Genomic DNA, 57,671 nt, shown 5'->3' with positions numbered 1-57,671 from the left:
CAATCGCATTCGCGACCGCCGAGATATTGTTGATAGCCAGACGACGGCTGCCTTGGCGTGCAACACCTTCCTGACGCAGAAGATCCAGCAACCAGTTCACATTAGGCAGTGGCAGGTGCCAGCCTGCAAAGCTGATGATCTGATGATTGGCCAGATCTTCGATAGAGTGTGGTGTCCCATGGCGCTCAAGATAGGCGGCGCTTGCATAAATCGGCATGGGGAAATTGGCGAGATGACGCTGCACCAGATCGGGCTGTGTGGGCGGGTGTAGCCGGATGGCGACGTCTGCCTCACGCATGCCCAGATCCAGATCCGCATCTTCAAGCAGAAGTGTGACTTCAATGTCGGGATGCAGTTCCAGAAAACGGTTTAGACGTGGGGAAAGCCATGACAGGCCGAAGCCCGTTGTCGTGGTAATCTTGATCTTTCCCGCGGCTCGCTCCTTGCTTTCGCTCAGGAAGGCCTGCGTCAGAGCCAGTTTGGAGAAAACTTCGCGGACCGTACGGTTCAGAACATCGCCCTGTTCCGTTAGAATCAGTCCGCGCGCATGCCGATGGAACAGCGGCACGCGCAGGACATCTTCAAGCGCGGAAATCTGCCGGGAAACTGCCGACTGGCTCAGTCCCAGCCGGTCACCGGCGTGGGTGAAGGAACCGGCTTCCGCCACGGCATGAAAAATCCGCAGCTTGTCCCAGTCCATCTGGTTTTCTCCCCGTTCGCCAAGGCGACGGTCTTCGTCCTTTTTACCCATACGTCCCGGCGTTATCCGTCAAGATATGTCGTTGAAAGGACGAAATTGTCTGAAGCACGCGCGAGGGTCAAGTTTTTGTCATGGCAGGTATGCCAGAAAGATATCGTTCGGCTTCCAGAGCGGCCATGCAGCCTGTTCCGGCCGCTGTGACGGCCTGTCGGAAAATACGATCCTGAATGTCGCCTGCTGCAAACACGCCCTTGACGGATGTTTCGGTCCCGCCGCTTTCCGTCAGGATATATCCGTCGCTGTCACAGGCGACTTCATGGAGGAAAGGCCCGGTATTCGGCGTATGGCCGATGGCGACGAAAACCCCGTCGACATCCAGTTCAGACAGCGCGCCTGTCTGGGTATCTTTCAGAGCGATCCCACAAACCACTTCCGGTTCGCCTGAACCGAGAACCTCTTCGACAGCCTTGTTCCAATGAACTTCGATCTTCGGGTTTGAGAACAGACGCTCCTGAAGGATACGCTCGGCTCTCAGGCTGTCCCGACGATGGATCAGATGAACCTTGTCCGCGTGGTGCGTCAGATACAACGCTTCCTCGACTGCCGTATTGCCGCCACCGATCACGGCCACCGTCTTGCCGCGATAGAAAAAGCCGTCACAGGTCGCGCAGGCAGAGACGCCGCCGCGCTGGAGACGCTTTTCCGATTCGAGGCCGAGCCACCGGGCCTGTGCGCCCGTAGCGATCACAACCGTGCGGGCACGGAACTCGTCCCCCGAATCTCCGACCAGTCGGAAATATCCATCCGGTCCGGGGCCTTTTCTTAGATCGGCCTGAACGATCAGGTCATAAATCAGACGCGTTCCGACATGCTCGGCCTGCGCGCGCATCTGCTCCATCAGCCAGGGGCCCTGAACAGGAGTCGCAAAGCCGGGATAGTTTTCAACATCCGTCGTGATGGTCAGCTGGCCGCCGGGTTGCATTCCGGTCACGAGAATCGGCTTAAGACTTGCGCGGGCCGCGTAGATTGCCGCCGTGTAGCCAGCAGGGCCAGCGCCCACAACCAGCAGATCCGTATGATGGATTTCGGGCATGATTGGTCCTCAAATGATATCAGGCCCCTTCATATAGGGACTTCGGACGCATGTGCCATCTTTGCGGATCATGTCGGCTGACATATACGTTAGATTGAAATGAACGCTTCTTCGCACTCCGCACCGATTGAACTGGACGCCATCGACCGGCAGATCATTGCCGAACTCCAGGCCGATGGACGCATGACCAACGTGGAACTTGCCCGTCGTACCGGCATTTCCGCGCCTCCCTGCCTGAGGCGGGTCCGTAGGCTTGAGGAGCTGGGAATCGTCAAGGGGTATCATGCCGAAGTGGATGCCGCCCTGCTGGGGTGGTCCCTGAATTTCTACGCCCTGATTGGCCTCGATAGCCAAAAGGGAAGTGTTCTTGAGGCCTTCGAGGCTCAGGTCGGTGCATGGCCCGAAACGCGCGAATGTCATATGATCCGGGGCGGCGGAGATTTTCTCGTCCGTCTGGTCGCCCGTGACGCCGCCCATCAAAATGCCCTGACACGCCTGCTGACCGACAGTCCGCATGTCGTTCGTGTCCAGACTCTCCAGACCATCCATACGAGCCGCGATCTTGCCGGCGTGCCGATCTGATCGACTGAACCCATGACCGCTTCCCGGTTGCTGTCTCTTCCAGCCGAACTGAGCGTCATCGTTCCCTGCTACAACGAAGTGTCCAATGTGGCGCCGATGGTTGCAGCCCTTGACGCGGCGCTTGAGGGCAGGGCGTGGGAAGTCATTTTCGTTGATGACAATTCACCGGATGGAACGGCCGATGAGGTTTCCCGGCTTGCGCTGCTGGACCCACGGGTCCGGTTGGTGCGCCGTGTTGGCCGTCGGGGGCTGTCTTCTGCCGTAATCGAAGGCATTCTGTCTTCCAGCGCCCCTCTGGTCGCGGTGATGGACGGCGATCTGCAACACGATGAATCCGTTCTGCGGACTATGCTTGTTGAATTACAGAAGGGTGCCGAACTTGTCGTGGCCAGCCGCCATGTCGAGGGCGGCGATAGTGGCGGACTGGCTGGGCGTTGGAGGCATCTGCTTTCGGATGCGGGCATCAGGGCCGCGCAGGCCGTCATGCCGCATCCGCTGAGCGATCCGATGAGCGGCTTTTTCGCCATACGCCGGGATCTTTTTGAATCCCTGTTGCCGCGCCTGTCAGGGACGGGCTTCAAGATTTTGCTCGATCTGGTGATGTCCGCCCCCAAAACCGTGCGGATTGTCGAGGTGCCATTCGTCTTCCGCCCGCGCCTTGCAGGTGAGAGCAAGCTTGATGTTGTGGTGCTGCTTCAGTTTGCGACCATGGTGCTCGACAAGCTGACGCATGGCTGGCTGCCGACCCGCTTCATGGCCTTCGCGCTGGTCGGGCTTATTGGTGTGGTCGTGAATGTCAGCGTTCTGGATCTGGCAGGCGCATGCGGCCTGAGTTTTTCCTGGGCGCAGCTCGCCGGAACCGCTGTCGCTATTCTGACGAATTTTCTGCTGAACAACCGCTTCACCTACCATGATCGTCGCCTCAAGGGTCACAAGCTCTGGCGAGGATTGGCCGTTTTCATCGCGGTCTGTTCGCTGGGGGCCGTCGCCAATATCGGTATTGCCCGGATGATGCTGGACAGTGCGGGTCATGGTCACTGGGACCGCTCGTCTGCGGCGGGAGCCGTGGTTGGTGTGGTCTGGAACTATGCGGTGTCCTCCACGCTGGTCTGGCGCTGAGACCGTGGGTGAAAATTCGCGAAATATCCGGCTCTTCTGGGGGCTTCTTGCGGGCCTGACGATTATCCGTCTGTATCTTGCAGCCAGTGTGCCATTGACGCCGGACGAGGCGTATTACTGGGTTTGGTCGCGCAATCTTCAGCTCGGCTATCTGGACCATCCGTTCATGGTGGCTCTGTGGATCCGTATTGGAACATGGATCGCTGGGGATACGACGCTGGGTGTCCGTCTGTTGGGGCCACTGTCCGTCCTGCCGGGAAGCTGGGCGCTGTACCATGCGGCGCGGCGGCTGTTACCGGGGTCTCCATGGCCGCAATCGGGGCTCAGGGCCGCGCTGTTGCTGAATGCTACCCTGATGCTCGGTCTGGGTGCTGCGACGATGACGCCCGATACGCCGCTGCTGTTCTTCATTACGCTGTTTCTCTACACGCTCAGCCGCGCGATTGATCCCGAACTGATCGCACGCGCGGCTCTTCCGTGGTGGATCGGATCGGGCCTTCTGCTGGGACTGGCGTTTGATTCAAAATATACAGCCGTCCTGATCGGTCTTGGACTGGGAGGGGCAGTTCTCACGACGAAACGTCTGCGTCAGCAACCCGGTCCCTGGCTGGCTCTTCCGGGGCTGTTCGTGGCGATGTCGCCTGTCATTGTGTGGAATGCGAGACATCACTGGGCCAGCTTTATCAGGCAGGGAGGCCGAACGGGCGACTGGCATCCGGCACGGGCGCTCCAGTTTATGGGCGAACTGATCGGCGGACAGATCGGACTTGCCACGCCGCTTGTTTTTATCCTGTTTGTGATCGGGCTTTGGGTGTGTGTTAGGCGTAACCGGCTTCTGGCATGGCTGGCTCTGGTGCCGACGGCCGTGTTTGTCGCCCATGCTTTCGGAGACCGCGTGCAGCCAAACTGGCCTGCCGTCATCTATCCGGTGCTTGCCATCGCCGCGCTTGAAGCCGGATGGCGCATCCGCTGGCCTGTGGTCAGCGGACTGGTCATCACTATGATCGTTTGCATTCAGGCAATATTTTCGCCGCTTCATCTCGTCCCGCATCGCGACCCGGTGTTGCGTCTGACCGGAGGATGGGATGAATTTGCCCGCAAGGTGGCCTTACAGGCAAAGGCGCAGGGCGCGACGGCTTTGGCCGCCGAAGATTATGGTCTGGCCTCCCGTCTGGCATTCACACAGAATATTCTTCCCGTTATCGGAACAGACCCGCGTTGGGATCTTTTCCGCCTTCCAGCCACAGCGGTGGCGAAAACGGTCGTGATTGAAGAGCAGAGGCATGGCAGGGAAGGGCAGAAAGCCGCGACATCCTGCCGCGAAGTTCGGGGGCAGGCTATACGCTGTTACGCCGTGCATGAGCCGGATTTTGTCACAGGCGTGCGGTTGCCGGAGCGTTCTTAAACCTCTCCTTAAGAACTCGCCTGTCATACTGAGACCACTCAGGAGGCGGGATGTCCAACCAGAACGGCAAAGAAGCACGAAAGATCATCATCAAACGTTTTGACGTTGTTGGAGGCGGTCATCACGGCGGGGCATGGAAAATCGCCTACGCCGATTTCGTAACGGCCATGATGGCGTTCTTTCTGGTCATGTGGCTCATCAACGCCACGACGGAAGAGCAGCGAAAGGGTATCGCCAACTTCTTCAATCCGATGGCGGTCTGGAAAGACATGCCACCACCCGTGGATAATGTTCTGCCTGCGGCTCCCGAGCCTGTTTCTCTTGAAACAAAAGCCGTTGCCCTGAAACTGGGTAAGGACCAGTACGGAAAACCGGTGCAGGGAGGGGCTTCGGGCGCACAAACGGCCAGAGATCAGAGCGCGTCCAGCACTCATACGGCTCAGATCGTCGTTCTTCATGACAATCAGATCCAGCCCGGCGAACCGCCTGTCACGTCTTTTCCCCAGAACGCAGACCAGAAGGCCGAACAGGCTGCCAGAATGGCCGCGGCCCAGAAAATTCAGGCTCTGATCAGCAATGCGCCGGAACTGGCCGATGTCCGCTCGCAGGTCTCGGTTTCGGCGGGCGATGATGGCCTTCATATCCAGATCGCAGATTCCGACCATCAACCGATGTTCGCTTTGGGCAAGTCTACTCCTGATGCCCATGCGGTTCAGTTGATCAAGGCGATCGTGCCTTATCTCGAAAAACTGCACGGTAAGCTGTCCATCGCCGGTTACACGGACGCGACGCCTTACCGTCCCGGACAGATGAGCAACTGGAGCCTGTCGAGTGCAAGGGCAGTCGCTGTGCGGGATCTGGTGGTTCAGAACGGCTTTCCCGATGGGCGCCTGAAATCCGTTAGCGGATATGCGGATCGGAATCTCTTTGATCCCACCCAGCCTCTCAATCCCCGGAACCGTCGCATCGTGCTGGTGCTATCGCCCGATATTTCGCAATAAATTCAGGTCAGTCAGGAAGTTTTCGGATGTTCATCATTATCGGTCTGGTTGTTGTTCTGGGCTGTGTTTTCGGATCGTTCGTAGCATCTGGCGGAGCGATTGGCCCTCTCGTTTCGTCAATGCCTTTCGAGCTTCTGACCATTCTGGGGTCTGCCGTCGGAACCTTTTTGATGGCCAATTCCATCGCCGCCGTGAAGCACCTGCCGGGTGGTTTGAAGAAGGCTATGAAGGGCTCGCAGTATGTCCGCTCAGACTATGTCGATCTTCTGAGTCTGCTGTTCCATATTGTGAAGCTGGCCTCTTCCAAGGGGTTCATGGCACTGGAATCTCATATCGAAGACCCACAGGGCAGTACGGTTTTCGGCGCTTTTCCGAAAATCCGGGACAATTCTCGTGTCTGTTTGTTCATCTGCGATTACCTGCGTATGGCGGGTATGAACGCCACCGACCCGTATCAGATGGATGAGGTGATGGGGAATGAGCTCAAGAAAAACATGCGGGAGGAAATGCATCTTTCCCATGCCCTTCAGTCCATTGCCGATGCGCTGCCAGCTCTGGGAATTGTTGCGGCCGTTCTGGGGGTGATTAAGACCATGGCGTCCATCAGCAAGCCTCCCATCATTCTGGGTGAAATGATTGCAGGCGCTCTGGTCGGAACATTTCTCGGTATCCTTCTGGCTTATGGAATTGTCGCGCCAATCGCCAGTCGGCTGGGGGGCGTAGTGGAGGAAGAATCCTCTTATCTCGATCTCGTGCGATCCGTGATTGTGGCGCATCTTCAGGGCAATGCTCCTCAGGTCAGTGTCGAGATCGGTCGCAAGAGCATTCCGTCTGATCTGATGCCGAGCTTTCAGGAGGTGGAAGAAGCCGTCAGCGCAGCAGCTGTGGCCTGATCGACCGGATGTCTTTACGATGCCGATATTGTCGGTATCGTAAAGGCGTTCCATGTCTTCTGTTTTTGCGAGAGCATTCTGTCTGTCTCTCTCCATCCTGCCTCTGGCAGCCTATGCGGGTTCATCTTCTCTTCCGTCCCCTGCCGAATTAAGTCAGACGGATGGTGTCAGGGCGCTGGAATGGGTGCGGGCACAAAACGCCCACACAGAAGCGACGCTCACTTCTGATCCCCGCTACAAGCCTCTCTATCAGAAAATCCTGACGGCCCAGCAATCTCCGGCACGTCTTGCGCTCCCGACGCAGCAGGGTGGAGAAATCTGGAACTTCTGGCAGGATGATCGTCATACACGCGGGATATGGCGCAGCGCGTCTACCTCCTCCTTCCAGTCCGGCCATCCGCAATGGAAAACGCGTTTCGACCTTGATGCTCTGGCACGGAATGAGCATGCCAACTGGGTCATGGAAGGCCTGTATTGTCTCAGCCCGCAGGAGCGGTTCTGTCTCATGTCGCTCTCACAGGCGGGGGAAGATGCTCATGTGGTCCGGGAATACGACACGCAGACAGATATTTTTGTAAAAGACGGCTTTGATCTTCCGTCCGGAAAGCAGACGGCCATCTGGGTTGATGCCAATACACTTCTGGTTTCGCGGGACTGGGGGGCGGGCAATGCCGGGCTGACGCATTCGGGCTACCCCTATTCGGTTCGGCTTTTGCATCGTGGGCAGAAGCTGGATCAGGCGGTCGAAGTCTATCGTGGTCAGATCACGGATATGGATGTGGCGCCGGAGCGCCTGCGTGATGAAAAAGGCCACGAACTCTTTCTGATCAGCCGCCATCGGGATTTCTTCCACACGGAAGTCAGTCTGTTCAATCCCTCGACGCAGACGTTGACCCGGCTGCCTCTGCCAGAAAAATATGACAGCCTGTCCTATCTGGATGGCCAACTGGTTCTGCATCTCTTGCAGGACTGGACGGTGTCCGGTCAGACATTTCACGCCGATAGCATTGTCGCGCTGGACCTGAAAAATCCTGCCGTGCCTCAGCTCATTCTGTCGCCGACATCCCGTCAGACGATCGGGGATGGTATGGGCGATGCTCTTGCTGTGACAAAAGATGGCCTGGTGGTTGTTCTATATGACAACGTTCAACCTGTCCTGAAGCTCTTTCGCCGGGCCGCGACTGGAGCATGGACGTCGCGGTCTATTGATCTTCCCAAGAACATGGCCGCAGAAATCGTTTCGTCAGATCCTGGTCTGTCACAGGCCTATCTTCAGCTTGAAGGCTTCATTCAGGCGCCACAGATCTGGAGCCTGAATACGACAGCTCAGACCGCTCAGCCTCTGTATCGCCAGCCCGATCTGTTCGATGCGTCCAATCTGGTGGTCGAGCAGATGTCGGCGACCAGTACGGATGGTACGGCCATTCCTTATTTCATTGTGCATGCCAAGGATTGGAAGAAAGACGGTGCCCGTCCGACGCTGATGACGGCGTATGGTGGTTTCGGATTGTCCTACCTGCCGGTCTATCACCCCGATCTCGGGATTACATGGTTTGACCGGGGCGGCGTTTACGTCATGGCCAATATCCGTGGTGGCGGAGAATTCGGGCCCGCATGGCACGATGTCGCGCGTCGAGAAGGAAGGCAGAAGGCTTATGACGACTTTGCAGCTGTCGCCCGCGACCTGACGGCGCGCCACATCACATCACCACGGCATCTGGGGCTGCGGGGCCGGTCCAATGGCGGTCTGCTGGCGGGAGTGGAGTTCACCCAGCATCCGGAACTGTGGAATGCCGCCATCATCGGCGTCCCGCTTTTGGATATGATGAATTATGAGCAGATGGCGGCCGGAGCGTCCTGGGCTGCCGAGTATGGCAGCGTTTCGGAGCCAGGGCCGCGCGCGTTCTGGGAGAAAATGTCGCCTTTGCAGAACCTGAAGGCGGGTGTGGCCTATCCGGAGCCGTTTATTTTCACGTCAACGCGCGATGATCGCGTCGGCCCGATCCATGCGCGTCGTTTCGCGGCGCGGCTGGAAAGCCTTAAGTTGCCCTTCCTGTATTATGAAGATGTGGAAGGCGGCCATACGGGTACGATCAATGCGGCGGAAGTCGCGCATGAGCGGGCTCTGGAAGCCATCTATCTCAGTCACCGCCTGATGGACGCGCAGTAAGCTGTGCGTCTCCCCTGTCCGCAGATGGCGGGCGGGGGAGCAGGAGAATTTCAGGCATAAAAAAAGCCGCAATCCCGAGGGATGCGGCTTTTTTTCCGTTCGGAGGACGGGAAGACTTAGAAGCCTTCACGCTCCAGACGCTTACGCTCCATCTTGCGGGCGCGACGAACAGCTTCAGCTGCTTCGCGGGCGCGCTTCTCGGAGGGCTTTTCGAAGTGGCGACGCAGCTTCATTTCACGAAACACGCCTTCGCGCTGCATCTTCTTCTTGAGCGCCTTAAGCGCCTGGTCAACATTGTTGTCACGAACGAGAACCTGCACGGTGCCGTCAACTCCTTATGGGCCCGCTCTTCAGCGCCACCCGTGATATGGCAATCCAACTAAGGATGGTGCCCTTAACACATCTTTTGCGGGGAACGCAATTCATTCGGCCATGCTTGAATGGATTCTTCGCAAAGCGCACTCTGCGGCGTGCATGTGCGTTCCACCTGATGCAACGCCCGTCTGAAGAAAGAGGATTTCATGGCCCTGCTCAAGATTGCCCGGATGGGCAACCCCGTCCTGCATCAGGTGGCACGGGCCGTTTCCGACCCGAAAGCCCCGGAAATCCAGTCTCTCATCGCAAACATGATGGAAACGATGGCCGATGCCCGTGGGGCAGGGCTGGCAGCACCTCAGGTCCATCAGCCGCTGCGGATGTTCGTCTATCACGTTCCTGCAAGCCGCGTGGCGACTCCCGAGGAAGCATTGCTGCCCCGCGTTCTCATCAATCCCGAAATTACGCCTCTGGGCGAAGAGATGATGACCTGCACCGAAGGGTGCCTGTCGATTCCGGGGCTGCGGGCTGATGTGCCGCGCTATGCCGCCGTGCGCTATGAGGGGCTGGATCAGGATGGTGTCTTGGTCGAAGGTGAGGCGAGGGGGTTTCATGCCAATGTTCTGCAGCACGAAAACGACCATCTGAACGGCATTCTCTATCCGCAGCGCATCATCGATTTCGACCGCTTTGGATATGTGGAGGAAGCTTTTCGGTGACGGCCCGATCCATGGACATCCCGTCATCCGCGACGGCGCATCTTTATCTGCGGGAAGACCGGATCCGGCAGTCTTATGAGGCCATGATGTTGGCCTGGCGGACGTTGAATGCCGACTGCGAGAGTCTTCTGCGCGAGAAAGGGCTGGGGCCAGCGCATCACCGCATTCTTTTCCTGGCTGCCGCACATCCGGGAATTACTCCCACGGCGCTTCTGAACAGTCTCGGCATTACCAAACAATCTCTTGGTCGCGCTCTGGGCGATCTTCGGGATCGCAAACTGCTCGTACAGGAAGAAGACCGCCATGACCGCCGCAGACGTCCCCTGCGCCTGACGGAAGCCGGGGAGGCTCTTGAACGCGAACTGTTTCTCATGATCCGCGAAGTGATGACCCGGGCCTATCGTGAGGCGGGCATGACGGCTGTGGAAGGGTTTCGCCGCGTCCTGACGCCACTTCAGGAACCAGTCGGGAGTTCTGTTCCATGAGTGACGAACATATTCTGGTCGTTGACGACGATCCGCGCCTTTTGCGGCTGCTTCAGCGTTACCTGTCCGAAAACGGTTATCGGGTGAGCACCGCCCTTGATGCCCTGGCGGCCCGCGACGTCCTGCAACGGATCCAGCCCGATGCGCTTGTCCTTGATGTTACCATGCCGGGCGAGGATGGTCTGTCTCTGACTAACAGCCTGCGCAAAGATGGTCTGTCACTTCCGATTCTGCTCCTGACGGCGCGGGGGGAGCCTGCGGACCGGATCGGGGGGCTTGAAGCCGGTGCGGACGACTATCTGGGCAAACCATTCGAGCCGCGTGAGCTTCTGCTTCGTCTTCGGGCCCATCTTCGACGTGTTGTACCTGCGTTGCCAGTGGTGGACGAAGTTCCCGACATCCTGCGGCTGGGAGAGTTGGAATTCGACGTCAAACGCGGCCTGCTCAGTGGTCCGCAGGGGGCCGTGCATCTGACGGGAGGAGAATCCGCACTTCTGGGCGTTCTCACCAGCCAGCCGGGAACGGTTCTATCGCGTGAAGCCATCGCCAAGGCGTTGGAAATGGACGAGATTGGCGAACGTGCCGTCGATGTTCAGGTCACGCGTCTGCGTCGCCGGATCGAGGTGGATCCCAAAGAGCCCCGTTTTCTTCATACCGTGCGGGGCAAGGGTTATGTTCTCAAACCGGGACGCTGATCCGACGGTTGAGCGGGACGAATCCTGGCAGAAGCTGGACCGTCCGTTAAGGCGTATTCTGCCGCGCTCCCTCATGGGGCGGTCGATGCTGATCGTGCTCATTCCGCTGCTGGTGACGCAGGCAATCGCGCTGGGCCTGTTTTACGGAACCTATCTGAACGTCGTCTCCCGCCGCCTCTCGGACGGCGTGACGGGCGAGATCTCGCTTGTCGTGGCCATGATCGAGCACGCCTCATCCCCAGAGGAACGGGCGCTTATTCTTCAGGATGCGTCTTCGCGGACCCAACTGGGTTTTGCATTCCATCCTGCCGAAAAACTCTCCCGGTACGGTACCAATCATGTGCTTGGCCCAATGGATGACGATTTTGCCCGCTCGATCCGGCAGAATCTTGGTCGCTCCTATGATGTGGACTGGTCTGAAGCGCCCCAGACGGTGCGTGCCTCGATCCAGCTTCCGCAAGGTGTGATGGTGATCATGGTGCCGGTCAAGCGTCTGAATATTGGGCCGATCTGGCTTTTCGTGGTCTGGGCTGTCAGCAGTTCCATTCTGCTGTTCCTGATCGCCGGGCTGTTCATGCGCAATCAGGTGCGCGCCATTCGTCGTCTGGGGCGGGCTGCCGAACTGTTCGGGATGGGAAGAGATGCAGGACCGATCCGCCCTCAGGGAGCGCGGGAGGTGCGACAGGCTGCTGTTGCGTTCAATCGCATGCAGGCGCGAGTGAACCGCTTTGTGGCGCAACGTACGGCTGTTCTGGCGGGTGTCTCGCATGATTTGCGAACACCCCTGACGCGACTGCGTCTGACGGTTGCCATGATCCCGACCTCTGGCCCGATCCGTGCCGAGAGCCTCAAGCCAGATCTTGCGGATATGGTCACGGATATCGAGGATATGGAGCGCCTGATTGGCAGTTATCTGTCATTTGCGCGAGGAGAGGGGGCCGAGGAACCCGTTCTGACCGATCTGAGAGGCATGCTGGATGATGTCGCAGCCGCCACTTTGCGTGCGGGAGGGCAGGTTCTGGGCGTCGAAGGCCGGGAAGGCGTTGAAGCGATAGTCCGGCCTGACGCATTGCGCCGCGTTCTGACGAATCTGGCAGAAAATGCCCGCCGTCACGGCGGAGCGATGCGGTTCTCCCTGCGCGAAGGAGAGCGGAATATCGAAATCTCTGTAGAAGATAACGGGCCGGGCCTGTCCGCCAGCCGCCGGGCCGCCATTTCGGAACTGAATGGCGTGAGCGCCAGTCAGGATGGGCAAAGCGGCGGTTTGGGTCTGACGATCGTACGGGACATCATTCACGCCCATGGCGGGTCCATTCGCCTGATGGACAGCCCGTTGGGAGGTTTGGGCGTTCTGCTCAACCTCCCGAAATAATCAGATTCCCAGAGACTTAGGGCAGCGAGTTGCCAGCGCCGCCATTGCCGGTGCCCTGACCGCCCATCGGGCCGGAGCTGCCGCCGAATTGGCTGCTCATGCCGCTCATCGGGTTGTAGCGTCCGACATTGCCCAGCAGTTCCTGAAGGATGGACGAGCTTGTGCCCGGTGTCGGTGTTTTCGCACTCACCATGCCAACATACATGGCGTTCTTTTTGTTGAGGGTGTCCACTTTGCGCAGGACGCCGCCATTGTCGAAATTCAGCACCACGACTTCCTGTTTCTTCACGCTCGGGAAGGTCAGCGGCGTTGGCGACGTGATCATGGAAACATAGATCCAGGTATTGTCGTCGAAGGTCGCATGCGCCGTCGGTGATCCCAGCAGATCGAGCACGTCCGTACGGGTGCTTGTTCCGGGCACGAGCTGTGCGTAATCGGTCTTTTCGATCAGGGAGCCGCGGGGCTCGGGAATCGGGGAAAAGAACGAGCATCCGCCGAGCAGCAGCGGAACACATGCCACTCCCGCCTGTGCGAAACGGCGAAGGACGCGTGTTCTGCTTTGGGGCGTCGGGGAAGATGCGTTATTCATGGATCCGGAAACTATCCTGTGCAAGAGAACCGCTCCACTGAGCGCGTGCCCGAATGGCGCCTGCATGTCAACGATTTCCCCCATAATCCGGGGGCTGGAGTGCCTGAATGTCCCATTCTCCTGAATTTTCCCGACGTATCCTCTTCAACCGGCTGGGATCGGGACTGGACGAGACGATCGAGGCAACGCCCGCAGAGCGGGCAGCCCTCGCGGCTCGTCTGGGTATCCCCGAGATCGAAACCCTGACCTGCCGTTTCCGTCTGACGCCATCGACCAATCGAAGCGTTCTGGCGGAAGGGCATCTTGCTGCAAAGCTTACTCAGGTCTGCGTCATTACGTCAGAACCGTTCAAGGATGTTCTGGCCGAAACCTTCTTTTTGAAGTTCATCCCCGCAGAAGAGATGCCGGAAGACGAGTTCGACATCGATTCCATTGATCTGGATGGTCCGGACGAGGTTCCGCATGACGGAAAGGCCCTTGATATCGGCGAGGCTGCAGCGGAACAGCTCGCCCTGATGCTGGACCCCTATCCGCGTAAACCCGGCGTCGGTCTGGAAAATGCGGTTGACGTGGCGCCCGCAGAAGGGGAAGAAGGGGCAGAGTTGTCTGGCGAAGGACCGGATGGTCCACGCCGTCCTAATCCGTTTTCAGCACTTTCCGCGCTGAAGAACGGGGACAGGAAAGAATAAAATCCCACGTCTGACTTGCGGGTTTCTTCAGGCTCTGCTAGAGCCGCCCGCCTGAACTCGACGTAAATACGAGACGACGAACAACAGGGCACCGGATGCCGCGGGGAGCGGAGCAGGGGTGCCGACACAGAAGCAGAAAGAGGCATAAAAGCCATGGCCGTCCCTAAAAGAAAGACTACGCCGTCCCGTCGTGGCATGCGTCGCAGCCACGACGCCCTGACCGTCGAGGCGCACGCAGAGTGCTCGAACTGTGGCGAACTGAAGCGTCCGCACCACGTTTGCAGCCATTGCGGTCACTATGACGGCCGTGAAGTGGTCGCTGCTGGTAACAGCGGCAAGGGCCTGAAGACCGCCGTCCGCGCCTGATCCCTACCTGCGGGTCCGTTGCCTCCCAGGAGCGTGGCCCCGCATCTGTGATGCTGTCCGGGAAACTGTCTCAATGACCAATGCGCCTGTCACGCCCGAACGTGACGTCGCGGCCTCCGGGCCTTATGCCCTCGCCGTCGATGCAATGGGTGGTGACAGGGCCCCGGATATCGTCCTTGCCGGACTTGATCTGGCTGCCGACCGGCACCCAAAGGCCCGCATTCTCCTGATCGGAGATGAGGCCGTTCTCAGGGCCGCTCTGCTCAAACATCCCAAAGCCGCAAGCCTGTGTGATATCCGTCACTCAGACGCCAGCATCCCCATGGAAATGAAGCCGACATCAGCGTTGCGTGTCCGGGGTTCGTCCATGCGTATGGCTATGGAAGCTGTGGCCGCAGGGGAAGCCCGCGGCGTTGTTTCTGCGGGTAATAGCGGTGCCATGCTGGCGCTTGCGAAAATCATCGTCAAAGCCCTTCCGGGAATTTCCCGACCTGCCATGGCCGCTGTCCAGCCGTCCGCGCGTGGTGATGTCGTGATGCTCGATCTCGGTGCGAACATCGCCTGCGATGCGCGCAATCTGGTTGAGTTTGCGATCATGGGCGAGGCTTTCGCTCAGGCCGCGCTCGGCCTGCCGTCTCCGACAATCGGCCTTCTGAATGTCGGTTCAGAGGAGTTGAAGGGAGACGATCGGCTGCGAGAGGCTTCTGAGCGCCTGAGAGCCAGCCCTTTGGCACCGCAGTTTCATGGTTTTGTCGAAGGACATGACATTACCGCCGGCACGACGGACGTGATCGTGACGGACGGATTTACCGGCAATATCGCGCTGAAAACCGGCGAAGGCGCACTGAAACTTGCCTTTGGCCTTCTGCGGCGCGTTTTTGAAACCAATCTCCTGACCCGCCTTGGATATCTGCTGGTCAAACCGGGACTGGAGCGGATGCGGGAATGGATTGACCCGCGTCGCTACAACGGAGCCCTGTTCGTCGGTTTGAACGGCATTGTCGTGAAATCGCATGGCGGCGCTGACGGCGAGAGCTTTGCCGCAGCCGTCGATGTTGCCATGGACGCCGTCACGCACCATCTGAACGACAAGATCCGTGATCGTCTGGAGCAGTTGGGCATGGGGACGTCCGAACCGACTGAGGCCGTGTCCACCAAGGCTGTTCCTGAACCTGTGAGCTGAAAAAAATATGTCCGATCCCATTCGTGTCCGTCTGACGGGTGTCGGGGGCTATCTGCCGCGCGACGTCGTAACCAATGACGATCTTGCCCTGAAATACGGCATCGAGACTTCGGACGAATGGATCAGGACCCGAACCGGCATTGCCCAGCGGCATATTGCTTCCGGTGACGAAACCACGGCCAGCATGGCGGCTGAAGCAGCCCGACAGGCGCTGGACTATGCTGGTGTTGAAGCGTCTGAAGTCGATGCGGTTCTGGTCGCCACGGCCACGCCGGATCAGGTTTTTCCCGCTGTAGCAGTGCAGGTTCAGGCTTTGCTCGGCATAACGACGGGTTTCGGTTTCGACCTCAGCGCTGCCTGCTCGGGTTTTGTCTATGCGCTGGCAACGGCACGCGCGTTGATGCAGGCAGGTCAGGCGAAGAAAATCCTCGTGATCGGGAGCGAGGTGTTCTCGCGTCTGCTGGACTGGACGGATCGTTCCACCTGCGTCCTTTTCGGGGATGGTGCGGGTGCGGTGCTGTTGGAAGCCAGTCATGACGGCGAGGAGGGTATTCTCTCCACCCATCTGCACTCCGATGGCCGGACGGGCGATATTCTTTATGTGGACGGTGCCGCAGGCTGTGCGTCCGCGACGCAGAAACTGCGCATGCAGGGACGTGAGGTGTTCCGCCATGCCGTGGTCAAGCTGTCGCAGGCCGTGGATGAGGCGCTGGCGGCCAATAATCTGACGGGGCAGGATATTCAGTGGATGGTGCCGCATCAGGCCAATCTGCGGATTATCGAAGGTATGGCGAAGAAACTGGCGTTGCCGTCTGACCGGGTCGTAGTGACCGTGGATCGTCATGCCAACACGTCTGCGGCCTCCATTCCGCTGGCCCTGAATGAGGCCGTGCGGGACGGACGGATCCGGAAGGGCGATCTGGTCCTTATGGAGGCATTGGGCGGCGGTCTGACGTGGGGATCGGCTCTCGTCCGGATGTAGTCAGTCCCCTGTTTAGAGCAGGTTAATGATTGATTCCTTTGACTGTTCTGAACGTCATGATACGCAAGTGACATGAGCACAGTCACGCGCGCGAATCTTGTCGAGCATCTCTATAGTCGTGTCGGTCTTTCCCGGCACGATTCCTCCATGATTCTCGAGAGCCTTCTGGATGCGATTTCCAACCGGCTCGAGGCGGGCGAATCCGTAAAGCTGAGCGGGTTCGGAACCTTTTCCGTCCGCCAGAAGGGAGAGCGCATTGGACGTAATCCCAAAACGGGGGTGGAAGTTCCCATCCTCCCCAGAGCCGTACTGGTGTTCAGGCCCTCACAACTGTTGAGAGATCGTATGAACGGCTCCGAGAATGTCGCTGTTGAGGCACCGTCTCGTGACAGATAAGTCCATGCCTGAGACCATCGCGCTGTCGCCGAGTGACGATATCTCGACAGGCGTTGAAAAGGTCAGAAAAGCCCCGGATGCCTATCGGACAATCAGCGAAGTTGCCGAAGAACTGCATATCCCCCAGCACCGTCTGCGCTCATGGGAAACCATCTATCCCGGTGTAAAGCCGTTCCGTGGGGAAAGTGGACGGCGCTATTACAGCCCCGAGCATATCGAGACGCTTCGGCTGATTTCAGATCTGCTTTATGTGCAGGGCTACAAGGGGCAGGGGGTTCTGCGCGTGTTGCGGGAACGCCGTGCGCAGAAAGCACGGGCGGGTCAGAAAGTTGTTGAAGAGGTTGTTCCGGAAGCAGTGCCTGAAATTTCAGCCGCCGTCACGGAATTGGTTTCTGTGCCAGTCGTTATTGCCGAGCCAGTTGAGGACGAGCAGCCTTCTGCGGAAGAATCGCTGGTTGCGGAGGCTGTCCACGATAAGGGCTTGGATATCGCACCAGCAACCAAAGCTGGCGATGAAATCATTTTTCCTGAACTTCCTGCCGAATCTCACACTGTCATCGTGACTGAGATTGTTGACATTCCGGCAGAAAAGAAGACGCCCGAAGCCGAAGCCGAAGCCGAAGCCGAAGCCGAAGCCGAAGCCGAAGCCGAAGCCGAAGCCGAAGCCGAAGCCGAAGCCGAAGCCGAAGCCGAAGCCGAAGCCGAAGCCGAAGCCGAAGCCGAAGCCGAAGCTCACGATTCTGCTCTTCTCATAACCTTGCGTGACGAGAACGAGCTTCTGTTCAGCGCGCTCGAAAAGACCGAGGCCGAGAATGGTCTGTTGCGGGCGGAACTGCGCGAAATTCTCGAAGAGCTTCAGAATTTGCGAAATCTTCTGCCAGTTTAGTCACAATCCCCCATTGCGGTGAGGGTGGGACACTGCTAAACCACCGCCACCGCAGGACGACGGGCAGTAGCGCAGCCTGGTAGCGCACCAGTCTGGGGGACTGGGGGTCGTGGGTTCGAATCCCGCCTGCCCGACCAGTCCTGCGGTAATAATTCTTCCTTAAAATTCAGTGTCTTTTGCATAGATCCCTTTGCGGGGATTTGTTTCTGTCCAGATCGTCCACAGCAGATGCAGGGCGGACATGATGGCCGGACCAAGAAAGAGGCCCAACAGACCCCAGGTCTCCGCACCCCCAAGAATGCCCAACAGAACCCACAGGAACGGCATTTTCGTGCTGCCACCAATCAGGGCGGGGCGGATAAAATGGTCTGCGATGAAGATCACGACGGAGCCGATGGCAGCCACGACGATCGCTCCGATCATGCTGCTTTTTGCCAGCAGCAGCAGCGCCACCAGCCCAACCGTCGGCCATGCCAGAAACGGGATCATGGCGGCCACAGCCGTGACCATCGCAAACAGCAGGGGTTGGGGTGCGCCCGTCGACATATAAATGATGCCCATGATCGCACCTTCACCCAGACCGACCAGGACAAGCCCGGCCAGCGTCCCGTGAACAGACGAAATCATCTGCTTGGCGAGGCTTTCTCCCTGCTCACCGAATAGCCGTTGCGATCCCAGAAGGCATTTACGGATGACGCTGTCGCCATCTTTCAGCAGGAAAAACAGTGTCAGGAGCGAGAAGGCGAACAGTGTACCCCGGCGGGCGAGCTGTGTGCCCACCTGTTTGGTCATCTGCATCCCGTGTCCGACATCGACGGAATGAAGCAGATGGGAGAGGCGTTGCGGGCTGGTCATGTGGTTCTGCCACCAGTTAGTGGCTTGGGTAGCCATAAATGGCAGACGGGGCACCCATTCCGGCATCGGAATGCCGTTATTGCGGACGTCATCAATCCATTCCAGCGCGCTCCGTGCCTCATCCGCGACTTTCATCCCAACCAGCGAGACGGGAACCAGAAAGATCAGCGCCACGGCTAGGGTGAAGATCATGGGTAGCCAGTCGCTGCGACCGAAGCGCAGTTCAGCGCGGCGATAGAGCGGCCAGATCGAAATTGCGAATACGCAGCCCCAGAGGAGCGCCGGCAGGAAGCCCTTGAGAGTGTAAAGCCCTATTGCCACGAAAAAGAGTGCCAGAAAGCCCCGTGCGCGCCGCTGGATCGTTCCCGTGGAATCTGAGGCCTCTATTTTGATGGTGTCGGGTGCTGAGGGAGAAGAAAGATCTGTCATGGGACTTCCGGAAGAAAAATATGCCTGAACTGTCGTCCCGTGCAGAGCGATCTGCCGTGACGAGAAAAGTCCGGATGAAGAAGGCGTCAAAAAAACCGGGAAACGCGGTTCCGTAGTGCGGAACTATTCCACGGGAAGGCTTTCAAATGAAGAGCAGCCGGATTGGATGGTCAGTCCAACAGCCTGCTGCTTGAAACGTTTCTGATAGATCTGACGAATGGCTCTCAGATGAGCCTGAAGGCTGCGGTCTGTGGAAGGCGCAACAATCCAGACGATTCGTGACCCTTCCTGAATGACCTTGTGACCAGCGGCATCATACCACTGGCCCTGAGCGTCGATCACGGTAAAACCTGCCGGAAAGCGCGGCGTGATTTCGCTGTCCACAAACTGCTGCCAGTCCTGCCTTTCGATGACACTGCCATCAGGTCGGGTCAGGCCGAATGCCAGACGGATCTGCAATCCGTCATGCGCGCCGATTTCCCGACACAGATTGGGTGTGACGCTGACGGGAACGATGCATCCGCCTAGCAGAGGCAGTGTTAGGATCAGGGACGCGACTGCTTTTCTCACGCGGCCTGTCCGGAGAGGGCACGGCGTAAAATGGCGGCGTCGGCGGGGTCGAAAAGACTGCGGCGGATGAAGAGGTCGATCAGGACGAGATTGACGTTGAACTTGAAGTCGTCGGTGTCGCGGATCAGTACCATGACTTCCCGAATGGGCAGAAGATGGAAGCTTTCCACTTCCCCGTCCTCTGCGACGGGCACGAAACCCTCGGGGAGCAGGAGATCATAACAGTGCAGGACATCGCGCCTTAGCCCTTCAGGTCGCTCAAGAGCATAGTGGATCCGTCCGACGGCTTGCGCTTTTGCCGCGAGTTCGGCGGGGATCCCGGCTTCTTCCTGCGCTTCCTTGATCACGGTCGTCTGCGGGTCGAGACCGGCACTCATGCCCCCCGCCACCAGATGGTCCAGCTTTCCCGGATCGAGGCGCTTACTCATGCTGCGTCGTGCAACCCAGAGGAAAAGTCCGTCTGCACGCTCGACCAGCCCGTTCAGATGCACGCCCTCGGCCGCAAGTCCCAGAACCGGAATGGCGCCCCGGTCCACCTGTCCAAGAACGGTGCCGCTATCATCGCGCACGTCGAAGGCTTCGTGATGGGAGGCGTAGAGGCCCATCTCGCAGAGCGTGTGAGACAGCGGAAAGAGGTCTGCTCCGGCACTGACGCCGAATTTCTGCCCTGCGCGAACACCAAGGGTTTCAAGAGCCTGTACCGTGGACGGGCTGACCCAGCCGATCTGTGAGTCAGCACAAAAGAACGGAGTGCGACCGCCCGGCAGGACGGCGCTGTTGCAGGCTGCGATATGCCGCAGAAACGGCTCAAGGGTGCGGGAGAAAGATTTATTCGACACAGTTCAATATGTCGCATGCAGGACGGCCATTTGCAAAGCGCCGTCAGCACTTCCACATAGTCGATCCATGCTCAAAAAAACCGATTCGACGTCTGAAGCGCTTTCCCTTCGTGTTTTATGGCCCCTGATCCGACCGGAGAAGCTTTGGCCAGACGTGACGCGCATCGGGTTTGCGCTGGTCATTCTTCTGGTGGAGAGCGCGACTGCGGTTGCAACGCCTTGGCTCTTCAGCCGTATGGTCAGCAGTCTTTCGCGTCCCGAAACCCTTTTGGCCGTCCCGATCTGGCTGATCGCCCAGTATGCGGTCATCCGCATTATTTCCGGGCTGGCGAGCCCATTGCGAGAATTTCTGGTCAAGCCGGTCGAAACGGATCTTGAACGTCGTGTCGCCGTCCTTGGCTTGCGGCATCTACATGATCTGAGTGTCCGCTTCCATCTGGACCGGCAGACGGGCTCCCTGACGCGGACGCTCGACCGTGGAGCCGATGCTGTTGGAACACTGCTGTCGCTGGCGCTGTTCAACGTTCTGCCTAACGTCATCGAACTCATAATGACGCTGACCGTCATTCTGAAAATCTTCGATTGGCGATATGTGGCGCTGCTTCTGGTGGCGTTGGGGCTGTATTCCACCGTTTCCTATGTCTTTACCCGTTTGAGGATGACGGCCCGCCGGGCGCGGAACCGTGCCAGCAATCAGGCCCAGCACCAGCTTGTAGACAGTATTCTCAACTTCGAGACGGTGCGCAGTTTCGCCAATGAAAGCCACGAGATCGAGCGTTACGATGCAGCCCGCAGGGATCTTCGGAAGGCGGAAATCAGCCTTCAGCGTTATGTCAGCCTGTCCCAGATCAGCCGGGGCTTCCTGATAGCCGCGACGACCACCACGCTTCTGGCTATGGCCGCGCATGATATCGTGTTGCATCGTCTCGCGGTGGCCCAGTTTGTTCTGATCGGCAGTTATTTGAGCGGGCTTTATTCGTCCGTGGGCGCCCTGAACTATGTCAGTGCAGGCTGGCGCAATGCCCGCGTCGATCTGGAAAACTATCTCGAATTGCTCGCGATCCGATCAGAAATTATTCAGGTTCCGCACCCCGTACATCTTGCTGGAAAACTGTCGGAAGCCGGAGCGGCGGCGGTTGCGTTCCGCCATGTCTCCTTCGGCTACAGTCCCGCACGGCAGATCCTGCATGATGTTTCCATCACCGTGCCTGCAGGGACGTCTCTGGCCATTGTCGGCCATACAGGCTCTGGGAAATCTACGCTCGGGCGTCTGCTGACCCGCGCCTATGATCCCACGGAGGGCTCGGTCTGCATTGATGGGCACGACCTGCGTGAGATCGCTCCGGCCGACATTCAGAACATCATCGGGACGGTCCCGCAGGATACGGTGCTCTTCAATTCCAGCATTGGCGACAATATTGCCTATGGCGATCTGTCAGCCTCCCGCGAAGACATTGAAAATGCGGCCCGCAGCGCGCAGATCGACGCCTTCATCCGGGAACTGCCCGACGGGTATGAGACTGTTGTCGGGGAGCGTGGTCTGAAGCTCTCAGGGGGCGAGAAGCAGCGTGTGGCCATTGCTCGCGTTATCCTCAAAGACCCGCGTATCCTGCTGCTGGACGAGGCCACAAGTGCGCTTGATACTCGTACGGAGGTCGCCATCCAGAAGGAATTGGCGATCCTCTCCCAAGCGCGCACGACGATCATTGTGGCCCATCGTCTGTCCACCGTGCAGGATGCCGATCTCATCGTCGTGCTTGACGCGGGGCGCGTGGTGGAGCAGGGAAGCCATCCGGAACTGCTGTCCGCAGGTGGCCATTATGCCGCAATGTGGGCCGCGCAGGCCGGGGAAAACGCCGCTTGAACGTCTCTGGGGGTTGACGAAGCCCCCAACCATACGTCATAAGCCGCGCCTGATTTACGGAACACGCCGGGCCTCGCTGTCCTGCGTCATCCAGCATCGAGGAAAGTATCACCATGTCTCGCCGTTGCCAGATCACGGGCAAGGGCGTGCTGACGGGCAACAACGTCAGCCACGCCAATAACAAGTCCCGCCGTCGTTTTCTCCCGAACCTGCAGGAGACCACGCTGATCTCCGATATTCTCGGTGCTTCGGTGCGTATGCGCCTGTCCACCAACGGTATCCGCACGGTTGAGCACAACGGTGGACTGGATTCGTTCCTGCTGGGTACGCCGAACCGCAAGCTTCCGACGGAAGCCCAGGTCATCAAGCGCCGTATCCTGCGCGTTCAGGAACGCAAGGCTGCCCAGACCGCCTGAGGAATCTTTGCCGAACTTTGTTTGGTAACAAGATTGCTCTTGAAAACCATGACGGTCTGGGTCATTCAGCCGCCACTGGGATAAATCAGGTTCGGTCCTTTCACAGGGCCGCAGCGGAGGTGTTTCGGTCCAGGCTGAAACACCTTTCATTGTATTTTGGAGGTTCTCCGTGTCCGAAAGCGTTCAGGAAGCCAAGTCGGCTCTCTCGAAGATTCGCAACATCGGTATTACCGCGCACATCGATGCCGGTAAGACCACGACGACCGAGCGTATCCTGTATTACACGGGTGTCTCTCACAAGATCGGTGAGGTCCACGAAGGCAACACCACCACCGACTACATGGCGCAGGAGCGTGAGCGTGGCATCACGATCACCTCGGCTGCCGTGACGTGTGAGTGGAACGACCACCGCATCAACATCATCGACACCCCGGGCCACATTGACTTCAACATCGAAGTCAACCGTTCGCTCCGTGTGCTCGATGGCGCAATCTTCGTAATCGAAGGCGTGGCTGGTGTGCAGCCGCAGTCCGAAACGAACTGGCGCCTTGCTGACCGTTACAACGTTCCGCGCGTCATCTTCATCAACAAGCTCGACCGTACCGGCGCAGACTTCTACTACGCTTTCAGCACGCTGAAAGAGAAGCTGGACATCGTGGCCGTTCCGCTGCAGCTCCCGATCGGCGCCGAAGAAAACTTCGTTGGCGTGGTTGATCTGGTCGAGATGCGTGCCATCGTTTGGGAAGGCGGCGAACTCGGCGCCAAGTTCCACTACGAAGAGATCCCGGCTGACCTGAAGGAAAAGGCTGACGAAGCCCGCCAGGTTCTGCTCGACACGGCACTCGCTGTCGACGACGCTGCCATGGAAGAGTACTTCGAGAAGGGTGACGTGGACGTCGCAACCCTGAAGAAGTGCATCAAGAAGGGTGCGATTTCCGGTGAATTCCGTCCCGTCATGTGCGGTACGGCGTTCAAGAACAAGGGCGTTCAGCCCCTGCTCGACGCGGTCATCGACTACCTGCCGGCTCCTGACGAAGTCGAAGGCATCCGTATTGCTCCGCCGGAAGGTGAAGAAGTCGACGAAGACTTCCTGCCGATCGTTCCGGTCGATCCGGATGGCAAGTTCGCTGGCCTTGCGTTCAAGATCATCTCCGACAAGTACGGCACGCTGACCTTCGTTCGTGTCTATCGTGGCGTCCTGAACTCCGGTGACACCATCCTGAACACGACGAAGGGTCACAAGGAACGCGTCGGACGCATGTTCCAGATGCACGCCGACAAGCGTCAGGAAGTGAAGTCCGTCGGTGCCGGTGACATCGCCGCATTCGTGGGTCTCAAGGACACCGTCACGGGTGACACGCTTGCTGATGCTTCCGATCCGGTGGTTCTGGAGCGCATGCAGTTCCCGGTTCCGGTTATCGACATTTCCGTCGAACCGAAGACCAAGGACGGCGTCGAGAAGATGACGCTGGCGCTACAGAAGCTGACGGCTGAAGATCCGTCCCTGCACCTCAAGACCGATCAGGAAACGGGTCAGACCATCCTGTCCGGCATGGGCGAGCTTCACCTGGACATCATCGTTGACCGTCTGCGTCGTGAATACGGCGTCGATGCCAACATCGGCGCACCGCAGGTGGCTTACCGTGAGACGATCACGCGGCCGCATGTCGAGACCTACACCCACAAGAAGCAGTCTGGTGGTTCGGGTCAGTACGCTGAAGTCAAGATCGAGTTTGCTCCGTCCGACAAGCCGGATGAGATCATCTTCGAGAACAAGGTCGTCGGTGGTACGGTTCCGAAGGAATACATCCCGGCTGTCGAAAAGGGCATCCGCATGCAGAGCACCACGGGTGTTCTCGCCGGCTTCCCGACGGTGGACTTCAAGTTCACGCTGCTCGACGGTAAGTACCATGACGTTGACTCGTCGGCTCTGGCCTTCGAAATCGCCGCCAAGGCCTGCTTCCGTGAAGGCATGAAGAACGCCGGTCCGGTGATCCTCGAACCGATCATGGACGTTGAAGTCACGACCCCGAACGACCATGTCGGTGACGTTGTGGGCGATCTCAACCGTCGTCGTGGCATCATCCAGAATCAGGAAACCTCTGGTTCGACCGTGATGATCCGAGCACAGGTGCCGCTGAAGGAAATGTTCGGTTACATCTCGCATCTGCGTTCTGCCACGAAGGGCCGTGCGTCCTTCACCATGCAGTTCCACCACTACGAAGCCGTTCCCCGGAACGTGGCCGACGAAATCATCGCGAAGTCCGCCTGATTTCTTCAGCCTTGCTGAAACATCGAACCCCGCCAGAGCAATCTGGCGGGGTTTTTTGTGTCTGATCTGTTGTCGGGTGAGATCGCTTTCCCGGTTCCTGCGTCTTAGTAGCGCATAAAAAAAGCGGCGGAAGGTTTCCCCTCCGCCGCTTTTTCCGGTTCTGTCAGCGATCAGTGCAGATTGTCTGTCCGGCGAATGAAGGCCGCGACATTGTCGTGCAACTGCTGGAGGGTTGCCGGGTCCACATAGACCATGTGGCCGGAAGGATACTGTGCGTATTCAATGTTCTTTTGCAGGCTCTTGGCCATCGGCAGGTGCTTCATCTCGTAAATGCCTTCAAAGTACGGCGTTGCGAGATCGTAGTAGCCCGCGTTGAGCATCACATGCAGGTTCGGGTTGGTCTTCATTGCCATGGCCAGATCGGTCATAACGTTAGGCTCGCCCTTGGGCTGGTAGCCGTGACCGGGCTGACGGTGGTGATTGTCCCAGTGCCCTTGGCTGTTATAGAGGCGATAGTCCTCGTCCGTGCCGTATTTGAGCGTATTACGGACATAGTCGTTGAAGGCCGTGACATAGGCTGAACTGATGGCGCTGGATTGCGGATCGTAATCCACTTCCTGGCTCATCGGATCGATTGTCGGGCTTGAATAGCGTGTATCCAGACGGCCGGTCGCCATACCGGTCTTGGCCTGAAGCTGCTGGTCGAACTCGCCGCCATTGACGCGCAGATCCGCCCGCAGGATGTAATCGACGGGCAGGCCCGTATAGTCATGCAGCTTTGCCGCAATCGCCTGACGCTGGTCTTCCGGCAGGTCTGCACCCTGACGCAGGGCCAGTGTGTAGTCGGTCATCGCGAAATGCTCGACTTCGTGCAGGAACGTCTTCAGGTCCGGATGTTCGGCGGGCAGGCAGTGATGATACCAGGCCGTTGCCGCATAGGTTGGCAGCGCCAGCACATACGGGTCGTCCATGCCAGCGTTGAACTCCGGGCCATCATCGCTGTTGTCGTAGTTCAGGATCTGCGACAGCAGGATTACGCCGTTGAAGTCGATGTTCTCGTCCTGCTCAAGGTCGTTGATGACCACAGCCGAGCGCATCGTGCCGTAGCTCTCGCCGAACAGGTATTTGGGCGAGTTGTAGCGGTGATATTTGGCGAGGAACTTTGAGATGAAATGCGTGAACGCCTCGCCGTCGCCATCAACGCCCAGAAATTCCTTGTCGGCATCTTTTCCGGCGATCCGCGAAAAACCTGTTCCTGGTGCATCGACGAACACCACGTCCGACACGTCCATCAGAGATTGCGGGTTGTTGATGAGCGCGTAGGGTGCGGCCGGAAGGTGTGTGTCGCCCGGCGTATTGACGCGACGCGGCCCGAACGTGCCCATATGGACCCAGACCGATGCTGATCCCGGACCGCCATTATAGAGGAACGTGATCGGACGCTTTTCCGACGGCACACCTTCCTTGAAATAGGCCGTGTAGAACATGGACGCGACCGGCGCGTTCTTGCTGTCGTCGTCCTTGCCGCTATCAATCTTCGTGCCGCGCTTGGCCAGAACATCGCTGGAATCGTTATAGTCGGCGCCATGAACCAGAATGGTTCCCGCAACAGCCCGGTAGGGGATCGTGACGCCATTGACCGTCACTGTCCCGTTCGTCACGCTGTCAGCATTGGGTGCCGGTGTGGCGGGACCTGCGGCCAGAGCAGGCACAGCCATCATGGCTGCACCCAGAAGAAGGGCCTTGCGAAGCATGCAGAGGAACTTTCCGTTAGGGTTTGTTACGAGAACTTTCTAAACGGACGCGGCCGTTACCGACAAGGGTTCCGGCCGCGTATCATTCCTCAGCCGAAAGCCCGGTTGGCGTGCATGATCGCGATCCCGACTTCCCGCAGTAGCGCAAAACAGTGTGATAGCGGCTCGAAAATCTCCTGATGTTCCCGTGCAAAGCCGCCAGCTTCCGCGGCATCGCCCGGCTCTGCAAAATCGAGATTGGCAACGCTGGGAACGGTGAGGGGGAACAGGTCGTCCAGAAGATGAAGTGCGCGCGGCACATCCAGACAGAGGATGAGGTTCGTGATCGATTCCCGTGTCAGGCTGTTACGAGGGCCGAAATAAGGAATGCGCGTCGAGAGACCCCACAGACGGTCGATGAGGGCGAAACGGATCGCATGGAGCAGCTTTTCACGCGCTGCCATACGCGGTGCATCGGGCCATGCGGCGCGCAAGGCGATGTGGTCCGCCTGAATACGCCGGAACATCGCGGGGCCGCTGGTCCAGAAGCGCAGCAGTTCCAGCCCGTGTGAAATGCTCAGCAGGCTCTGTCGTTCTTCGTCGCTCTGGGCGTTGGCTGCACGATCCAGCCAGGTACCGGGGTCGAGCTGATGGATCGTCGTCCGCAAAACATCCAGATCGGAATGAGCCAGCGCCTGACGGGCAAAATCCATGGCTTCGCGGAAGCGCGATGATTCTGTTGCGAACTGCTCGAATGTCTCGGGATGGCGTTGCGCCGCATTGCCCAGCCCGTGCAGCACATTCGCCCACCAGCCGAGCTGCTGGAGGATCGCATTGTTGGGAATGGCCCGAAGCTGGCCGGGATGAGTGATGCGCGTCACGGTCGCTGCGTCAGACTGACGGGCTGAGGGGCGTGAGCCTGTCTTGTCGATCAGTGACGGCCCGAATGCGCTGAGCAGGGCGGCATAGCCCGGATCATCGACCAGAGCGCCCATGTCGAGCGCGATGGTGGAGAAGAAGTCCGCTGCGAAGTCCGGGCGCGTATAGACCGGATCTTTCGTGTCCTGCGGGATTTCGGCCGTATGTTCGGCAAGGGTGGCAATTGTGGAGGCTGCCAGCGCCTGCGTTCCGAACAGCGTGTAGCCGTCGCCGCCCTGAAACGCGGTTTCGACGCGGCAGCCGATTCCGGCTTCACGCATGGCCAGTCGTGTGCGGGCCGGGGAGAAATAATCCAGACGCTGACGCAGGCTGAAAGGATGCGCGCCGCGTCCGATGCTCTCGCCATGCGTATCGAAGAGGGTGAGGGAAACATCCTCCAGCCCGTGTTCTGCCAGCAGAGAGAGAGTCCGCATCCGCAGACGCTCGACCAGATTGGTGGCGGCAAGCTGTCCGACATAGCGTCCCGAATCGGAGTAGCCGAACTGAAGCGACAGCCGTCCGTTTGCCTTCAGGTAATCGCGCCAATGGCTTGAACGGAAGGCTTCTTCCAGAATGGTCTCGCCATTTTCCAGCGCGCTTTCCGTCTCAAAAAGCGGCGAAATCTCGATCTGATGGTCTTTAATTCCGAACAGTCGTGCCAGCCAGAGCGTCGCCAGCAGCGTGTAGCCACTCTCCGTTTCGGCGATGAGGAAGCGGATGGGCGATCCTGAATCGATGTGCTTGAGGATCTGCGCCATGGTCATCATTAGCCGCGCGGCAGATGCGGGCTCGACCAGCAGCGAGCCGAAATCCACGGCGCGGGGCGTCAGGTCCGACAGAGCCTCGTCGATTTTCGTCAGCAGGACGCGTCGGCGCGAGGGCAGGGCGGGGTCATCCGTCAGGCCCAGTCGTGTGCGCGCGACATTATAGATCTGTGCCGCGTTCAGTCGGGTATGGATACGCGCGATGCCGAGGCCGTGGCTCATGAAGCCAGCGCGGAGCGTCCGCAGATGCAACAGACTGTCTTCATCAAGACCGGCGGCGGCATCCTGGAAGAGCGGCAGAAGTTCAGCGGCGTCCAGAAGCGCTTTGTCACGGTGCGAAATCAGCGTCTGGGCAAAATCGCGGATCGTTTCGGGTGCGGCATCCCGTCCGGTCGGGCAGGCGGCGTGCTGTGTTTTGACGGCTTCGATGGCCCGGCGGGTACGCATGGCCAACGCACTTTCCTGTAGCCCCAGCCGCTCCAGCCCGTCCGTCAGACGATGAAGCTGGGACGATTTCAGCTCGAGCCGGATACGAAGAGTGTCCCACCAGCCGATATCGTTGCGTCCGTCCGTATCGAAACCGACCCAACTTGCCAGAACGACAGGCGCAGGATCGACATGGCTGTTCTCTCCTGACCAGCGCTGGGACATTTCCCGTAGGAGCGCTGTTGTGAGGTCATCAAGCGCATCACGGCCCCGCAGAATGGCTGCCAGTGCGAGAGCCTGTTCCTGTGCCAGTGTCGGCGGCCCCGGACGTCGGTGCGTTTTCAGGCACGGGATCGGTATGTCGGGATTTTCGGCCCGCTGCGTCAGGATGTCATACACACCGTCCGCGAGTGCGAAGGTCGGATGCGCAGTGAAAACTGCGGCAATCTTCGGCACGGTCAGGGACACCGCATCGGCAGCCTGATCCACAAGACGCTTTGCGACGGCTTCGAGACGCTCCTGCGGGGCCGCTTCATCAAGGCCGACATAGGCGCGCAGATGGGCGGCGCGGTCGACGAAATGCTCGTCACGCAGGGCACGTACGACATTCCCGATTTCGGTCAGTCGCGTCTTGCACGTCTCCGGATCGTCGTTGGACAGATCCTGCCCGATAGACGCAATCAGGTCTTCAAGACCGTCGCGTTCGTGGAGCAGCCGGGACGTCATCGCGTCAATACGGTCATGGAGAAACGGATCGAGCCGGGAGGCGCAGTCAGACATCGGGAGCGGTCTCGCTTCTGCGGAAAAAGAAAAATGGACCGAAAAACGGGCCGCAATACTTTTCACGCCCTGCCGCCAAGTGCAACCTTGCTCTGAGCGCGACAGCCCGTCCGGATGATGCTATCCGTGTGTAGATGCACGCGGACACGCCTCATCCCGTTTCACGAAAATCCGGCCCTTCAGGTCTGTCGCCACGCTTCATGGCTGGGGGACTGCTCGTTGGCATGGGAGCACTCGCTGCGGGCACGACGCTGGCGGCTGCCCGTCATATCGGCGACAGCAGTCTAGCATTTGAACTTCTGAGAGCGGGCTCAAGGGCAGGTGTTGTTGGTGGTCTGGCCGACTGGTTCGCCGTAACGGCCCTGTTTCGCCATCCGCTGGGCCTCCCCATTCCGCACACGGCCATTCTGCCGCGTCAGAAAGAGCGCCTCGGACAGGCGCTGGGCCGTTTCATTTCTGGACAGTTCTTTACCGAAGACGACGTTCGACGCGCTTTGTCAAAAATCGATCTCTCCGGCCTGATCGCCGATATGCTGAGCGAGCCCGCGACGCGCCAAACACTCGTCAACAGCATGCGCTCCGCCATTCCCCTGATGTTCGACCATCTTGAAGACGGGCGGGCCAAAGCTGCCATTTCACGCGCCCTTCCGGTCCTGCTCAATGGAGAGGAAATGGCGCCTCTCGTCTCCCGCGGCATGCGCGCCATGGTGGACAGCGAAATGCATCAGGAGGTTCTGTCCTTCCTGCTTGAGCGCATCAAGACCACTGTAACGTCCCGGGAGTCGGACCTGCGACATTTTGTTGAGGAGCGCGTACGGGAACAGGGCGGTCGTTTTCTGGGTTGGGCGATTGGGGGTTCCGTCGCCAGTCGTGTTCTCATGGCGCTGCATGCCGAGTTTGAGCGCGTCGATCCGATGGACTCGGACCTGCGGCACGGATTTACGACATGGGTCCGCGGCGAAATCGACCGGATCGAACATGATCCCGTCCGCCGCAAGGATATGGCCGATACCATCACCTCCGTCCTGACCCATACCAGCCTGAAAGGATGGAGTTCGGAACTGTGGGACCGTCTGCGGCGCATGGTGGAGGAAGACAGCGGACGTGAGGATGGCTGGAGCGCCACGGTTATTGATGCCGCGATCGTCCAGCTTGCGACGGCTCTGCGCTCCAACGATGTGCTGCGCCTGAAAGTTAATCAGGCTGTGGAAAGTACGGTCCAGCGGATCCTGCCAGGGCTGCGCGAGAAGCTGTCCGGGTTCATCGCTGCCGTCATGGCGGGATGGGACGGAAACGATCTGGCAACGCGGCTGGAGTCGCGTGTCGGGCGTGACCTTGCCTACATCCGTATCAATGGCACGGTGGTCGGTTTTCTCGCCGGAGCGGCGCTTGACGGCGTTTCCCGACTGTTTTTTGGTGTGTGACATTCCATGTCAGCCAAAGGTCGGGCACAGAAGCCTTGACCTTTGCGTCGGTATGGGTCATTTGGAACAAATCAGGACTTAGCAAGTCTTGAATTAGAACAAGATGCGAGTGTGCAAGCGATGCTGAGGCTCTCCAAACTGGCCGATTACGCCACTGTCCTTCTGGTCCATCTCGGTCGTCATGATGGACTGGCAACAGCCGCAGCCCTTGCAGTAGAAACCGGCGTTCCCGAACCCACCGTGGCCAAGCTCCTCAAAGGGCTGGCCTCCAGCGGTCTGGTCCTGTCCCATCGTGGCGCTCGGGGCGGTTATCGTCTCGCGGGCGAGCTTGAAAAGGTGACCGTCGCCGCCGTTATCGCAGCCGTGGACGGACCCATCGCCATTACCGCCTGCTGTGACGGGCGCGAATGCGAACATAGCTCCCTGTGTGGCCTGTCGGGCCAGTGGGATGTCGTGAACGATGCCATCCTCAGCACACTCAACAGCATTACACTGGCTGATATGGGCCGACATGCGGAGCGCCTGCCAAGGCGCGGCCCCGCATCGGCCCCTGTCGCCCCCGTTGGAGCGGAGTCCCCCTCCGTGACCGAAGCGGTCAGTTAAGGACAACACACCATGCCAGCCGTGACGGAAACCCGCGAGACAGTCGAAAAACTCGCGAAATCCAGCTACGAATGGGGCTTTGAGACCGATATCGAAATGGATATCGCGCCCAAGGGTCTCAATGAGGAAACGGTCCGCCTGATCTCGGAGCGCAAGGGCGAGCCGCAATGGATGCTGGACTGGCGTCTGAAGGCTTTCCGTGCGTGGCTGGAAATGGAAGAGCCGACCTGGGCTCATATCCATCACCCGCCGATCGATTATCAGGACGCGCATTACTTCGCCCAGCCGAAAAAGAAGCCTGGCCCTAAAAGCCTTGACGAAGTCGATCCCGAACTGCTCAAGACCTACGCCAAGCTGGGTATTCCCCTGCACGAGCAGGCTCTTCTGGCCGGTGTGGAAGGTGCTGAAGAAGCGCGCCTGCCTGTTGCCGTGGATGCCGTTTTCGACAGCGTGTCCGTCGCAACGACCTTCCGCAAGACCCTTGCGGAAGCCGGCGTCATCTTCTGCCCGATCTCCGAGGCTATCCGCGAACATCCCGAACTGGTCCAGAAATATCTGGGTACGGTCGTGCCGGTGTCCGATAACTTCTTCGGGGCGCTGAACTCCGCTGTCTTTACCGATGGCTCGTTCGTCTACATCCCTGAGGGCGTTCGTTGCCCGATGGAGTTGTCCACCTATTTCCGCATCAATGCACGCAATACGGGTCAGTTCGAACGCACACTCATCATTGCTGAAGACCGCGCGACTGTTTCCTATCTGGAAGGCTGCACGGCGCCGCAGCGTGATGAAAACCAGCTTCATGCAGCCGTGGTGGAACTGATCGCGATGGAAGACGCTTCGATCAAGTATTCCACAGTCCAGAACTGGTATCCGGGCGATGACGAAGGTCGAGGTGGCATCTACAACTTCGTCACCAAGCGCGGTATCTGCCGTGGTGCACGGTCCAAAATTTCGTGGACGCAGGTCGAAACCGGCTCTGCGATCACATGGAAATATCCGTCCTGCGTGCTGGCGGGTGAGGGATCGGTCGGTGAGTTCTATTCGGTTGCGGTGACCAACAATCATCAGCAGGCCGATACTGGAACTAAGATGATCCATCTGGCGCCGAACACGCGCTCGACGATCATCGCCAAAACGATCTCGGCCGGTCAGTCGGACAGCACCTATCGCGGTCTGGTTCGTATGCAGCCGAAGGCTCGCAATGCGCGCAATTTCACGCAGTGCGACAGTCTTCTGATCGGCGATCAGTGCGGCGCACATACTGTGCCCTATATCGAAAGCCGTAATATGACGGCGCGCGTGGAGCATGAAGCGACCACGTCGAAAATCTCTGAGGACCAGCTCTTCTACTGCCGTTCGCGCGGCCTTTCGGAAGAAGATGCAGTCGGTCTGATCGTCAATGGTTTCTGCCGCGAGGTGCTCAAAGAGCTGCCGATGGAATTCGCGGTCGAGGCGCAGAAGCTTCTGCAGATCAGCCTCGAAGGAAGTGTGGGTTAATATGAGCGATTTTCTGAAAATTCAGGGTCTTCAGGCCCGCATCGACGCTGACGGCACGCCCAAGGATATCCTCAAGGGGCTCGATCTCGAAGTCCCCAAGGGTGAAGTCCACGCCATCATGGGGCCGAACGGCTCGGGTAAATCCACGCTGTCTTATGTGCTCGCCGGTCGTGACGACTACGAAGTCACGGGTGGGTCGGCCACGTTCAAGGGACAGGATCTACTGGCCCTTGAACCCGAAGAACGGGCTGCTCTGGGTCTGTTTCTGGCGTTTCAGTCGCCCGTCGAACTTCCGGGTGTAAACAACGCGAATTTCCTGCGGACGGCCGTTAATGCGGTTCGCAGGGCGCGTGGTGAAGCTGAGCTGGATGCCGTGGCCTTTCTTAAAGCTGTCCGTGCCGAGACCAAACACTTGTCCATGTCCGACGACATGCTCAAGCGTGCGGTCAATGTTGGCTTTTCGGGTGGCGAGAAGAAGCGCAACGAAGTGCTCCAGATGCGTCTGCTCCAGCCGTCCTTTGCCATCCTCGACGAAACGGATAGCGGTCTGGACATTGATGCCCTGCGTATCGTCGCGGAAGGTGTGAATTCGCTGCGTAGCCCGGATTTTTCCGCTCTGGTCATCACGCATCATCAACGTCTGCTCGACTATATCGTGCCGGATCGTGTGCATGTCATGGCGCATGGCTGTATCATCCATAGTGGCGGCCCCGATATTGCCAAGACGCTTGAAAAGCAGGGCTATACCCAGTTTCTCGAGGCGGCAGCGTGAGCGTACAGCCAATCGTGGCGCAGGATACCCCGGCTCTGGAGGCGTTTATCCAGCGCGCCTCTGGACGCGGGGCCGCTCTTGCCGAAATCGGCCTGCCGACGCGTCGCGTTGAAGCATGGCGCTATACGCCGCTGCGGGCGATCGCGGACACGGCATGGACACAGGCTGCGCCTCTGGCGTCTGAATCCGTCAGCGCGCTTCTGAACGGTTTGCCGCTGCCGGAAAGCGGCGCGCGCATGGTTTATGGCAATGGCAGGTTCTTAGAGGGGCTGTCTGTTCCTTTAGACATTGCCCAACAGGCTTCGGACCATGTTTCCCCGCTCAAGGGTGTCTTTTGCGCAACGCTGAATATGGCGCTGGGCGAAAAGGGACTTGATCTTCACATTCCGGCAGGAACGGACGCAGGGCTGCTGACCCTTATTAGTCTGTCCAGCGGCGATACTGTTTCGACGCATCTTCAGCACCGCATCGTGCTGGAAGAGGGTGCATCTCTGACGCTGTATGACGTCAATGCAGGTGAGGGGCGGTATATCGCCAATCCGCGTTTCGATATTGTCGTGGGCAAGGGCGCCACGCTGCGTCACATTAAATTGCAGCGCGAGAGCCTGAGCGGTACGCATCTTACCATTGTTTCCGCTGACGTGTCGGAGAAGGGCGAGTATGACAGCTTCACACTGAATCAGGGCGGGAGCCTCGCCCGGCATGAAGCCGTCGTGACGCTGAACGCGCCACATGCCATGGTGCATGTGAATGGGGTGCAGATCGTGGACGGCCAGCGCCTGAACGATCTCACCTCCATGATTCACCATGCGGCTCCTGATGGTAGTTCGCGCCAGACCGTCAAGACGGTTCTGTCAGATGCCGGGCAGGGTGTTTTTCAGGGCAAGATCCTCGTGGACCGCGTGGCCCAGAAAACCGATGGCTATCAGATGAATCAGGCGCTGCTGCTATCTGAAAAGGCGCAGATCAACAGCAAGCCCGAGCTGGAAATCTATGCCGACGACGTCAAGTGCAGCCACGGTGCGACTGTAGGCGCCCTTGATGACGAGCAGCTTTTCTATCTGCGCTCCCGCGGCGTTCCTGAAGCACAAGCGCGCGATATTCTCGTGCGGGCGTTCCTGATCGACGCGCTGGATCTGGTCGCTGATGAAGCCCTGCGTGATCTGCTGGTGCGGAGCATGGCATCATGACCGGCGGCAGCACCCCGCCCGGAAAAACCACGGCTGAGATCCGTGCGCATTTTCCGATCCTGAACGAAACTGTTCATGGCCGCCCGCTAGTTTTTCTCGACAGCGCGGCCTCGTCCCAGAAGCCCGATGTCGTGATTGAGGCCATGCGGGATGCAGCCTATCACCAGTATGCCAATATCCATCGCGGTCTGCATTGGATGAGCGAACGCACGACGGAAGCCTATGAGCGCGCCCGTCATGACGTTGCCCGCCTTCTCAATGCGCCCGATCATCGCGAAATTGTCTTCACTCGCAATAGCACCGAGGCCATCAACCTCGTGGCCCACAGTTTCGGCAGTCTGCTGAAACCAGGGCAGGCGCTTCTGATTTCTGAACTCGAACACCACGCCAATATCGTGCCCTGGCTTATGCTGCGGGACAGGGCGGGGATTGATCTGCGGGTCGCGCCCATCAATGATGCTGGCGACATTGATTTGGATGCCTATGAGGCGCTCCTGTCGGATGGCAAGGTGGCGCTTGTGGCCGTCACGCATATGTCCAATGTGCTTGGAACGATTACCCCGGCCCGTAAGCTGACGGAAATTGCCCACGCTTATGGCGCTCGCATCCTGCTGGATGGGTCGCAGTCAGTCGTGCATCGCAGGATTGATGTGCAGGATCTTGGCGCGGATTTCTTCACGTTTACCGGGCACAAGCTTTATGGCCCCACAGGCATCGGTGTGCTTTGGGGCAAGATGGAGCTTCTGGACGCTATGCCGCCGTTCATGGGCGGTGGTGACATGATCGAGAATGTCTCGTTCGAGCGCGCGACATGGGCGCATGTCCCGCACAAGTTTGAAGCTGGAACACCGGCCATTCTGGAAACGATTGGTCTGGGGGCTGCCGTGCGCTTTGTGGAAGAGATCGGCTATGAGGCGATCTCCCGTCATGAAGCGGAACTCACACGCTACGCATTGGAAAAAATGCGTGGAATCAACAGTCTGCATGTTTTGGGTGAACCTGCGGAGCGCGGTGGCGTGATTTCCTTCGTTATGGATGGTGCGCACCCGCATGATCTGGCGACATTGCTCGACCAGCTTGGGATTGCCATCCGTGCGGGACAACATTGCGCGGAGCCGCTGGTTCGCCGTCTGGGTGTTCAGGCAACAGCGCGCGCCAGCTTTGGCATCTATACCACGACCGATGAAATCGACACGTTTATCGAGGGTCTTGAACGGGCCCGGATGATGCTCACATGAGTGAAGCCATGACCGATATCCCCACCACTGAAGACACAGCCAGCGTTCCGGATGCCGGAACCGCGCCTGATCAGGACGCGGTCATCGCTGCCATCGCCACGGTTTATGATCCGGAAATTCCGGTGAATGTCTATGAACTCGGCCTGATCTACGCCATCGATCTGCATGACGACGGCCGCGTCCATATGGAGATGACGCTGACGGCGCCCAATTGCCCTAGCGCGCAGGAACTGCCCGAGATGGTGCGTGATGCTGTCTCTCATGTGCCGGGCGTCAGTCAGGCGACGATCGAAATCGTCTGGGATCCGCCGTGGGACATGAGCCGTATGAGCGACGATGCCCGCCTTGCCCTTAACATGTTCTGATCCGGGGAAAACCATCATGTCCGATGTTGCAACGCGCCGTCCTCTGCCTGCGCTCATGAGCGTTTCTGATCAGGCTGCTAAGCGTCTGAAAGCTCTTTATGAAGGCTCTCATCAAGGGCAGCTTCTGCGGATCAGCGTAGGAACGCGCGGATGTTCTGGGCTGTCTTACGAAATGAATTTCGTCACAGAACCGCAGCCTGCGGATGAGCGGGTCGAGGATCAGGGTGTGACCCTTCTGGTGGATCGCAAGGCTACCCTGTTCCTGACCGGTACTGTTATGGATTACGAAGTCAAGGACCTCGAATCCGGCTTTACGTTCAGAAATCCGAACGAGAAGGGTCGTTGCGGTTGCGGCGAGAGCTTTCACGTTTGATCCGCTTCGCATCTCGCGATAGCACAACAACCGCTTCGACTTCCGTGGACCATAGGAACTGGTCCACGATCGTCAGGCCAATGACTGAAAAACCTGCATTCCACAGCACTCTGCCGTCTTTTTCAAGAGCAGCAGGGTTGCAGCTTACATAGACGATGTCCGGGACAGCAGATTTTGCCAGAGGCACAGTCTGTGCGCCCGCACCGGCATAAGGCGGATCGAGCACAACAGCCCGTGTTGATTTCAGATCATGCGGCAGAAGTGGCTGGCGTCCCAGATCCCGATGAAAACCGTCCACGCGTCGGCCACCAGCAGCCGCCTTAAGGCAGTTTGCGGCGGCTAGATTGCCTTCATAAGCCATGACGCGCCCTTTCTCCGACATCGGAAAGGTGAGCGTGCCACAACCGGCAAACAGTTCGACCGTTACGTCTTTTTTGTTTAGCGACGGCAGACCATCTAGAACGGCCGTGACAATGGCCTTTTCGGCATCCGCTGTTGCCTGGAGGAATGCGGAAGGCGGCGGCGAGACGGCGACCCCGCCAAACTCTTCTCGCACGGCTCCAGAATGGGCGACGGTCTCGATTCCCTGATCTTTCGGATCCTGCCAGGAAATGCGGGACAGATGATGTTCGCGTGCGAACGCCGCCAGCTTGGTGTGGTCTGCGCTGGTCAGTGGGGCAGGGGTCTGAAGCGTCAGATCCGGTCCGCTGTTGAGCAGGTTGATCATCAGGCTTCCGCGACTCGTCAGGGCTCCCAGACTGCCCAGAACATCGCGTAGCGGCGTCAGAAGCTCGAAAATCGCAGGGTGCAGGACGTGACATTCCGTCATGTCCACAGGGTCACCGTTGCGGCGATGCAGCCCGATAATCACGCCACCCGGCACGCGTTGGACAGCAAAATCCATCCGTCGCCGTGTTTCAGGCACGGTCTGGAACATCCGTGCAGGTGGCAGATCGGTGAAACCTGCGGCCGTCAGGGCATGGAGGACGCGCTGCGATTTCCACTCCAGCAGAGCCGGGAGGGAAAGATGCTGCAACGCACAGCCGCCACATTCCCCAAACAGGTCGCAGGGCGGCGTTACGCGCTCAGGAGATGAATGAACGATATCAATCAGTTCAGGATGGCCGGAAGCAAGGCGGACCCGAACCTCTTCTCCGGGCAATGTGCCCGGAATGAAGACGCTCTGGCCATCAAGATGCGCAACGCCGTCGCCTGCCGCACCCAGTCCTTCAATCCGGAGTTCTGCAACTCCGGTTAAGGTTTCATTCATTACCGTAATGGCGCCCATCATGCTGAACAGGTGCAGCGAGATCGGTGTCACCGGACACCGTGATTTTCCGACGGCGCGGAACCAGCATGAAGGCGGGTGTATCTCCACCAAAGCCGGTTTTCGGGCCATCGTTTTCGAAGGCGGGCGCCAGCTCAACCGAACGATGGCTCACAGGAGCCTCGATTACGGAGACGGAAGGCTGGACGGCAACGGGAGTTGCCTGCTGAACGCTCTCATTTTCTTCACGGTCGCCACGGTTACGCTTGCGACCACCCCGACGACGCTTGCGCGCGCGGTGCTCGCTGTCCTCGGAGGTTTCCTGAGGCGCAGGAGCGGCCTCCGTCGGACGGCGTTCGCCGTCTTCCGGAGCCCAGTCGACAGTTGTGATGCCTTCGAGAGCAGGGCGAGCAATGACCTTACCCGTCAGCGTCTCGATCGCTTCAAGGAGTCTGCGATCTCGTGGCGATGCCAGACTGAAAGCGTGGCCTTCCTTGCCTGCCCGTCCGGTGCGTCCGATCCGGTGGACGTAATCTTCGGCATTGAATGGCAGGTCATAGTTAAAGACATGTGACAGGCCGCCGATGTCGATACCGCGAGCGGCCACATCCGAGCAGATCAGGAACTTCAGTTCTCCGGACCTAAAACGCTCTAGCGTCGAGAAGCGCAGCGACTGCGCCAGATCTCCGTGCAGATGTCCGGCCTCTACGCCGTGCTTGGTCAGATACTGCTGGATCATGTCCACATCGCGTTTGCGGTTGCAGAACACGATCGCGCTCTGGACGTTTTCACGACGCAGCAGCTTTTTGAGGGTGCGGCGCTTTTCGTCCTCCGGAACGATCACCAGAGCTTCTTCGATGGTCGCAGCGACGGAAGACTGGCGCGAGACCGTAATTTCAGCCGGGTGACGCAGGAAAGCATCTGCCAGACGGCGGATTTCCGGAGCCATTGTGGCGGAGAAGAACAGTGTCTGGCGATGGGGTGGCAGAAGCCCGACGATTTTCTCGATATCGGGAATAAAGCCCATATCCAGCATACGGTCGGCTTCGTCGATCACAAGCGTGCTGGTCTGCGTCAGGAGCAGGCCGCCCCGGCCGAACAGATCGAGTAGGCGTCCCGGCGTTGCGATCAGTACGTCGACGCCCCGGTTCAGGACATCGCGCTGTTCGGCCATGCTTTCGCCGCCGATCAGCAGCGCATGCGTCAGGCGGAGGTGTTTGCCATAAAGCTTGAAATTCTCCGCGACCTGCAAAGCCAGTTCACGCGTCGGCTCAAGGATCAGCGAACGCGGCATCCGGGCGCGAGCACGCGATCCGGAGAGCTTCTGAAGCATTGGCAGTGTGAAAGAAGCGGTCTTGCCGGTGCCGGTCTGCGCGACGCCCAGAACGTCATGGCCTTTCAGGACTTCGGGAATGGCCTGTGCCTGAATGGGGGTGGGGTGCTCGTACCCCAGTTCTTCAATGGCTCGCATGATCAGCTCGCCAAGACCTAGATCGGCAAAGCGAGGCTTGTCGGAAGAAGCCTCGGCGATCACGACAGTCTCAGCGACGGCAGGAGGGGCGACACTGTCTTCAGCGGCGACGGTGGCCTCTGCAACAACGGCCTTGGCGCGACGACCCCGGGCCGGAGTTTTTTCGCTCTTGGTCGGTTCGGCGGCCTTTTCTTCGACGACAGGCGCAGCGATTTCTTCAACCGGAGCAGAGGCTTTGCGACGGGTCGTACGGGCTTTCTTTTCGGTCTTTTCGGCGTCGGGTTTTTCCACGGGAGCTGCTGTGGCGACTACGTCCGTTTTGCGGGGGCGACCGCGACGACGAGGAGCTTCGACAGGCTTCGGAGTTTCTTCCGCCACCACTTCCAGTTCAGGCTGCTCGACAGGGATGACCTTACGCGGGCGTCCACGACGTTTGGGAGCTGCCTCAGATACCGTCTCATCCGCTACTTTCACGGAACGCTTACGGCGGGGGGCAGGGGTTGTTTCAATGATTGCCTCAGGTTCAGCAGCAGTCTTCTTGCGGCGAACGGCAGATTTGGCAACAGGAGCTTCGGCCTCGGTTACAGCCTCCACAGCCGGAGATGTCACCTTGCGGGCGCGGCGCGTGACGGGCTTTGCAGCCTCCGTCTTGTCCGGGGTAGCAGGAGCTGCGGTTTTTGAGCGTCGGGCTCGCGGGGTCTTGGCAACAGGGGCCTCCGGTGTCGCAGACGTGTCGCCGTCATCGGCAAGAGTCGGGGAAACCTCGGCTGCGGCACTGCGCGAAGCTGGAGGGCGACCACGTTTGGGCGTGGCAGTCGTACGGGATTTGGAAGGACCGGAGGTCGTTTTCGCGCTCAAATGACTCTCGAGACTCTCGTTGACGGTGCGCACCCCAACAGGTGCGGGCCGGAGTTGAGGGCGGGGCAGTGACCCGCAGCTATAATCTGGTGCGTTATCGATAAATGGCAGAAATGGCAAGCGATACGGCCACAAAAGCGCCGTATCGCATACGATTTCAGATGCCGCGTGCCATTGCTGCGACAAGGATGGTCAGAACACCCAGTCCCGCCATGATCGCGGTGCGGCTGCGCAGTGTGTCGAACAGGGCCTGCTGGGGGCGCATGGCCCGGCGTGCCCGACGGAATGGTCCCTGAACGGTCAGGATGAACACCACCGCCATGACCAGCCCCAGAAGCTGCATTGCATTGACGGGCCAGGCCACGGCGCCAAAGCCACCTTCATGAAAAATCAGTCCCCAGCCGCTCAGCAGGGAAAAGGGTACCACCTGATAAAGCCCTCGGAAAAAGCGTGTATAGCCCTGAAGCAGAACTGAATTGCGCGGTCCGGGATCAAGCAGTCCGACCGTGGAACGGACAACCAGTGTCGAATAGATCGACCCGCCAACCCAGTAAGTCATGCACAGCACGTGAATTGCGAGCACGAGGCTCCAGATAATCGATCCTGTCATTGATTCTCGTCAGGGTTGAAAATTGAAAGAGAGGGAAAGATCGTTCCCGAAATACGTTTCCCCTGAATACCCGACGCAGCCCTCTTTGCGCCAGAGAGTGATTGCAACAGTGTCATCGTAAACCACGCGGCGCAAAATGTGGTTCGGTCTTTGCGTTCTGAGTTCGGCAGGAGATTGCCCCAATATGCCCCAACATCCTTTTGCACTGCTTCTTCCAGACGAAAGTGACCGGATGGACCGAGTGGCAGCTACCATTCTGCCCGTCACGCTTCTGATGGAAAATGCCGGATGGGCTGTTGCCCGCGTGATCCAGAGCCGTTTTTCGCGCTGTCGTGTCACCGTCGCCTGCGGGCCGGGCAATAATGGCGGCGATGGTTATGTCGTTGCGCGCTATCTTGCACGTCAGGGCTGGCCGGTCTGTGTGGCCGCACTTTCCAGTCCGAAGGCAGGAACACCGGCAGCGGAAATGGCTGCGCGATGGACGGGCCTTACGGTTCCATTTTCCGTTGAAGAGATGGGGCGGGCGGATCTGGTGGTGGATGCGGTCTTCGGTTCCGGGCTGAAGCGACCGGTTTCGGACGAGGTCGCTTCCGTACTGGCCGCTGCCCGTCAGGTCGTGGCGATCGATGTACCCAGTGGCGTTTCGGGGGCGTCGGGTGAAATTCTGGGTCGGGCGCGCGATTGCCTCCTCACCGTGACCTTCGTCCGTCCGCGTCCCGGTCACGTCCTGCAACCGGGCGCTGGTCTGTGTGGCGAAGTGATCTGCACCGATATTGGGATGCCTGAGCGTGCATGGGAGGGAATTGAACCGACCGTGCAGCATAACGAGCCTGGTTTGTGGAGCCTGCCCGTCTCGGGTGAGGGCGATTACAAATATCGCCGTGGGGTCGTCAGTCTGTGTGGTGGGGCCCAGATGCCGGGCGCGACCCGTCTTGCAGCGGCGGCGGCCCGGCGGAGTGGTGCGGGGCTGGTCCGGATTTCAGCGGGCGAGGGCGCACCAGCCTACCGACTCGGTGACTCCGGTCTGGTTGTCGACGCTGAACCGCTTGTCGAACTGCTGGAAGACGTTCGACGCAAGGTGTGGATCTGCGGGCCCGGCCTGACCGAAAATGAAGTGGCAGCAAGCTTGCCGCAACTTCTGGAGGCCGGTCGTACGGTGATTGCCGATGCCGGGGCGCTGGCTTGGGGCGCTCAGGATCTGTCCCGTCTGGAGGGGGTTGCAGCCATCACACCGCATATCGGGGAGTTTCACAAACTGTTCGGGCCTGTCGAAGGAGGTCGCCTCGATGCGGCGCGCATGGCAGCAAAACGTCTCAATGCCGTCGTTGTCATGAAAGGGCCGGATACCATTATCGCGGCCCCTGACGGACGGACTGCCATCAATAATCATGCGTCTTCCGCTCTTGCGACCGCAGGGTCGGGAGATACGCTGACGGGTGTGATCGCTGCATTGCTCGCTGCGGGAATGGACGTCTGGGAGGGCTGCTGTGCGGGCGTCTGGCTGCATGGAGAAGCCGGGATCGAGGCCGGGAAAGCCCATGGCGGCTGGCCTGTGGCAGAAGATCTGGACCTGCCTCTTGGCACGGCCCGTGCGACCGCCACGCGCCTTGCGAAGGAGGCCGGACGCAAAAAGGCGGTCCGCTCCCTGTTGTGAAGTCGCGTTTCATGCGCTAAAGGCCGCGCTTCCGAGGTTCGGTAACACGAGCCAGGAAGCCGAGCGCTGCGGGCGTGGTGAAATTGGTAGACACGCCAGATTTAGGTTCTGGTGGCGCAAGTCGTGGGGGTTCAAGTCCCTCCGCCCGCACCAACCCGGCTTCCCGAGAAAGAGATTTGACCAACCTACCGACCGAGAGGATCGCCTGGCTCATGCAGGTTACGCCCACGCTCAACGAAGGACTTAAGCGCGCCTTCACCGTCGTTGTCCCGTCTGCTGACCTGCAGGCCCGTCGCGATGCGCGACTCGCTGAAGTCGCCAAGACGATCAAGCTGCCCGGTTTCCGTCCGGGCAAGGTGCCGACTTCTCTCGTCAAGCAGCGTTACAGCGATTCCGTGAATGCGGAACTGCTGGAAGAAGTCATCAACGACGCGACGACCAAGCTGTTCGCAGAGCAGAACGTCCGTCCGGCGATGCAGCCGAAGGTCGAAGTGGTTTCCGCCATCGAAGACGGCAAGGATCTCGAATTCAAGGTTGAGACCGAAGTTCTCCCGGAAATCGAAGTTCCCGACCTGTCCGGCCTGAAGCTGACGCGCCTTGGAGCCAAGGTCAGCGAAGAGACCGTCGAGAAGGCCCTGAACGACGTTGCCCGTCGCAGCCGCAAGTTCGAGACGATCGAAGAAGACCGCGCAGCCGCTCAGGGCGATGTCGTCTGCGTTGATTTCGTGGGCAAGCTGGACGGCACGCCGTTCGACGGTGGCACGGCTGATGACGTGAATGTCGAAATCGGTGGCGAAGGCTTCATCCCCGGCTTCGCCGAGCAGATGGAAGGCATGAAGGCTGGCGAAGAGCGCGTCATCAACGTGACGTTCCCCGCCGACTATCAGGCCGAAGAACTGGCCGGAAAGGCCGTGACCTTCGACATCAAGGCGAAGTCCCTGAAGAAGGCCGTTGATCCGGCCATCGATGACGAGCTTGCCAAGACGATCGGTTTCGAGAACCTCGAACAGATCCGCAAGATCATCACGGAACAGGCTGAAGGCGAATACCAGCAGCTTTCGCGTTTGCGCATCAAGCGCGATCTTCTGGACGCGCTGTCCGAGAAGACGGACTTCGAAGCGCCGTCCAGCATGGTTGACGCCGAGTTCAACCAGATCTGGGCCCGCGTCGAGGAAGACCGCAAGGCCGGTCGTCTGGACGAAGAAGATGCTGGTAAGGACGAAGAGACCCTCAAGGCCGACTACCGTCGTATTGCCGAGCGTCGCGTGAAGCTGGGTCTGCTGCTGGCTGAAATCGGCCGCAAGCAGGAAATCCAGGTTTCCCGTGAAGAGCTTCTGGGTGCGATGCAGCAGGAAGCCCAGCGTTATCCGGGTCAGGAACAGATGGTTTTCGAGTTCTTCTCCAAGAACCCGCAGGCCGTTGAAGGGCTCCGTGGCCCGATTCTGGAAAACAAGGTCGTCGATTACCTGATCGAGCTGGCCGACGTCACCGACAAGGACGTGACGCCGGAAGAACTGGCAGAAATCCCGCCCGCCGAACTCTGATCTTTCGGCGTGGGAACCAGCGGGCACTCTTCGGGGTGCCCGTTTTTTCCTGCCTGCTCCCTTTGACGGAACGCCATGTCGGGTCCATGTTAGGGAGTAGAAGAAAGCCCATCGGGCATTGAGGAACAGACAGCATGGCCATTCGGGATCGTGATCCCCTCGAGGTGTTGAGCAACTCTCTGGTGCCGATGGTGGTCGAGCAGACTGCCCGCGGAGAGCGCGCTTTCGACATCTTTTCGCGTCTCCTTCAGGAGCGCATCATTTTCCTGACCGGACCCGTTTACGATCAGGTCTCCTCCCTGATCTGCGCGCAGCTTCTCTATCTTGAGAGCGTCAATCCCACCAAGGAAATCTCGTTTTATATCAACAGCCCGGGCGGTGTCGTTTCTGCCGGTCTCGCGATCTATGACACCATGCAGTACATCCGCTGCCCGGTCAGCACGGTCTGCATCGGTCAGGCTGCCTCTATGGGGTCGCTGCTGCTCGCAGGTGGCGAGAAGGGACATCGCTACGCCCTTCCGAATGCGCGCGTGATGGTCCATCAGCCGTCTGGCGGTGCGCAGGGACAGGCTTCGGACATCGAGATCCAGGCCCGCGAAATTCTCATCATCCGTCAGCGGCTGAACGAGATTTATCGCGAGCATACCGGTCAGACACTGGAGCAGATCGAGCAGAAGCTCGAACGTGACAGCTATCTTTCGGCGCATGAAGCCCGTGAGTTCGGCCTGATCGACAAGGTCGTCGAGCGTAATCCGCATGAGACGACCGCAGACCCGAACTAAGGCGTTTCCAGTATGGGGAGCAGTTCTCCTGTTGGAACTGAAAAGCGGCATTCCGATGTGCCGCTTTTCGTGTCTTGGGGCTTTCAGGCTCCGGGGTTGCCGAAGGCTTTGACCTCGGCCTAAAGTTAAAGTTCTTTCGCATGTCTGCTGCGTGAATGCGGCCATGTCGTGCGTAAGGGAAAGGAAGCAGCAGTGAGCAACAAATCCGGCGATTCCAAGAACACCCTGTATTGCTCGTTCTGTGGGAAATCCCAGCACGAAGTCCGCAAGCTGATCGCGGGCCCCACGGTCTTCATCTGCGATGAATGTGTCGAGCTGTGCATGGATATCATCCGTGAAGAGCACAAGACCCATCTCGTGAAGTCGCGTGACGGCGTCCCGACGCCCAAGGAAATTTGCAAGGTTCTTGACGATTATGTGATCGGTCAATTCGAGGCCAAGCGCGCGCTTTCTGTGGCGGTTCACAACCACTACAAGCGCCTCGCCCATGCCGCGAAAAGTTCTGATGTCGAGATTGCGAAATCCAACATCCTGCTGATTGGTCCGACGGGTTCGGGTAAGACCCTGCTCGCCCAGACTCTGGCCCGTATTCTCGACGTTCCTTTCACGATGGCCGACGCCACGACCCTGACCGAAGCCGGTTATGTCGGTGAGGACGTGGAAAACATCATTCTCAAACTACTCCAGTCCGCCGACTACAATGTGGACAGGGCGCAGCGTGGCATCGTCTATATCGACGAAATCGACAAAATTTCCCGCAAGTCCGACAATCCTTCCATCACGCGTGACGTGTCGGGTGAGGGCGTGCAGCAGGCGCTTCTGAAGCTCATGGAGGGCACAGTCGCTTCCGTGCCGCCGCAGGGTGGTCGCAAGCATCCGCAGCAGGAGTTCCTGCAGGTCGATACGACCAATATGCTCTTCATCTGCGGTGGAGCGTTCTCCGGCCTGGACAAGATCATCTCGGCCCGCGGCAAGGGTTCGGGGATCGGGTTTGGCGCGGATGTGCGTTCCGAGGACGAACGGCGTCTGGGAGCCATTCTTCAGAGCGTTGAGCCGGAAGATCTGCTGAAATTCGGCCTTATTCCCGAATTTATCGGCCGTCTGCCGGTCATTGCTGCGCTAAATGATCTGGATGAAGCCGCCCTGATCCAGATTCTGAGCAAGCCTAAGAACGCTCTGGTGAAGCAGTACGGTCGTCTGTTCGAAATGGAAGGCCCCGTCAAGCTGACCTTCACGGATGACGCACTGGCTGCCATCGCCAAGCGTGCCATTGAGCGTAAAACCGGTGCGCGTGGACTGCGCTCGATCCTGGAAAACATCCTGCTCGGTACGATGTTCGATCTTCCTGGCCTTGAAGGGGTCGAAGAAGTCGTCATCAATCGCGAAGTGGCTGAAAGCAAGGCTCAGCCCGTGTATGTTTATGGGAAAGGCAAGTCCGAGCCTGCCGAACAGTCTGCGTAAATAATGGTTTCGGCTCTTGTGCCGAAGCCTTCGGGTTTCGACATAACTGACTGAGGTTGTCCCAATTCATGCCTCATGGGCATGAAAGAGATGCGATACCGACGCTGCAAGGCAGGTTGGTATCGCAAGATCGTCCCTCTGGAGATCAAGTGAATGACTGACGATACCAAGCCGAAAGCCCGTCGCCGGACAAAAAAGACGGATGACGTGGTTGTTGCCGAAACACCCGTAACGGCGCCCAAGAAGGTCGTTCGTAAGCCTCGTAAGGCTGCGGCGCCTGCTGTTGTGGAAGCCGTTGAGGAGCCTGTGCGTCACGATGTGATGGCCGTTCTGCCATTGCGCAATATCGTGGTCTTCCCCCACATGATCGTGCCGCTGTTTGTCGGGCGTGAAAAGTCGGTGAAGGCGCTGGAGACCGTGACGCGTGAGAGCAAGCAGATCCTGCTTGTAGCGCAAAAGGATGTCTCTCTGGACGATCCGTCGGTGGATGATATCTACCGTTATGGTACGGTCTCGACCATTCTGCAGCTGCTGAAGCTGCCGGATGGGACCGTCAAGGTTCTGGTCGAGGGGACGCGCCGTGTGCATATCACACGTCTGTTCGATGTGGACGGACATTTCGAAGCTGAAATCGAAGAAATTCCGGAGGAAGCCGTGGATGCGGCTCCGGGAAGCGAAATCGAGGCGCTGAGCCGCTCAACGGTTTCGCAGTTCGAGCAGTATATCAAGCTCAACAAGAAAATTCCGCCTGAGGTCATGGTCTCGATCAACCAGATCGAGGGTATTTCGAAGCTGGCCGATACGATTGCGAGCCACCTGAATCTCAAGATTTCCGAGAAACAGGACATTCTGGAAACGGCGTCTCCCGCACGCCGTCTGGAGCAGGTGTTCGCGCATATCGAAACGGAAATTGGCGTTCTTCAGGTCGAGAAGCGCATCCGGAACCGCGTGAAGCGGCAGATGGAAAAGACCCAGCGCGAATATTATCTAAATGAGCAGCTTAAGGCGATCCAGAAGGAACTCGGCGAGGGCGAGGACGGCAAGGACGAAAATTCCGAGCTTGAAGAGAAGATCAACAAGACCCGCCTGAGCCGTGAAGCCAAGGAAAAGGCGCATGCCGAGCTGAAGAAGCTGCGTGGCATGAGCCCGATGTCGGCCGAGAGCACGGTGGTCCGCAACTATCTGGACTGGCTGCTGGGCATTCCCTGGAAGAAGCGCTCGAAGATCACGCGCGAGTTCCAGCATGCCGAGGATGTGCTCGAAGCCGAGCATTATGGTCTGGAAAAGGTCAAGGAACGTATTCTCGAATACTTGGCTGTGCAGACGCGTTCGCAGAAGCTCAAAGGGCCGATCCTATGCCTTGTCGGACCTCCGGGTGTGGGCAAGACCTCTCTGGCACGCTCCATCGCCAAGGCGACCGGTCGCAACTACATCCGTATGTCACTGGGTGGCGTTCGTGATGAGTCCGAAATCCGTGGCCACCGGCGGACCTATATCGGCTCCATGCCGGGCAAGATCATTCAGGGCATGAAGAAGGCGCGGACGTCCAATCCGCTGTTCCTGCTCGACGAGATCGACAAGCTGGGTGCCGACTGGCGTGGTGATCCGTCCTCGGCGCTGCTTGAGGTACTGGATCCGGAACAGAATGCTACGTTCGCCGATCATTATCTTGAAGTGGATTATGATCTGTCGGATGTGATGTTTGTCACGACGGCCAACAGTCTGAACATGCCCCAGCCGCTTCTGGATCGCATGGAGATCATTAACCTCTCTGGCTATACAGAAGATGAGAAAGTGCAGATTGCGCGCCGTCATCTTCTGGGTAAGCAGGCTGAGGCACATAATCTCAAGCCGGATGAGTGGACAGTCACAGATGATACGATCCGCGAACTGATCCGGGCCTATACCAGAGAAGCAGGTGTGCGAAACCTTGAGCGCGAACTTGCTAAACTGGCACGGAAGACGGTCAAGGAAATCATCACGACCGGCGTCAAACATGTCGAGATTACGCCGGAAAACCTTGAGAAATATGCTGGCGTTCGTCGTTTCCGTCACGGTGAGACCGAAACGGAGGATATGGTTGGCGTCGTGACGGGACTGGCCTGGACGCAGGTTGGCGGCGAGATCCTGACGATCGAAAGCGTGATGGTTCCGGGCAAGGGGACCGTCAAGCAGACCGGCAAGCTCGGCGAAGTCATGCAGGAAAGCATTTCTGCAGCACTCTCCTATGTCCGTTCGCGGGCTCAGGAGTTCGGGATTCGGCCGCCCCTGTTCGAGAAGAGGGATATCCATATCCATCTTCCCGAAGGGGCAACGCCCAAGGACGGTCCGTCCGCCGGTATTGCGCTTGCGACGTCTCTGGTGAGCATCATGACGCAGATCCCCATTCGCAGGGACGTGGCCATGACGGGTGAGATCACGCTGCGTGGCCGGGTTCTGGAGATCGGGGGGCTCAAGGAGAAGCTGCTGGCTGCTCTGCGGGCGGGGATCAAGACGGTTCTGATCCCCAAGGATAACGAGAAAGATCTGGCGGAGGTGCCGGACAATGTCCGTCACGCACTCAAAATCATTCCCGTGAGCCATGTAGATGAAGTGCTCAAGATTGCGCTGACTCGTATGCCGGAAGCCATTGAATGGGATGAAAATGTTGATCCCATCAGTGAAATAACGGTGGATAAAGCGGCTCCGCAGGCACTTCCCCACTAACACGGACGATCTTCTGCGATTCTGGCAGTTGACGCCGGAAAAATCCGCTTCATAGTGCGGCCGCAGATCGAACAAGGCGCCTGAGCCAGAAGGGACTCATCAGAGCCCGGCTCAGGCGCTCTAACACCAGAAAGGCACATCATGGAGAAGCCCCTCAACAAGCAGGAACTGATCGCCGCCGTTGCAGACGCTGCCGATCTTCCGAAGGCAAAGGCCAGCGAAGTTGTCGATGCGGTGTTCAGCACGATCGAAGCGACGCTTGCCAAGAAGCAGGAAGTCCGTCTCGTCGGCTTCGGCAGCTTCGTGACCGCAACGCGTAAGGCCGCCAAGGGCCGCAACCCGCGTACGGGCGAAGAAATCGACATTCCGGCATCCACCTCTGTCCGCTTCAAGCCGGGCAAGGGTCTGAAGGACGCCGTGAGCTGAAAAAGCTCACAAAACGGTTCCGGGTGGCTTTACCGCCATCCGGAACCGTGTATATAGACCTCACAAACATTCTGAGGGCGATTAGCTCAGCGGTAGAGCGTCTCGTTTACACCGAGAGGGTCGGCGGTTCAATCCCGTCATCGCCCACCATCATGAATACTATGCAGCCATGAACTGGCGTTTCGAATACCATGAAACGCTCGGCTCCACTTCCGACCTCTGCAAAATCAGAGCTGAAGCCGGAGAGCCTGAATATCTGGCCGTTCAGGCTTTTTCTCAGACAGCAGGGCGCGGCACGCGCGGACGGACCTGGACTGATCCAGGAGGGAACCTTGCGATCTCGCTTTTGTTCCGTCCTGCTGATCCTGCGACGTTCATCGCGGCTCTTCCATTTCTCACTGCGGTAGCCTTGTACGAGACGGCCACGCATTTTTGTCCTTCGCCTGTAGGGCCGATGCCTTTTATGGTGAAGTGGCCCAATGATTTGTTGCTGGATGGCCGGAAGATGGCTGGTGTGCTGATCGAAACGGGTGGACCGCAAGGCAGGCCGTGGGTTGTCGTGGGAATCGGAGCCAATTTAACGCAAGCTCCTGAAATCCCTGGTCGCCGTCTTGCCGCGCTTTCCGAGAAAACTGCTGCACCGTCTGCGAAAGCATTTGGTGAGATCCTGGTCGCGCAGATCGAGCGCTGGACCACCATTCTGACGGCGCAGGGCTTTGCACCGATCCGGGCTGCCTGGTTGGCCCGCGCACACCCCGTCGGGTCGCGACTTGCGGTTCAGGGTTGTGAAACCTATATTACAGGTTCGTTTTCAGGGCTCGATGCGCAGGGACGCCTGCTGCTGACCCTTCCCAACGGTGAAACCATTCCGGTTGTAACCGGCGATATCCTGCTGGACTGAAGGACCGGACCGCAACGTGCTTCTCGTCATTGATGCTGGAAACACCAACATCGTGTTCGCCGTACACGACGGACAGTCGTGGCTCGGACAATGGCGAATCTCGACGAATGAAGCACGCACGGCGGATGAATATGCGGCCTGGCTTCTGACGCTTTTCGACCGACGTGGTCTTGATGCGACAAAAATCAGTCGCGCCATTATCGGGACCGTGGTTCCTGTCGCGCTGTATGAACTGCGCCGTTTCTGTCGTGAATGGCTGGATGTTGTGCCTCTTGTCGCCAATGCAAGGCTGGACTGGGGCATTGATGTTCTTGTGGAAAATCCGAACGAACTGGGTGCGGACCGGCGTCTGAATGGGCTGGCAGGGCGTGAGTTTTACGGTACTCCCCTGATCGTTGTTGATTTCGGCACCGCGACGACATTCGATGTGGTCAACACGGCGGGTCAGTTCTGTGGGGGGGCGATTGCTCCGGGTGTGAACCTGTCGATCGACGCGCTGCACCGGGCAGCCGCACGATTGCCTCGCATGAGCATTGGCCGCCCTTCCACGGCGATTGGCTGCAATACGAGTGTTGCGATGCGCTCCGGTCTGTTCTGGGGCTATGTCGGCCTCGTAGAGGGACTGATCCGTCGTATTTCCGATGAAATGGATGCAAAGCCAACAGTGATCGCAACAGGCGGTCTGGCTCCACTGTTCTCTGAGGGAACGCCGCTTTTTGATGTGCTGGCGCCCGATCTGACGCTGGATGGCCTGCGCCTTCTGGCGGACCGCAATACGGGTCCGCCTCTTTCCTATTCCCCTGAGCGCCCGCAGGGCGTTGGGCAATGACTCACGTTTTAATTTTATATCGTATCTGCAAGGAACCATCATGACGGAAAAACCGGACGGTCTGTCTTTCCTGCCCTTGGGCGGGACGGGCGAGATCGGCATGAATTTCAATCTCTACTGCCTGACAAAGAATGGTCGCGACACCTGGCTTGCCATTGATTGCGGCATCGGATTTTCGGGTAACGACACACCCGAAGCCGAAGTGCTGATGCCGGACCCGACCTTCATCGCGGATCGCGCGCGGGATCTGTGCGGTCTGGTGATTACGCACGCGCATGAAGATCATCTGGGGGCCGTGGCGCATCTGTGGCCGTATCTGCGCTGCCCGGTTTATGCAACGCCGTTTGCGGCGGCTGTTCTGCGGCGCAAGTTGCAGGAAGCGCATCTGAACAATCAGGTGAAGATCCACGTTATCCGTCCGGCTTCGCGTTTTGAAGTTGGACCGTTCGATCTTCAGTTTGTGTCCGTCACGCATTCCGTCGCCGAGGCTCAGGCCGTGGCACTGCGGACGCCGCATGGCCTGATTGTGCATACGGGTGACTGGAAGCTGGACGAGAACCCGCTGGTCGGGCCGGTGACGGACCTTGAGACGTTCGGCAAGCTGGGTGACGAAGGTGTTCTGGCTATGGTCGGTGACAGCACCAACGTGCTCAAGCCGGGTAAGTCTGAATCCGAAGCAGACGTCCGCAAGGGCCTGACGGATCTGATCATGGGGCTGGAAGGCCGCATTGCCGTGACGTGTTTTGCCAGTAACGTGGCGCGCGTTGAGAGCATCGCCAAGGCCGCTCAGGCTTCGGGGCGTGTGGTCATGATCGTCGGGCGCTCGCTGCGTAACCTTGAGACGGCCGCACGTGAATGCGGTTATTTCCAGGACCTGCCCCCGTTCCTGACCGAGCAGGACGCGCGGGATGTGGATGATGACAGTCTGCTGATGATCATTACGGGCAGTCAGGGCGAGCCGCGCTCGGCCCTGTCGCGAATTGCGTCTGACACGCATCCGAACATCGCCCTCGGCGAGGGCGATACGGTGATCTACAGCTCGCGGATGATCCCGGGCAACGAGCAGGCTGTCATGGCCGTGCAGGACAATCTGTCGCGCCGTGGCGTGACGGTCCTGACGGACAAGGACGCCAAGGTTCACACGTCCGGCCATGCGACCAGCGAAGACATTCGCACGCTCTATCGGATCGTTCGTCCAAAATACAGCATTCCGACCCACGGCGAATGGCGTCACCTGACAGCCCATGCCGCGCTGGCGCATGAAATGGGTTCCGAGCCGATCTTGCTTGAAGATGGCGACATCCTCAACCTGTCCCCGGGTGAGGTGAAGGTTGTCGATACGGCGCCGACGGGCCGTCTGGCACTGGATGGTGGCCGTCTGCTGCCCATGACGGGCGGTGTTCTTGCGGCGCGTCGCAAGATGCTGTTCAACGGCATTGTTCTGGCGAGTTTTGCCGTCGATGACGAAGGTTATGTCATTGGTGAGCCAAAGATCAGCGCGCCGGGCCTGCTGGAATCCGATGACCCTGAAAGCATCCGGATTCAGGAAGAGTTTGCCGACTCCATCGACCAGATTCCGGACGAACTGCGTCAGGACGATGCCGCTTTCCGCGATGCTGCCAAAACGGCCCTGCGTCGTGCTCTGGGGCGCAAGCTTCAGAAGCGTCCGCTTGTCGATGTCCATCTTCTGCGCGTCTGAGAGAAGTAACACATGCGTTTGACGAAAGCCTTTCAGCCGACGCTGAAGGAAGTTCCGGCTGAGGCGCAGATCGCGTCTCACCGCCTGATGCTGCGGGCTGGCCTTGTGCGCCAGACCTCTTCGGGCATCTATGCCTGGCTGCCGGCAGGCCTGCGGGTTCTGCGCAATATCGAGCAGATCGTTCGCGAAGAGCAGGATGCTATCGGCGCACAGGAAGTCCTGATGCCGACGCTTCAGTCCGCCGATCTGTGGCGCCGCTCTGGGCGTTATGACGCTTATGGCCCGGAAATGCTCCGGATTCAGGATCGTCATGGTCGTGATCTGCTGTACGGGCCGACGAATGAGGAAATGATCACGGATATCTTCGGAGCGTCCGTGAAATCCTACAAGGATCTGCCCAAGGCACTTTATCACATCCAGTGGAAGTTCCGTGACGAGGTGCGTCCCCGTTTCGGCGTGATGCGCGGGCGTGAGTTCCTGATGAAGGATGCCTATTCCTTCGATGCGACATACGAGGATGCCGTCGCCAGCTATCGCCGGATGATGCTGTCTTATCTGCGTATCTTCCAGCGTCTGGGTGTTCGGGCTGTTCCGATGGTCGCCGATACGGGACCGATCGGTGGTGATCTGAGCCACGAATTCCTCGTTCTTGCTCCGACGGGTGAAAGCGGCGTCTTCTTCGATGCCGCACTCGAAGAGCAGGACTGGCTGGGTCGTCCGGTCGATTGTGACGATCACGAAAGTCTCGCCACATTCTTCTCAACCGTGACCGATCATTATGCGGCAACGGATGAGAAGCACGACGAGGCCGAATGGGCCAAAATCCCGGAGGAGCGCAAGCGCGAAGGCCGCGGAATCGAAGTGGGTCACATCTTCTATTTCGGTACGAAGTACACGGAATCGATGGACATTGAAGTGATCGGCTCTGACGGGGCGTCGTTTCATCCGCAGATGGGCTCTTACGGTATCGGCGTGTCACGTCTGGTCGGTGCGATCATTGAGGCGTCGCATGACGAGGCCGGCATCATCTGGCCTACATCGGTCGCACCGTATCGGGCTGCAATCCTGAACCTGCGTCAGGGTGATGAAGCCTGCGATGCGATTTGTGAGAGCATTTACGGCACCGATCCCGAGAACCTGCTGTATGATGATCGTTCGGACCGTGCGGGTGTGAAGTTCAACGATGCGGATCTGATGGGACATCCCTGGCAGATCATCGTCGGACCGCGCGGCGCCAAGGAAGGCAAGGTCGAGCTCAAGCAGCGCGTCACGGGCGAGCGGTTTGAACTGTCCGTTGAGGATGCTCTGGCCAAAATCGGGGCCGCCTGATGTTCGGCCGCTTCGAGCGCATGGTGGCGGGACGGTATCTCCGTGCCCGCCGTGGCGAGCGTTTCGCTTCGATCATCGCCATTTTCTCCCTGATCGGGATTGCGCTCGGAGTGGCGACTCTCATCATCGTTATGTCGGTGATGAACGGCTTCAAGGCCGATCTGATGGGACGCATCCTAGGTCTGCACGGGGATCTAACCGTGTATGGCTACGGGCGTCCTATTGAGGTTTACGAAAACGACGTGGCCGCCATCCGGCAGGTTCCGGGTGTAAAATCAGTCATCCCCATGGCGCAGGGCACTGTGCTGGTGGAGGCAGGGCGTTTCTCGTCCGGAGCAGAAATGCAGGGCGTGTCCCAGCAGTCGCTCCGGGACTGGACGGCGCTGAGCAGCGGTATCATTGCGGGAAGCCTGAATAATTTCACCGGTGATGACGCGGTTGCGATCGGAACGACGATGGCCGACCGGGCCGGGCTGACAATCGGCTCTCCGATCACGCTTCTGTCGCCAGACGGGCAGGCGACGCCGTTCGGCACCATGCCACGGGTGAAAACCTATCATGTGGCCGTCATTTTCGATGCCAACTGGAACGATTATAATTCCAGCATCGTCCTGATGCCGCTTCCTGCCGCACAGAAATTCCTGATGCTGGGATCTTCGGCCGTTTCTCTCATTCAGGTTTCGACGGATGATCCATCCAACGTCCAGCCGACGCGCAAGGCGATTGCCGAGCGTCTGGAAGATCCGCGTCTGCGGGTGCTGGACTGGACCCAGAGCGCCAACGGTTTTCTGGATGCGGTGACGGTCGAGCAGAACGTCATGTTCCTGATCCTGACGCTCATCATTCTTGTCGCGGCGTTCAATGTGATTTCGTCGCTGATCATGATGGTCAAGGACAAGACGCGGGATATAGCAGTGCTGCGGACGCTTGGTGCGAGCCGGGGCGCGATCATGCGGATTTTCCTCATGTGTGGCGCGTCTGTCGGAATTGTCGGAACCGTAGCCGGGTCTGCGCTGGGAATTGCCTTTGCGCTGAATATCGAACGGATCCGTCAATGGCTTCAGTCTCTGACCGGAACCAATCTGTTCAATCCGGAAGTCTATTTTCTAGAGCGTCTGCCAGCGAAACTGGTGTGGTCTCAGGTGTGGGAAGTGATCGGAATGTCTCTGGCGCTTTCGCTTCTGGCGACACTCTATCCATCCTGGCGCGCGGCCAGAACCGATCCGATTGAGGCCCTGCGTCATGAATGACCATTCAGTCGGGGCGAGTGCCCTGCGTCTTGAGGGACTGAAACGCCGTTTCCGGTCGGGCGAAGAGACGCTTGAAATCCTGAGCGGTGCCGAATTCGAGCTTCGGGCTGGCGAAATCGTTGCTCTCGTTGCGCCGAGCGGCACCGGAAAATCCACTCTTCTGCATCTTGCTGGTCTTTTGGAAGCACCGTCCGAAGGGACAGTTTTTGTGGCCGATCGCCCCGCAAGTGGATTGAGTGATACACTACGCACGGCGATCCGGCGGGATCAGATCGGGTTTGTGTATCAGTTTCATCATCTTCTGGGTGAGTTCACGGCCTGCGAAAACGTCATGCTGCCGCAGCTTATTGCTGGCGTGCCCCCGAAGCAGGCACGCGTACGCGCCAAGGATCTGCTCGGCCGCTTTGGGCTCTCTCATCGGCTTGAATCGTTGCCCGGTCGCCTGTCCGGTGGAGAGCAGCAGCGAACTGCGATTGCGCGTGCGCTGGCCAATCAGCCCAAGCTGCTTCTGGCAGACGAACCGACGGGCAATCTGGATATCGGCACGGCGGATCATGTGTTCGGAGAGCTTCTGCGCGTTGTACGGGAAGAGGGCGCAGCCGCGCTGATTGCCACGCATAACGACGAACTGGCCTCACGGATGGACCGGACCGTGACATTGCGAGATGGGAAACTTGTTTCGCTGTAGGGCATTGAAATGGAGCGGCAGGGTTCAAAAACCCCTGCATCCGATGTCCGTCCCTGATAGACTTGCAGCATGTCTCATGCCGATTTTGTTCATCTCAGAAATCACTCTGCCTATTCCCTGAGCCAGGGTGCAATCCGGATTCCGGACCTCGTGAGTCTGGCCGCTAAAAATGCCATGCCTGCCGTTGCCCTTACGGATAGTGGCAATCTTTTTGGAGCGCTTGAGTTCTCGCTCTACTGTCGAAGCAACGGTGTGCAGCCAATTGTCGGCTGCCAGATTTCGCTTCCACCACGTTCGACCAAGCCGGGGGCTGTTTCAGAGCCTCTAGTGATTCTGGCGCGGAACGAAGAAGGTCTCGCAAATCTTCAGATCCTGTCTTCCGAAGGGTTTCTGAACGGCGATCCTGCTGATCCCTCAATCGCGATAGAATTTCTCTGCCAGCATGCGGCGGGGCTGTTCCTTCTGACGGGCGGCAATCGCGGCCCGATCAATAGATTGATTCTTGAAGAGCAGAAGTCTGAGGCAAAAGCACTTCTGATGCGGCTGGAAGAGGCTTTCCGAGGGAATATCGCAGTCGAGCTGAACCGACTTGGAGAGGCTGGGGAGCAGGAGGTCGAGAGTGTTCTGATCCCAATGGCGGATGAGATGAACATTCCTCTGGTGGCGACCAATGAGTGCTTCTTCCCCAAGCCTGAAATGCACGAGGCCCATGATGCGCTTTTGTGCATCGCGCAGGGACGGACCATTGCAGAGGACGATCGCTGGCATGTTTCTCCGCAGGCGTGGTTCAAAACCCCGGCGGAAATGCGGGCTGTTTTTCATGATCTGCCAGAGGCCTGCGATAACACGCTGATTATTGCACAAAAATGCGCCGTGGCGGCCTGTACGCGCAAGCCACTTCTACCAATCTGCCCGAAGGTCCGGGAAGGCTCGACGGAAGAAGAGACCCTGCGCGCCATGGCTTGGGAAGGGCTGGAAAAACGTCTGGAAGCAGTGAGTGCAGATGAAGAAAAACGCAGGCTTTATTCCGAACGTCTGCAGATTGAACTCGATATTATCGCGGGAATGGGCTTCCCCGGTTACTTCCTGATCGTTGCCGACTTTATTCAGTGGGCAAAAGCGCACGACATTCCGGTCGGTCCGGGACGTGGGTCAGGCGCAGGGTCGCTTGTGGCCTATGCGCTGACGATTACGGATATTGATCCCATCCCGTTTGGATTGCTGTTTG

At 58.8% G+C, this 57,671-nt stretch carries 52 protein-coding genes and 3 tRNA genes (2 of these 55 running past the window's edge); 43 read left to right on the top strand and 12 right to left on the bottom strand.

What is annotated here, in order from left to right:
• Both GKO01_RS07380 and trxB read right to left on the bottom strand, forming a co-directional pair.
• Window positions 1-700, bottom strand: partial view of a LysR family transcriptional regulator gene (locus GKO01_RS07380; protein WP_099286563.1) — the 5' portion only. The gene continues 206 nt to the left of window position 1, outside the view; the window shows 700 of its 906 coding nt (coding positions 1-700); the start codon lies at window positions 698-700; its stop codon lies beyond the left edge, outside the window.
• 118 nt (window positions 701-818) lie between these two features.
• The gene (trxB, locus tag GKO01_RS07375) at window positions 819-1,793 is read right to left on the bottom strand and encodes a thioredoxin-disulfide reductase (protein WP_099286488.1); all 975 of its coding nucleotides are present in this window, start codon (window positions 1,791-1,793) and stop codon (window positions 819-821) included.
• A 99-nt stretch (window positions 1,794-1,892) separates the two neighbouring features.
• Here trxB and GKO01_RS07370 point away from each other — a divergent pair, with 99 nt between their 5' ends.
• The 6 genes from GKO01_RS07370 to GKO01_RS07345 are packed head-to-tail and all read left to right on the top strand — an operon-like array spanning window position 1,893 to window position 8,963.
• The gene (locus GKO01_RS07370) at window positions 1,893-2,375 is read left to right on the top strand and encodes an Lrp/AsnC family transcriptional regulator (protein WP_099286487.1); all 483 of its coding nucleotides are present in this window, start codon (window positions 1,893-1,895) and stop codon (window positions 2,373-2,375) included.
• A 12-nt stretch (window positions 2,376-2,387) separates the two neighbouring features.
• Complete coding sequence (locus GKO01_RS07365; RefSeq protein ID WP_099286486.1) at window positions 2,388-3,494, top strand: glycosyltransferase family 2 protein; 1,107 nt, start codon at window positions 2,388-2,390, stop codon at window positions 3,492-3,494.
• A gap of 4 nt (window positions 3,495-3,498) precedes the next feature.
• Entirely contained in the window at window positions 3,499-4,899 is a 1,401-nt protein-coding gene (locus GKO01_RS07360; protein WP_244901371.1) for an ArnT family glycosyltransferase, read from the top strand.
• Between the two features lie 50 nt (window positions 4,900-4,949).
• Window positions 4,950-5,900 (top strand): flagellar motor protein MotB, encoded by a 951-nt coding sequence (locus GKO01_RS07355; protein ID WP_099286484.1) that lies wholly within the window; start codon window positions 4,950-4,952, stop codon window positions 5,898-5,900.
• Window positions 5,901-5,926: 26 nt separating this feature from the next.
• Window positions 5,927-6,793 (top strand): flagellar motor stator protein MotA, encoded by an 867-nt coding sequence (motA, locus tag GKO01_RS07350; protein ID WP_099286483.1) that lies wholly within the window; start codon window positions 5,927-5,929, stop codon window positions 6,791-6,793.
• Window positions 6,794-6,845: 52 nt separating this feature from the next.
• Window positions 6,846-8,963, top strand: a complete 2,118-nt coding sequence (locus tag GKO01_RS07345; protein ID WP_099286482.1) for a prolyl oligopeptidase family serine peptidase — start codon at window positions 6,846-6,848, stop codon at window positions 8,961-8,963.
• A 116-nt stretch (window positions 8,964-9,079) separates the two neighbouring features.
• Here GKO01_RS07345 and rpsU read toward each other — a convergent pair whose 3' ends face one another.
• Entirely contained in the window at window positions 9,080-9,283 is a 204-nt protein-coding gene (gene rpsU, locus GKO01_RS07340) for a 30S ribosomal protein S21 (protein WP_011251722.1), read from the bottom strand.
• Window positions 9,284-9,484: 201 nt separating this feature from the next.
• Between rpsU and def the strand changes: the two genes are divergently transcribed.
• From def to GKO01_RS07320, 4 genes are read left to right on the top strand one after another with little or no spacing between them, the layout of a single operon-like run.
• Window positions 9,485-9,997: a peptide deformylase gene (def, locus tag GKO01_RS07335; RefSeq protein ID WP_099286481.1), complete on the top strand. Its 513-nt coding sequence runs from the start codon at window positions 9,485-9,487 to the stop codon at window positions 9,995-9,997.
• A complete protein-coding gene (locus tag GKO01_RS07330; RefSeq protein WP_099286480.1) occupies window positions 9,994-10,482 on the top strand; it encodes a MarR family winged helix-turn-helix transcriptional regulator in 489 nt (162 codons plus the stop codon). Before def ends, GKO01_RS07330 begins: the two co-directional genes overlap by 4 nt.
• Window positions 10,479-11,177: a response regulator gene (locus GKO01_RS07325; protein WP_099286479.1), complete on the top strand. Its 699-nt coding sequence runs from the start codon at window positions 10,479-10,481 to the stop codon at window positions 11,175-11,177. Before GKO01_RS07330 ends, GKO01_RS07325 begins: the two co-directional genes overlap by 4 nt.
• Window positions 11,155-12,549, top strand: coding sequence for an ATP-binding protein (locus GKO01_RS07320; protein WP_099286478.1), 1,395 nt, complete (start codon window positions 11,155-11,157; stop codon window positions 12,547-12,549). The genes GKO01_RS07325 and GKO01_RS07320 overlap by 23 nt, the downstream gene beginning before the upstream one ends.
• Window positions 12,550-12,565: 16 nt before the next feature.
• Here the strand turns inward: GKO01_RS07320 and GKO01_RS07315 are convergent, their stop codons facing one another.
• Window positions 12,566-13,138 carry an outer membrane protein assembly factor BamE gene (locus tag GKO01_RS07315; protein WP_099286477.1) on the bottom strand — a complete coding sequence of 191 codons (573 nt, stop codon included), beginning with the start codon at window positions 13,136-13,138 and terminating at the stop codon, window positions 12,566-12,568.
• A gap of 107 nt (window positions 13,139-13,245) precedes the next feature.
• On the opposite strand from GKO01_RS07315, the gene GKO01_RS07310 reads away from it, so the two are divergent.
• From GKO01_RS07310 to GKO01_RS07280, 7 genes are all read left to right on the top strand, one after another.
• Window positions 13,246-13,827 (top strand): DUF177 domain-containing protein, encoded by a 582-nt coding sequence (locus tag GKO01_RS07310; RefSeq protein ID WP_099286476.1) that lies wholly within the window; start codon window positions 13,246-13,248, stop codon window positions 13,825-13,827.
• Between the two features lie 153 nt (window positions 13,828-13,980).
• Window positions 13,981-14,193, top strand: coding sequence for a 50S ribosomal protein L32 (gene rpmF / locus GKO01_RS07305; protein WP_062026921.1), 213 nt, complete (start codon window positions 13,981-13,983; stop codon window positions 14,191-14,193).
• 73 nt (window positions 14,194-14,266) lie between these two features.
• Window positions 14,267-15,376 carry a phosphate acyltransferase PlsX gene (plsX, locus tag GKO01_RS07300; RefSeq protein ID WP_099286475.1) on the top strand — a complete coding sequence of 370 codons (1,110 nt, stop codon included), beginning with the start codon at window positions 14,267-14,269 and terminating at the stop codon, window positions 15,374-15,376.
• 7 nt (window positions 15,377-15,383) lie between these two features.
• On the top strand, window positions 15,384-16,358 hold the full coding sequence (locus tag GKO01_RS07295) for a beta-ketoacyl-ACP synthase III (RefSeq protein ID WP_099286474.1): 975 nt from the start codon (window positions 15,384-15,386) through the stop codon (window positions 16,356-16,358).
• A 72-nt stretch (window positions 16,359-16,430) separates the two neighbouring features.
• On the top strand, window positions 16,431-16,754 hold the full coding sequence (locus tag GKO01_RS07290; protein ID WP_099286473.1) for an integration host factor subunit alpha: 324 nt from the start codon (window positions 16,431-16,433) through the stop codon (window positions 16,752-16,754).
• Between the two features lie 4 nt (window positions 16,755-16,758).
• Window positions 16,759-17,640 (top strand): MerR family transcriptional regulator, encoded by an 882-nt coding sequence (locus tag GKO01_RS16080; protein WP_174694265.1) that lies wholly within the window; start codon window positions 16,759-16,761, stop codon window positions 17,638-17,640.
• Between the two features lie 60 nt (window positions 17,641-17,700).
• Window positions 17,701-17,777, top strand: a tRNA-Pro gene (locus tag GKO01_RS07280).
• A 22-nt stretch (window positions 17,778-17,799) separates the two neighbouring features.
• Here the strand turns inward: GKO01_RS07280 and GKO01_RS07275 are convergent.
• The 3 genes from GKO01_RS07275 to GKO01_RS07265 form a co-directional block, all read right to left on the bottom strand.
• The gene (locus GKO01_RS07275; protein WP_099286471.1) at window positions 17,800-18,924 is read right to left on the bottom strand and encodes an AI-2E family transporter; all 1,125 of its coding nucleotides are present in this window, start codon (window positions 18,922-18,924) and stop codon (window positions 17,800-17,802) included.
• Window positions 18,925-19,047: 123 nt separating this feature from the next.
• Window positions 19,048-19,494, bottom strand: a complete 447-nt coding sequence (locus GKO01_RS07270; protein WP_099286470.1) for a DUF3574 domain-containing protein — start codon at window positions 19,492-19,494, stop codon at window positions 19,048-19,050.
• A complete protein-coding gene (locus GKO01_RS07265) occupies window positions 19,491-20,333 on the bottom strand; it encodes an NUDIX hydrolase (RefSeq protein ID WP_099286469.1) in 843 nt (280 codons plus the stop codon). Before GKO01_RS07265 ends, GKO01_RS07270 begins: the two co-directional genes overlap by 4 nt.
• A 154-nt stretch (window positions 20,334-20,487) precedes the next feature.
• Between GKO01_RS07265 and GKO01_RS07260 the strand changes: the two genes are divergently transcribed.
• From GKO01_RS07260 to fusA, 3 genes are all read left to right on the top strand, one after another.
• Entirely contained in the window at window positions 20,488-22,197 is a 1,710-nt protein-coding gene (locus GKO01_RS07260) for an ABCB family ABC transporter ATP-binding protein/permease (protein WP_244901370.1), read from the top strand.
• A 113-nt stretch (window positions 22,198-22,310) separates the two neighbouring features.
• The gene (rpmB, locus tag GKO01_RS07255) at window positions 22,311-22,613 is read left to right on the top strand and encodes a 50S ribosomal protein L28 (RefSeq protein ID WP_041110511.1); all 303 of its coding nucleotides are present in this window, start codon (window positions 22,311-22,313) and stop codon (window positions 22,611-22,613) included.
• A 169-nt stretch (window positions 22,614-22,782) separates the two neighbouring features.
• Window positions 22,783-24,885: an elongation factor G gene (gene fusA / locus GKO01_RS07250; RefSeq protein ID WP_099286467.1), complete on the top strand. Its 2,103-nt coding sequence runs from the start codon at window positions 22,783-22,785 to the stop codon at window positions 24,883-24,885.
• A gap of 170 nt (window positions 24,886-25,055) precedes the next feature.
• Here fusA and GKO01_RS07245 read toward each other — a convergent pair whose 3' ends face one another.
• Window positions 25,056-26,639 (bottom strand): S10 family peptidase, encoded by a 1,584-nt coding sequence (locus tag GKO01_RS07245; protein ID WP_099286466.1) that lies wholly within the window; start codon window positions 26,637-26,639, stop codon window positions 25,056-25,058.
• An 89-nt stretch (window positions 26,640-26,728) separates the two neighbouring features.
• Window positions 26,729-29,506: a phosphoenolpyruvate carboxylase gene (locus GKO01_RS07240; protein ID WP_099286465.1), complete on the bottom strand. Its 2,778-nt coding sequence runs from the start codon at window positions 29,504-29,506 to the stop codon at window positions 26,729-26,731.
• A 224-nt stretch (window positions 29,507-29,730) separates the two neighbouring features.
• On the opposite strand from GKO01_RS07240, the gene GKO01_RS07235 reads away from it, so the two are divergent.
• The 8 genes from GKO01_RS07235 (at window position 29,731) to GKO01_RS07200 (ending at window position 36,968) form a co-directional block, all read left to right on the top strand.
• On the top strand, window positions 29,731-30,930 hold the full coding sequence (locus tag GKO01_RS07235) for a DUF445 domain-containing protein (protein WP_244901369.1): 1,200 nt from the start codon (window positions 29,731-29,733) through the stop codon (window positions 30,928-30,930).
• A 120-nt stretch (window positions 30,931-31,050) separates the two neighbouring features.
• Window positions 31,051-31,533 (top strand): SUF system Fe-S cluster assembly regulator, encoded by a 483-nt coding sequence (locus GKO01_RS07230; protein ID WP_099286463.1) that lies wholly within the window; start codon window positions 31,051-31,053, stop codon window positions 31,531-31,533.
• 12 nt (window positions 31,534-31,545) lie between these two features.
• Window positions 31,546-33,030 carry a Fe-S cluster assembly protein SufB gene (sufB, locus tag GKO01_RS07225; RefSeq protein ID WP_099286462.1) on the top strand — a complete coding sequence of 495 codons (1,485 nt, stop codon included), beginning with the start codon at window positions 31,546-31,548 and terminating at the stop codon, window positions 33,028-33,030.
• A 1-nt stretch (window position 33,031) separates the two neighbouring features.
• The gene (gene sufC / locus GKO01_RS07220) at window positions 33,032-33,802 is read left to right on the top strand and encodes a Fe-S cluster assembly ATPase SufC (protein ID WP_099286461.1); all 771 of its coding nucleotides are present in this window, start codon (window positions 33,032-33,034) and stop codon (window positions 33,800-33,802) included.
• Window positions 33,799-34,992 carry a Fe-S cluster assembly protein SufD gene (gene sufD / locus GKO01_RS07215; protein ID WP_099286460.1) on the top strand — a complete coding sequence of 398 codons (1,194 nt, stop codon included), beginning with the start codon at window positions 33,799-33,801 and terminating at the stop codon, window positions 34,990-34,992. The genes sufC and sufD overlap by 4 nt, the downstream gene beginning before the upstream one ends.
• Window positions 34,989-36,230, top strand: a complete 1,242-nt coding sequence (locus GKO01_RS07210; RefSeq protein ID WP_099286459.1) for a cysteine desulfurase — start codon at window positions 34,989-34,991, stop codon at window positions 36,228-36,230. Before sufD ends, GKO01_RS07210 begins: the two co-directional genes overlap by 4 nt.
• Window positions 36,227-36,595 carry an SUF system Fe-S cluster assembly protein gene (locus GKO01_RS07205; protein WP_099286458.1) on the top strand — a complete coding sequence of 123 codons (369 nt, stop codon included), beginning with the start codon at window positions 36,227-36,229 and terminating at the stop codon, window positions 36,593-36,595. Before GKO01_RS07210 ends, GKO01_RS07205 begins: the two co-directional genes overlap by 4 nt.
• Window positions 36,596-36,611: 16 nt before the next feature.
• On the top strand, window positions 36,612-36,968 hold the full coding sequence (locus GKO01_RS07200; protein ID WP_099286457.1) for a HesB/IscA family protein: 357 nt from the start codon (window positions 36,612-36,614) through the stop codon (window positions 36,966-36,968).
• Here GKO01_RS07200 and GKO01_RS07195 read toward each other — a convergent pair.
• The 3 genes from GKO01_RS07195 to GKO01_RS07185 all read right to left on the bottom strand — a co-directional run bounded on the left by GKO01_RS07195 (window position 36,913) and on the right by GKO01_RS07185 (window position 41,174).
• Window positions 36,913-38,256: a class I SAM-dependent RNA methyltransferase gene (locus GKO01_RS07195; RefSeq protein WP_099286456.1), complete on the bottom strand. Its 1,344-nt coding sequence runs from the start codon at window positions 38,254-38,256 to the stop codon at window positions 36,913-36,915. The genes GKO01_RS07200 and GKO01_RS07195 overlap by 56 nt on opposite strands.
• On the bottom strand, window positions 38,231-40,219 hold the full coding sequence (locus tag GKO01_RS07190) for a DEAD/DEAH box helicase (RefSeq protein ID WP_408870305.1): 1,989 nt from the start codon (window positions 40,217-40,219) through the stop codon (window positions 38,231-38,233). The genes GKO01_RS07195 and GKO01_RS07190 overlap by 26 nt, the downstream gene beginning before the upstream one ends.
• 502 nt (window positions 40,220-40,721) lie before the next feature.
• The gene (locus GKO01_RS07185) at window positions 40,722-41,174 is read right to left on the bottom strand and encodes a hypothetical protein (RefSeq protein ID WP_099286455.1); all 453 of its coding nucleotides are present in this window, start codon (window positions 41,172-41,174) and stop codon (window positions 40,722-40,724) included.
• A 184-nt stretch (window positions 41,175-41,358) separates the two neighbouring features.
• Here GKO01_RS07185 and GKO01_RS07180 point away from each other — a divergent pair, with 184 nt between their 5' ends.
• From GKO01_RS07180 to dnaE, 15 genes are all read left to right on the top strand, one after another.
• Complete coding sequence (locus GKO01_RS07180) at window positions 41,359-42,828, top strand: NAD(P)H-hydrate dehydratase (RefSeq protein WP_099286454.1); 1,470 nt, start codon at window positions 41,359-41,361, stop codon at window positions 42,826-42,828.
• A 68-nt stretch (window positions 42,829-42,896) separates the two neighbouring features.
• A tRNA-Leu gene (locus GKO01_RS07175) sits at window positions 42,897-42,981 on the top strand.
• 59 nt (window positions 42,982-43,040) lie between these two features.
• On the top strand, window positions 43,041-44,372 hold the full coding sequence (gene tig, locus GKO01_RS07170; RefSeq protein WP_099286453.1) for a trigger factor: 1,332 nt from the start codon (window positions 43,041-43,043) through the stop codon (window positions 44,370-44,372).
• Between the two features lie 134 nt (window positions 44,373-44,506).
• The gene (locus GKO01_RS07165; RefSeq protein WP_099286452.1) at window positions 44,507-45,154 is read left to right on the top strand and encodes an ATP-dependent Clp protease proteolytic subunit; all 648 of its coding nucleotides are present in this window, start codon (window positions 44,507-44,509) and stop codon (window positions 45,152-45,154) included.
• Window positions 45,155-45,346: 192 nt separating this feature from the next.
• Window positions 45,347-46,615, top strand: coding sequence for an ATP-dependent Clp protease ATP-binding subunit ClpX (gene clpX, locus GKO01_RS07160; RefSeq protein WP_099286451.1), 1,269 nt, complete (start codon window positions 45,347-45,349; stop codon window positions 46,613-46,615).
• Between the two features lie 153 nt (window positions 46,616-46,768).
• Window positions 46,769-49,321, top strand: a complete 2,553-nt coding sequence (lon, locus tag GKO01_RS07155; protein ID WP_099286450.1) for an endopeptidase La — start codon at window positions 46,769-46,771, stop codon at window positions 49,319-49,321.
• Window positions 49,322-49,462: 141 nt separating this feature from the next.
• Window positions 49,463-49,747, top strand: a complete 285-nt coding sequence (locus tag GKO01_RS07150) for an HU family DNA-binding protein (RefSeq protein ID WP_011251684.1) — start codon at window positions 49,463-49,465, stop codon at window positions 49,745-49,747.
• A gap of 75 nt (window positions 49,748-49,822) precedes the next feature.
• Window positions 49,823-49,897, top strand: a tRNA-Val gene (locus GKO01_RS07145).
• 19 nt (window positions 49,898-49,916) lie between these two features.
• The gene (locus GKO01_RS07140; protein ID WP_099286449.1) at window positions 49,917-50,648 is read left to right on the top strand and encodes a biotin--[acetyl-CoA-carboxylase] ligase; all 732 of its coding nucleotides are present in this window, start codon (window positions 49,917-49,919) and stop codon (window positions 50,646-50,648) included.
• Window positions 50,649-50,664: 16 nt separating this feature from the next.
• Complete coding sequence (locus GKO01_RS07135; RefSeq protein WP_099286448.1) at window positions 50,665-51,477, top strand: type III pantothenate kinase; 813 nt, start codon at window positions 50,665-50,667, stop codon at window positions 51,475-51,477.
• Between the two features lie 40 nt (window positions 51,478-51,517).
• A complete protein-coding gene (locus GKO01_RS07130) occupies window positions 51,518-53,176 on the top strand; it encodes a ribonuclease J (RefSeq protein WP_062029683.1) in 1,659 nt (552 codons plus the stop codon).
• Between the two features lie 12 nt (window positions 53,177-53,188).
• Entirely contained in the window at window positions 53,189-54,505 is a 1,317-nt protein-coding gene (gene proS / locus GKO01_RS07125) for a proline--tRNA ligase (RefSeq protein WP_099286447.1), read from the top strand.
• Complete coding sequence (locus GKO01_RS07120) at window positions 54,505-55,755, top strand: lipoprotein-releasing ABC transporter permease subunit (protein WP_099286446.1); 1,251 nt, start codon at window positions 54,505-54,507, stop codon at window positions 55,753-55,755. Before proS ends, GKO01_RS07120 begins: the two co-directional genes overlap by 1 nt.
• The gene (locus tag GKO01_RS07115; protein WP_099286445.1) at window positions 55,748-56,443 is read left to right on the top strand and encodes an ABC transporter ATP-binding protein; all 696 of its coding nucleotides are present in this window, start codon (window positions 55,748-55,750) and stop codon (window positions 56,441-56,443) included. The genes GKO01_RS07120 and GKO01_RS07115 overlap by 8 nt, the downstream gene beginning before the upstream one ends.
• Window positions 56,444-56,512: 69 nt before the next feature.
• Window positions 56,513-57,671: the 5' portion of a DNA polymerase III subunit alpha gene (dnaE, locus tag GKO01_RS07110; RefSeq protein ID WP_099286444.1), read on the top strand. Its footprint extends 2,264 nt past the window's final position; the window shows 1,159 of its 3,423 coding nt (coding positions 1-1,159); it begins with the start codon at window positions 56,513-56,515; the stop codon falls past the right edge of the window.

The sequence above is a fragment of the Gluconobacter kondonii genome (genome assembly GCF_002723995.1).
Taxonomy (GTDB): Bacteria; Pseudomonadota; Alphaproteobacteria; order Acetobacterales; family Acetobacteraceae; genus Gluconobacter; species Gluconobacter kondonii.
This window is presented reverse-complemented; position numbering and strand designations above follow the sequence as displayed.

Bases quoted from the DNA above. Each gene is read 5' to 3' on its own strand.
- sufB (WP_099286462.1), top strand. From the start codon at position 31,546: ATGCCAGCCGTGACGGAAACCCGCGAGACAGTCGAAAAACTCGCGAAA.
- lon (WP_099286450.1), top strand. From the start codon at position 46,769: ATGACTGACGATACCAAGCCGAAAGCCCGTCGCCGGACAAAAAAGACG.
- motA (WP_099286483.1), top strand. From the start codon at position 5,927: ATGTTCATCATTATCGGTCTGGTTGTTGTTCTGGGCTGTGTTTTCGGA.
- GKO01_RS07195 (WP_099286456.1), bottom strand. From the start codon at position 38,256: ATGGGCGCCATTACGGTAATGAATGAAACCTTAACCGGAGTTGCAGAA.
- GKO01_RS07200 (WP_099286457.1), top strand. From the start codon at position 36,612: ATGTCCGATGTTGCAACGCGCCGTCCTCTGCCTGCGCTCATGAGCGTT.
- GKO01_RS07165 (WP_099286452.1), top strand. From the start codon at position 44,507: ATGGCCATTCGGGATCGTGATCCCCTCGAGGTGTTGAGCAACTCTCTG.
- GKO01_RS07210 (WP_099286459.1), top strand. From the start codon at position 34,989: ATGACCGGCGGCAGCACCCCGCCCGGAAAAACCACGGCTGAGATCCGT.
- GKO01_RS07245 (WP_099286466.1), bottom strand. From the start codon at position 26,639: ATGCTTCGCAAGGCCCTTCTTCTGGGTGCAGCCATGATGGCTGTGCCT.
- GKO01_RS07315 (WP_099286477.1), bottom strand. From the start codon at position 13,138: ATGAATAACGCATCTTCCCCGACGCCCCAAAGCAGAACACGCGTCCTT.
- GKO01_RS07325 (WP_099286479.1), top strand. From the start codon at position 10,479: ATGAGTGACGAACATATTCTGGTCGTTGACGACGATCCGCGCCTTTTG.
- GKO01_RS07275 (WP_099286471.1), bottom strand. From the start codon at position 18,924: ATGACAGATCTTTCTTCTCCCTCAGCACCCGACACCATCAAAATAGAG.
- GKO01_RS07205 (WP_099286458.1), top strand. From the start codon at position 36,227: ATGAGTGAAGCCATGACCGATATCCCCACCACTGAAGACACAGCCAGC.
- proS (WP_099286447.1), top strand. From the start codon at position 53,189: ATGCGTTTGACGAAAGCCTTTCAGCCGACGCTGAAGGAAGTTCCGGCT.
- GKO01_RS07365 (WP_099286486.1), top strand. From the start codon at position 2,388: ATGACCGCTTCCCGGTTGCTGTCTCTTCCAGCCGAACTGAGCGTCATC.
- rpmF (WP_062026921.1), top strand. From the start codon at position 13,981: ATGGCCGTCCCTAAAAGAAAGACTACGCCGTCCCGTCGTGGCATGCGT.
- sufC (WP_099286461.1), top strand. From the start codon at position 33,032: ATGAGCGATTTTCTGAAAATTCAGGGTCTTCAGGCCCGCATCGACGCT.
- def (WP_099286481.1), top strand. From the start codon at position 9,485: ATGGCCCTGCTCAAGATTGCCCGGATGGGCAACCCCGTCCTGCATCAG.
- GKO01_RS07140 (WP_099286449.1), top strand. From the start codon at position 49,917: ATGAACTGGCGTTTCGAATACCATGAAACGCTCGGCTCCACTTCCGAC.
- GKO01_RS07295 (WP_099286474.1), top strand. From the start codon at position 15,384: ATGTCCGATCCCATTCGTGTCCGTCTGACGGGTGTCGGGGGCTATCTG.
- GKO01_RS07180 (WP_099286454.1), top strand. From the start codon at position 41,359: ATGCCCCAACATCCTTTTGCACTGCTTCTTCCAGACGAAAGTGACCGG.
- GKO01_RS07355 (WP_099286484.1), top strand. From the start codon at position 4,950: ATGTCCAACCAGAACGGCAAAGAAGCACGAAAGATCATCATCAAACGT.
- GKO01_RS07240 (WP_099286465.1), bottom strand. From the start codon at position 29,506: ATGTCTGACTGCGCCTCCCGGCTCGATCCGTTTCTCCATGACCGTATT.
- GKO01_RS07130 (WP_062029683.1), top strand. From the start codon at position 51,518: ATGACGGAAAAACCGGACGGTCTGTCTTTCCTGCCCTTGGGCGGGACG.
- GKO01_RS07150 (WP_011251684.1), top strand. From the start codon at position 49,463: ATGGAGAAGCCCCTCAACAAGCAGGAACTGATCGCCGCCGTTGCAGAC.
- GKO01_RS07115 (WP_099286445.1), top strand. From the start codon at position 55,748: ATGAATGACCATTCAGTCGGGGCGAGTGCCCTGCGTCTTGAGGGACTG.
- GKO01_RS07345 (WP_099286482.1), top strand. From the start codon at position 6,846: ATGTCTTCTGTTTTTGCGAGAGCATTCTGTCTGTCTCTCTCCATCCTG.
- GKO01_RS07310 (WP_099286476.1), top strand. From the start codon at position 13,246: ATGTCCCATTCTCCTGAATTTTCCCGACGTATCCTCTTCAACCGGCTG.
- GKO01_RS07185 (WP_099286455.1), bottom strand. From the start codon at position 41,174: ATGACAGGATCGATTATCTGGAGCCTCGTGCTCGCAATTCACGTGCTG.
- GKO01_RS16080 (WP_174694265.1), top strand. From the start codon at position 16,759: ATGCCTGAGACCATCGCGCTGTCGCCGAGTGACGATATCTCGACAGGC.
- GKO01_RS07235 (WP_244901369.1), top strand. From the start codon at position 29,731: ATGGGAGCACTCGCTGCGGGCACGACGCTGGCGGCTGCCCGTCATATC.
- rpmB (WP_041110511.1), top strand. From the start codon at position 22,311: ATGTCTCGCCGTTGCCAGATCACGGGCAAGGGCGTGCTGACGGGCAAC.
- GKO01_RS07370 (WP_099286487.1), top strand. From the start codon at position 1,893: ATGAACGCTTCTTCGCACTCCGCACCGATTGAACTGGACGCCATCGAC.
- tig (WP_099286453.1), top strand. From the start codon at position 43,041: ATGCAGGTTACGCCCACGCTCAACGAAGGACTTAAGCGCGCCTTCACC.
- GKO01_RS07230 (WP_099286463.1), top strand. From the start codon at position 31,051: ATGCTGAGGCTCTCCAAACTGGCCGATTACGCCACTGTCCTTCTGGTC.
- GKO01_RS07320 (WP_099286478.1), top strand. From the start codon at position 11,155: ATGTTCTCAAACCGGGACGCTGATCCGACGGTTGAGCGGGACGAATCC.
- GKO01_RS07120 (WP_099286446.1), top strand. From the start codon at position 54,505: ATGTTCGGCCGCTTCGAGCGCATGGTGGCGGGACGGTATCTCCGTGCC.
- GKO01_RS07290 (WP_099286473.1), top strand. From the start codon at position 16,431: ATGAGCACAGTCACGCGCGCGAATCTTGTCGAGCATCTCTATAGTCGT.
- plsX (WP_099286475.1), top strand. From the start codon at position 14,267: ATGACCAATGCGCCTGTCACGCCCGAACGTGACGTCGCGGCCTCCGGG.
- trxB (WP_099286488.1), bottom strand. From the start codon at position 1,793: ATGCCCGAAATCCATCATACGGATCTGCTGGTTGTGGGCGCTGGCCCT.